Consider the following 48305-nt stretch of genomic DNA (forward strand, 5'->3'; position numbering starts at 1 on the left):
ATACAAAACCGGCCATCCAATTCACGCTCCAACCCTTGCGCACGCAGAAGAACCCGATTAGCAGCAGTGGCCAGCACAACCAGTACCCGGCGTCTTTCCAATGCAACTCACGCTGTTCGTCGCTGGCTCGCTGGAAATGTTGCTGGGCATGCAGGTCGACCCAATCCAGATCGTCGTTGTTGAGTGTCAGGCTGCCCAGCGGCGCATCCACCGCAGACGCCAACTGCTTGAGCGCTGCCTGATCGAAACGGCCGAGTTGCGGGCGACCATTGCTGTCGGTGCGCGGTTGGCCGCTGGCATCGCGGATAATGCCGCCATCCTCACTGCCGACGGCGAGGACCAGTACCTGGAGAGCACCGCCGTCGAGTTTCTTGTTCAGGTCATCGAGCGTCGATGTGTCTGCGCCGTCGGTGATCAGCAGCAACGTGCCGGGGGTTTTTTCAGCAGCCAGCAGACGTTTGGCCTGGTCGATCACGGCGCCGACGTCCTTTCCGGGTTTGCTGATCAGGTCGGTGCTCAGTGCTTGAATGAACGTGTCGAGCAGGGCCGGGTCGTCGGTGGCCGGCAACACCAGATGGGTGCTGCCGGCGTAGGCGATCAGCGCATTGCGCGCGCCGGCCCGACGCTGAATCAGGTCATGCAGCTTGTGTTTGGCCGCTTCCAGGCGTGTCGGTTGCACATCATTGGCGTCCATCGAGGGCGACAGGTCAACGGCGATGATCAGCGGTGCACGGTTTTCCAGGAAATCCGGGCGATCCTGCTCCCAGGTCGGCCCCGCAGCGGCAACCGCGCCGAGCATCAGCATTGCGCTGACCAGGTGCACCGGGCGCAGCCATTGCTGGTCTTGCGGGGTGATCAACAAGTGCGGCAACAAGTGCTCGGCAATGTTGCTGCGCAAACGCCGCTGCATGTCTCGGCTGCGGCGCCACAGCCATGGCATTAATGCCGCGAACGGCAGCAGCAACAGCCAAAGCGGGCGCAGGAAGTGCAAGTCGCCGAGGTTGATCTCCATCTCAAACCTCCTGCCGCTGACGCACAATAAACAAACGTAGACGCAGCATGGCGAACAGGTGATAGAGCGCGAGTACCGCGATGGCCATCCCGAGCGGCCACCAGAACAGATCGCGTTTGGGTTGGTGGCTGAAGGTTTGCACTTGGTGCGGGGTGAGCTGATCGAGGGTGCTGTAGACCTGATCCAGGGCATTGCGATCTTCGGCGCGGAAGAACTTGCCACCGGTGGCTGTGGCAATCTGCTGCAAGCCCTGCAAATTGACCTTGGCTTCGCCCTCGGCACCCGGGTCGCCGATGCCGATGGTGTGGATCACTACGCCTTTGGCGGCAGCCATTTGTGCTGCGTGATCCGGTGTGATGGCGCTGCTGGTGTCGTTGCCGTCGGTGAGCAGAATGACGACTTTTTCCTGCTCATGGGCCTGGTCCAGCAGCTTCAGGCTCAGGCCGATGGCGTCCCCGATCGCGGTGTTGGGCCCGGCCATGCCGATGCCGGTATCGTCCAGCAACAGCGACAGGCTGGCATGATCGAGGGTCAGTGGCGCCTGCGGGTAAGCGCCGCTGCCAAACACGATCAGGCCCAGGCGATCCTCTTTGCGTTTGTCGATAAAACCATGCACCACGTCCTTGACCGCTGCCAGGCGATTGATCTTCTGGCCCTTGGCATCCGTGAAATCGGTGGTTTCCATGGACTGGGAAATGTCGATGGCGAGCATCAGGTCGCGCACCGGTTGCTGGCGCTCGATAGGTTTTTCCACGTACACCGGGCGGGCGGCCGCCAGCAGCAACAGCGCCCACACCAGCAGATTGAGCAGCAACTGCCAGTGGTTGGTGCGAGTTCCGGCCTGGCTTGGCGCCTGGCCAACCGCACGGCTCATGGCGCCGAAAAACGGCACCCGGACCGCGCTGCGAGCTTCGCGATAATCAGGCAGGTAGCGATAACCGAGCCACGGCAAGGGCAGCAGCAATAACAGCCACGGGTATTCAAGCTGCCACATGATGCCGCTCCACCCAGAGTTTGCAGGTGTCGAACAACTGTTGGCGTTGTTCGGGGGGCAGGGCGCGCAACACCGCATCCGGTGCATAGGCAAGCAGGGCCAGTTGCTGACTGAAATCGGCGGGGAGTGGCTCTTTACTGTGCCGTTGCAAAAAAGCCTGCCAATCCTCTTTTCCAAGCGCAGCAGGCCCCTGTAGGAGCATGGCTTGCCCGCGATGAACGATGACGCGGTTGGTCTGGGGGACCGAGGCGTCTGCATCGCGGGCAAGCCTCGCTCCTACAGGGTTTGTGCGGGGCATTGAGATGGCCACGCGCTTGAGCAGTTCTGGAAGCTCGCGCAATGCGTTCAGGTCATCACTGCGCTTTTGCAACTGCGCCAACCGCACCAGGGCTTCACGCCGATAGCGATCACGCCGCCAATGCCGATATCGGCGGGCGGTCAGTAATGAAATCGCAACAACCAATACTGCCAAAAGCATCCACCAACCCCAGGTTTGCGGCGCATAACTGATCGGTGCCGGCAAGGCGATTTCCTTGAGCTGCTCGATGCCCGGAATATTCGGGTTCATCGCCGCGCTCCCGACTGCTTGCCCAACTCGGCGCGCAATTGTTCGTGAGCTTCAACGGCGGTGCTGAACATCATCAGTGGCACCTGACTGCGCCGCAGCAGCGTGGCCACATCCTTGAGCCGGCCGCTGAGAAAGTCGCCCAACGGCTGGTGCACCTGACGGCGTTCCACCGCCAGTTCAACCTGGAGCTGGCCTTGGGTGATCAGCAGCCGGCCATTTTTCGGCAGATTCAAGGCCAAGGGATCGTAGACCTGCATGGCGATCACATCGTTGTGCGCCGCAAGCTGCCGCATCAGCTGCAAGGTTCGTTCGCCGGCACCGGCAAAGTCACTGACGATGCAGATCAGGTGATCGTGACCGGCCACGGCCAGGCACTGTTGCAAGACCTTGTCGAGCTGGTCTTGACCTTCAGCGTCCGGGTTGGCGGCATTCAACGCCTGATTCTGTTCGGCGATGCGGCTGCACAACGCTTCGATGCGTTTGCGGCTACGCAGCGGCGCGATGCTGTCGATGCGCCGGTCGTTGAACACCAGCCCGCCGACCCGGTCGCCGGCGTTGAACACCATCCACGCCGCCAGCGCGCCCAGCTCGGCGGCGACCGCGGATTTGAAGCTGCGTTGCGAACCGAAGAACATCGACATGCGTTGATCGACCAGGATCAACGCCGGGCGATCGCGCTCTTCGGTGAAGGTGCGCACCACCGGTTTACCGGTACGCAGCGAGGCGCGCCAGTCGAGGTGCCGAAGGTCGTCTCCCGGTTGATAACGGCGCAATTCGTCGAAATTCAGACCCCGTCCGCGCAGACGAGACGCATGGTTGCCGGCCAGAATGCTGCCTTGCGGTTGGCGGGCAGCAAAACTCAGGTCACGGGCCTTGAACTCCAAGGCCATCAATTGCGCCAGAGAGACGTAGACCAGACCATCGGTATTCATGCAGGAATCGCAACTTTATCGAGCAAACGGTCGAGCACTTGATCGGCGGTGACACCATCGGCCACCGCGTCGTAGCTCAGTTGCAGGCGATGACGCAGCACCGGGTGCACCACGGCGCGCACGTTATCCGGTGAGACGAAGTCCTGGCCTTGCAGCCACGCATCGGCCCGGGCGCAACGGTCCAGGCCGATCCCGCCGCGAGGGCTGGCACCGATGGCAATCCAGCGAGCTAGGTCGGCGTCGTAATCAGCCGGGTGGCGCGTGGCGTTGATCAGGTCGATCAGGTAGCGGTCGATGGCGGGGGACACGTGCACCGCACTGACTTCCCGGCGCGCGGCAAAAATGACCTCTTGCGACAGCTCGAAGCCTTTGACCGCGGGGGCTTTGGCGCCGAGGGCCTGTTCTTCCTCACGCAGCAGGCGCAGTACCTGGCTTTCGTTTTCCGCGCTCGGGTAATCCAGCAGCACTTTCATCAGGAAACGGTCCATCTGCGCTTCCGGCAGCGGATAGGTGCCTTCCTGTTCGATTGGGTTTTGGGTGGCAACGACGATGAACAGTTCCGGCAAGGCATGGCTGTTGCCGGCCACGGTGATCTGCCGTTCTTCCATGGCTTCGAGCAACGCGGCCTGGACTTTGGCCGGGGCGCGGTTGATTTCGTCGGCCAGGATCAGGTTGCCGAACAGCGGGCCGGGCTGGAACTGGATCTGGTTTTGCCCGTCGACCTGATGCAGCACCTCGGCACCGGTGATGTCCGATGGCAGTAAGTCCGGGGTGAACTGGATGCGGCTCATTTTCGCGTCCAGGTGCTTGGCCAGCGCTTTCACCGTGCGGGTCTTGGCCAGCCCGGGCAGGCTTTCCAGCAGCAGGTGCCCGTTGGCCAACAGGCCGAGGAGGATTTGCCGGATCACCTGGTCCTGGCCGAGCACTGCTTCGGCGATGCTGGCTTGCAGGGCGTTGAGGTCATTGAGCGCAGTCACGCGGCCTCCTAGAAAAATGCCAGTGTCATGTTGACGGCGATACCATTGCCTTCCGGCCGGTTCTTGGTGTCGAACTCCGGCACCCAGCGCAGGCTCAGGTTGGCTTCGGCGTCGGCAAACTTGCCGGTCCAGCCCACGACAGGACCGGCGCCCACCGAGCGCCCGCGAAAACCGCTGGTGGCGCTGCCGCTATCGTCGTTGATCTGCTGGATGTAACCGGCGGCCACACCGGCAGCCCAGCCATTGCCGAAGCCGTGGGTCCAGAGCGCGTCGAAGGTGAATAGATCGCCGTTCTGGTAATCCGTGGCGTCGTTTTCGCTGTAGAACTCCAGACCGCTGGACAGCGTAAACTCGCCACCTTTGCCATCCAGATGAGTGAACGCCACGGTAGGCATGAAGGTGTAGGTGTTCTGCCCGGGGTTGGCCAAGCGGTCGTCGTTATAGGCGCCGGTCGGCAAGTAGATCGGCAGCGAGAACGAGATATGGTTGACCTCGTCGAAGTGATAGCCGGCGGCGATCGGTGTCACCAGCATGTCGGCAAACTGGGTGCCTGTGTCTTCTGTCCCCAGGGTTCTGCCGCGAGGACCTGTGATGTTGGCGGTGACGTCGGTGTACTGCACGGGCACGCCGATGGCCGAGGCGTAGTTCCAGCGTCCCTTGCCGGTGTCCCAGACATGGGTGAAGTTGGCCATGGTGTAGGAAACCTTCATGTCCAGCCCGGTACTCAACGCGCCGACAATCGGCACTTGGGTGTTGCCCTTGAGATCGCCGTCATACCAGATGCTGGTCAGCGACATGACCCAGCCCGGTTCGGGCGGCACGATCCCGGCATTGGAAAAAACCTGCTGCCCGGTGATCGGCCGGCCGACGCCGCCTTCAACGGCCAACACCAGCGGACTGCCGCCGATCATGCACAGCGCCAACAATGGGCGCACAACACAGGGCTTGATCATCACTGACTCCGCTTATTGATCTTGTTGGTTGACGGGTGTCAGCAACGGCATTTTCCATTGGCCGCTGTTGACTTCCGGTTTCGGCAAGTAGAGGCGCAATACGCCATAGAACGGGCCGTTCGGTGCTGGCAGCCAGTTGCTTTCCAGCTCTTTGGCCGGTGCCTTGTTTTGTATGTAAAGGGTCAGGCCGCCGTCCGCGTCGAGCTTGAGGTCCGGCAGCATGCGCGAGTTGATCAGGTAGCGATTGAGCGGATTGGCCACCAGCAGTTTGTTCCTGCCGTCGTACATCGTCAGCGACCAGAAAGCGTCGGCCGGGGGCAGTGCACCTTTATCGAAATGCAAGGTGTAGTCGTGCTTCGAGGCATCGACAGGGTGGTTGTCCTTGTCGACGAAGTAACCGATGTAATTCGCCTCTTCAGCGGAATTGCCGAAAATCCCCATGTTGGCGCCCGCGTAGCGGTACAGGTAGTTGCCCTTGAGGTGGTCGCGGGTGCCAAAAAAATCGCCGCTGGTGACTTCGTGGGTATCGACTCTGCTTTTCTTGAATTGGGCGAACTCTGCTTTCGCGTCAGCGATGCCATCTTCCAGGGCCTGGCGTTGATCGGCGCTCAGTTTGCTCAGGTCGAATGGTTTGCCGGCTTCGATGCCAATGGTTTTGAAACGTGCAAGAAGATCCTTTTCAACGTCCTGGGGCGGGGTGAAGGCCAGCATGAAATTCAGGTAGCGGAACAGGTCCGGGGTGTCGCTCATGGTCGGCGCGGGTTTGGGCCAGGCGATTTTTGCCGGGGCCGGCGGCGCCTTGTGCTTGTCGTAATGACTCAGGGTTTCGACCTTGTAACCCTTCTGGATCTGCTTGACCTTGGCCAAGTCCGCGTCGTCGAACAGCTGGGTGCGATACAGCGCGTAGGCGATGTTGCTTTCACTGCGCAGCAGCCGATCGATGTTCAACGGTTGCTTACCCTGCCAGTCGGGGCCGGCGATCATGAAATGGCCACCGTTATTGCCAGTGCTGCGGGTGCCCAGGTAGGCGAAGTTTTGCGTATAGGCGTCAATCAGCTGCACGGAGTAATAACGGTGCTCTTCGACGGGCGGAAGCGTCAGTACCAGCGGTTCTGCGCGCAAGTCCATCCACACGAAGGAGTAGGGCGTGTCAGCATTCGGCGTGACGAACGCGGTGTCCTTGGCGGTAAAGGCCTTGGCGGTGTTGCCGATCTGATTGAACGGCGCCTTGAAGTTCGCGCTCGTCTCGTCTACGGCCTGGGTGTAGAGCGTCTTGTACATCTCCACCACCGGGAAACCGTATAAATAGGCTTCCTTGGCGATGCCTCTTGCTTGTTCCGGGGTGGCTGTGAACTCGGCCCAGGCACTGGTGCTCAGCGCCAGGGTCACTACGGTCAACAGCACGTTACGTTGATTCATCATGCGTCCTTGTTGCAATCGCGGGCGTTATTCCACGTTTGTGATGTCGTCGAGTTTCCAGCTTTTGTCGAAATAGGCCTCGGTCGGCGCGTACAGACGGAAGTAACTGAACCAGTGCTTGCCCGGCAGGGTTTGTACCCAATTATTCTCGAAGCCTTTTGGCGCGGTCGGGCCGAAGTACAGGTCGACGGACCCATCGGCGTTTTTCTTCAGGTCCTGGCGCGAGGAGAGGTCGGCCTTGCGCTGCGGATTGTCGATCAGGCAGCGACTGTCGATGTCGTACACGGTCATCGACCAGAACTGCTTGGCCGGAGGATTGGCGCCGACGTGCAGGCGATAGTTTTTCCCGCCGTCGAGCCATTCACCCTTGGCGTCGGTGTATGCGCCCAGGTAGGTCTGACCGAGGCCCGGGGTTTTCGAGACCATGCCTTTGGTGTTGGTGACCGCTTCGTAGAACCACGCACTGCGTTCCCACAGCTGGTCGTAATAGGCCACGCGTTGCGATGGCTCGGCGATGTTCAGCACCGTGTCCCATTGCCGATCAGGCCAGTACTGTGCATCCGGGAAACGCTTGGCGAAGGTGTTGGCCTTGGCGATCAGCTCACCGACCTGTGCCCCTTGCTCAAGTGCCTTGCGCTGGTTGTCATTGGGGTTGAACGGCTTGTCTTTCTCGATGCCGAGGCTGGCGAGCATGGCCATGTAAAAGCGGTCGCGTTCGTTGACCGGTTCTTTCTGGATGATCTGGTGCAGGCGCTGCCAATACGCCAGGCCGCGTGGCTGGGTGCCGGACCAGGCTTTGCCACCGGGAGTGAGCAGTTTGGTCTTGGTCGGCTCGGCACGTTGGGCGTAGGGGTACATCTTGAATTGTTCGACCAGTGCCTTGCCCTTGGCCGGGTCCGGATCGAGCACACGAAAACCCACCAGCACGTTCATGGTTTCCGATTTGGCCAGGTAATACTTGCCAGCATCGGCCGGCGGCTCGGCGCCCGGTGGCAGCACCAGGTATTTGCCGCCCTTGCCTTTGTCCGGGCCGGTCTGGCCCATGTCGATGATCGCCCGCTGCCAGAAATCACCGATGCCGCCCGCCGTTGGGCCTGACGGCAATTCAATGACCAGCGGCCCGGTTTCATTCAAATCGACAAAGCCGAGGATATACGGCGTGGTGGCATTGGCGGTGATCACACCGAGCTTGTCTTCGTAGCTGTTGAGTACCATCAGGTCGCCACTGTGGGCGCCGAGTTTGTCGCGAAACTCTGCCTGCCATTGCGCGTAAGACACCAGTGGTAAGGCCCACAGGTAACTCTGGGTGGCCTGCTGGAAATCCAGTTCAGCGTACAGTTTGGCGACGGAGTCGTGGGCCGGCAGCTCGCCTTCCATGCTGATCTTGCCGATTCGCGTGTCCAGCTCCTGCGCACCGACCCCACAACTGACGAACATGGTCATCAGGCTGAAACCGGCGGCGCGAAGTGCAATGTGCATATAAAAATCCCTATTTGCCGAACGTGACATTGAGGCCGGCGTACAGTGTAAATTTCGGCAAGCCATCACCTTTGTGATCGACGGTCCACTGCGGCTCGATGAACGCGTTGAGGATATTGGAACCGGACTTCCAGACTTTGCCGCCACCCAAACCGAGTGGGATGTAGTGGGTGTCGTTTTTCAGGTCGAAGGTCCAGGTACCGGTTGAACGCAGGTACCAGCCTTTTTCCAGGTTGTGAATGATGAAAGGCTGCAAGGTTGCGCTTTCGACGTGGGGCCGGTCGCTATCACCTGCGAAAGAGCTCTGGTATTGCACCAGCGCACCCAAAAGGCCCCGGGGCGAGGAATCGATGGCGACGGCGGCCAGACCACCTTGCCATTTGCCGGTGCCGAGCTCGTCCTGATCGGCGGTGGGCGCGGTGATCATCGGGCCAACACCCAATTGCACACCCTCGGTCTTGAGCAAAAAGATATCGAACAGGTTGAGGTCGCCCTCACCGGTGCTGTAGCCGCTGCTGGGGTCGGGGCGAGTGCTGATCGGCGCAGTGGCACGTATCAACTGCGGGACACCGATGAAGTCGTTGGGCGCAATCGGCAGTGTGCCACGCACCAACAGATCGTTGGTGTGGATATTGGAGTCGTAAAACTTCGGGGTGTAATAGTCCTGCAGACTCATCCCCGGTGCGATGTTCAGGGGGTTGTTGCTTTTGTTGGCGGTCTCGGCGTCATCCGCGTGCGCGTAAATAAAAGGCACGAACGAAAACGCCAAAAGAAAGGCGTGCTTCCCCAATGTGTTTGACATGATTCCCCCGGCTCCCTGGTGGCTCACTTGGATGACTCGGCACTTGATGGCCGTTACTGCGTAATCCCTTTCCTTCAAGCCCGTAGGACACGTCCTTGAAGGTAGCAGCAATATGAGGGAAATCCAGCCAAAAGTGTTAACTATTTAGTTTTTTGTACAAGTTTTTTGATTTTCTTGTGTACTAAAAAGTTAATAAAAATCAGTGGGTTGAAGGCGGGAGGGGTTGCTGGAACTAGAAAACCCGCAGTCTGTAATGAAACAAACGGCGGGTTTCAGGGATGTGGAGCTCAGTGTGAATCAGGGCGGGTCGAGGTTGTCCAGCACCCGGTTGACTGCCAGCTCCCCGAGCATGATCGATTGCTGAATCCCCAGCAGCGTATTGCTCTGCGAGCCTTGCAGATATCTGGCGAAATCACTGGCCATGACATTCGCCGAGGCCAGCGATTCACAGGCATATGCCAGCAGGGTTTGATTGTCGATATTGGGGGCGATGAGGAAGATGTTGCTGGGTTGGTGGGGAGATTGGCTGGAGGTGTCTGGATCGGTGTCCGGTGGAGTTGAACTCGATTTGGTCATGGCAACGTACCTCTAAAAGTAGGGGGCGCAACCATCTCGCTACTAAACGAAAGGGTGGCAGCTATGCGCAAGTTAGTAGACCGGTACGTTGCCAAACCCGGTGCACCCGAAGATGCCATGCGCACAGCCGCCATCACATACAGGTGAATACCTGACCAGATGACACTCATGCAACCGTTAGCAACAAGCCGGGCTACTAAACCCGGTCACTGACAATCAGCGACGCCAATCAAGTTACCGACGGCCTCTGGGACGCACAAGCCGGCGGATTCTGGCGTAGTTGTAGGCAATGCCGCAAGGCGCTGTAGCCTCCTGGAAACTGGCATTTTGATGCAAAACATCACGCTCACTGACGCTGAGCAAAAGTAAGCGGTTTAGCAGAGGTAGAGCCCGTCGGAGATCACGTCCACTCGGGACGTGATCATGCCAGCGCATCATGGCAACTCACTTGAAAATGGCTCAGGACTGCTTGCCCTTGCCAAACGCCCGCTCTTCCTGCTCCCGCAATTCCGGCGTCAGCTCTGCACCGAAATCCTCCATTTCAAATACCTGGCGAATCTCGATTTCCGATTCGGTGCCGGGCATTGGGTTGGGGCAGCGCTTGACCCATTCGACGGCTTCTTCTTTTGATTTCACCTGCCATAGCCAGAAACCGGCGATCAGTTCCTTGGTTTCGGCAAAGGGGCCGTCGATGACCGTGCGTTTATCACCCGCGAAGCGCACGCGGGCGCCTTTGCTGCTCGGATGCAGGCCTTCGCCAGCGAGCAGGATGCCGGCCTTGGCCAGTTCTTCGTTGTAGTTGCCCATGGCGGTCAGCAGTTCGGTGCTGGGCATGATGCCGGCTTCGGAATCCTGGCTGGCTTTGATGATGATCATGAAGCGCATGGTGGTTTCTCCGCATGATTTGAACGATTCGCTAATGGTCGAATGGTGAGGACGCAAATCGACAGCGCGTCCAAAAAAACTGAAAGAACCTTAGGCGCGGTATTGCGATGCGTAGCGATTATTTATGTAACACCGCGATTCTCTGTGGGAGCTGGCTTGCCAGCGATAGCAATCGGTCGGTCACAGCGGTGTTGAATGTACGGCCGTCATCGCGGGCAAGCCCGGCTCCCACAGGGTTTGGTGGTGACTGGCAAAGCAATACTTCACGATTTGTATCCGGGGTAGGTCACCGGGCCATTTCGTGGTTAACTTCGACCTCTTCAAAATTCTCTACCACAACGTTCAGAAGGACTCCGTTCATGGCTCAAGTCACTCTTAAAGGCAACCCGGTTCAAGTCAACGGCCAACTGCCTCAAGCCGGTTCCAAGGCGCCAGCCTTTTCTCTGGTTGCCGGCAATCTGTCCGACGTCACCCTGAAAGACTTTGCCGGCAAGCGCAAAGTGCTGAACATCTTCCCAAGCGTCGACACCCCGACCTGCGCCACGTCCGTGCGCAAGTTCAACGCCCAGGCCAACGATGTCGCCAACACCGTGGTGTTGTGCATCTCCGCCGACCTGCCATTCGCCCAGGCTCGTTTCTGCGGTGCCGAAGGCCTGGAAAACGTCCAGAACCTGTCGACCCTGCGCGGTGCCGAGTTCATCGAAAACTACGGCGTGGCCATCGCTGACGGCCCACTGAAAGGCCTGACTGCCCGTGCCGTGGTGGTTCTGGACGAGAATGACAACGTGCTGCACAGCGAACTGGTCAAGGAAATCGCTGAAGAGCCGAACTACGAAGCAGCGCTCGCTGCCCTGAAATAAGCATACCTTTACAAAGTTTAACGCCTCCTAATCTCAACAATGCTGTTCAGTTAAGAGATAGAGCGAGTAATCAGTAACCTGTGGAGGGGGAGCTTGCCGGAGCGCCGCACCGTCCCGCTGGACTGCGTAGCAGTCCCATTTTTTGGGGCCGCTTCGCGCTCCAGCGGGAGCAAGCTCCCTCGCCACAGGTGCAGTGTTCGTCCTTAACTGAATAGCATTACCCCTCTGTCCAGGCCGTTTTCATTTGTGTTTCAGTGTCTTGGATACATTTCCTGTTACGTAAGCCGAAGGTAAATTGCCGGTAAAGGCGCTTTGCTTAAGACCCGCCAGTGCTTATCGTTCAGCCTCATGTAAAACAAGCCCACGCGCCCAATGGTTGATCATTCAATGCAATCCTCTGCTTCCCGTAGTCCTCGTCGCTGGCTGTTCGGCCTGCTTGTCCTGCTGGTCATCGCTGGCCTGTGCTGGAAATTCTGGCCCGGCAGTACTGCGCCCAAAGAGGGGGCGGGGCAGAAAGCCGTGGCCGGACACACAGGCCGTTCGGGCGGTATGCGTCCGGGGTTCGGCGGGGCGTCCGGGCCCGTTCCGGTGCGTGTGGCGCCGGCGGTCACCGGTGACTTCCCGCTGTATTACAAGGCGCTGGGCACGGTCACCGCGCTGAACACGATCAATGTGCGCAGCCGCGTGGGCGGTGAGCTGGTCAAGATCCATTTCGAGGAAGGGCAGATGGTCAAGGCCGGCGATCTGCTGGCCGAGATTGATCCGCGTCCTTACCAGAACGCGCTGCTCCAGGCCGAAGGCACCTTGCTGCAGAATCAGGCGCAACTGAAGAACGCCCAGGTCGACGTCGAGCGCTATCGCGGCCTTTATCGCGAAGACAGCATCGCCAAGCAGACCCTGGACACCGCCGAAGCACTGGTCGGCCAGTACCAGGGCACGGTCAAGACCAATCAGGCGGCAGTCAACGACGCCAAGCTCAATCTCGAATTCACCCGGATCCGTGCGCCCATCGCTGGTCGCGTCGGTTTGCGTCAGCTCGATGTCGGTAACCTGGTAGCGGCCAATGACACCACGGCGCTGGCGATCATTACCCAGACACAACCGATCAGCGTGGCATTCACCTTGCCGGAGAACAGCCTCGATGTAGTGCTGGCGCGCTATCGCAGTGGCGCAAAATTGCCAGCCGAGGCCTGGGATCGCGGCGACACCAAATTGCAGGCCACCGGCGTGTTGCAGAGCCTGGACAACCAGATCGATGTCACCACCGGCACCCTGAAATTCAAGGCGCGTTACGACAACCGTGACCAGGCGCTGTTTCCCAACCAGTTCGTCAATGTGCGCCTGCTGGCCGACACCCTCAAAGGCGTGGTGCTCGCACCTTCGGCGGCGATTCAGTTCGGCACCAATGGCACGTTCGTCTATGCCCTGGACGGTGACAAGAAGGTCAAGATTCGTCAACTCAAGATCGGTGCCAGCGACGGTGAGAACACCGTGGTCACCGAAGGCCTGGCCGCCGGTGATCGTGTGGTGCTGGAAGGCACTGATCGCTTGAAGGACGGCAGCGATGTGGAAGTGGTCAACGATCCGCAGCAAGTGCCGACCAGCCCAGCCGGCCATCTACAGGGCAAATCCGCGGCTACCACGACTGAACCGGCACCAGCCGACAAGGCGAAAAAGGACGGCGCATGAATCTCTCGCGGCTGTTCATCCTTCGTCCGGTAGCGACGACCCTGAGCATGCTGGCCATTATTCTGGCCGGTGTGATCGCCTATCGGTTGCTGCCCGTGTCGGCCTTGCCCCAGGTCGACTACCCGACCATTCGGGTCATGACGCTCTATCCCGGCGCCAGCCCGGATGTCATGACCAGCGCCGTGACTGCGCCCCTTGAACGCCAGTTCGGGCAAATGCCCGGTCTGACGCAAATGGCCTCCACCAGTTCTGGCGGTGCGTCGGTCCTGACCTTGCGGTTCAGCCTCGACATCAACATGGACGTGGCCGAGCAGCAGGTGCAAGCGGCTATCAATGCCGCCACCAATCTGCTGCCCTCGGACCTGCCGGCGCCGCCGGTGTACAACAAGGTCAACCCGGCCGATACGCCGGTGCTGACCCTGGCCATCACCTCCAAAACCATGCTGTTGCCAAAGCTCAATGACCTGGTCGACACCCGCATGGCGCAAAAGATTGCCCAGATCAGCGGCGTCGGTATGGTCAGCATTGCCGGTGGTCAGCGTCAGGCCGTGCGAATCAAGGTCAACCCCGAGGCGCTCGCCGCCAACGGCCTGAACCTGTCCGACGTGCGCACGTTGATCGGTGCCTCGAACGTCAACCAGCCCAAGGGCAACTTCGACGGCCCGACCCGGGTGTCGATGCTTGATGCAAACGATCAACTGACCTCGCCCAAGGACTACGCCAACCTGATCCTCGCTTACGCCAACGGTGCGCCCCTGCGCCTCAAGGACGTGGCGGAAATCGTCGACGGTGCCGAAAACGAGCGTCTGGCCGCGTGGGCCAACGAAAACCAGGCGGTGTTGTTGAACATCCAGCGCCAGCCCGGAGCCAACGTCATCGAAGTGGTCGACCGGATCAAGGCCTTGCTGCCGAGCATCACCGACAACCTGCCGGCTGGTCTCGATGTGGTTGTGCTCACCGACCGCACCCAGACCATCCGTGCCTCGGTCAAGGACGTGCAACACGAACTGCTGATCGCCATTGCGTTGGTGGTCATGGTCACGTTCCTGTTCCTGCGCCGGGCCAGTGCGACGATCATTCCGTCGGTGGCCGTGCCGCTGTCGCTGATCGGCACCTTCGGCGTGATGTACCTGGCGGGGTTCTCGGTCAATAACCTGACCCTGATGGCCCTGACCATCGCCACCGGTTTTGTGGTGGACGATGCGATCGTCATGCTGGAGAACATTTCCCGGTTTATCGAGGAGGGCGACAGCCCACTGAACGCCGCGCTCAAGGGCGCAAAACAGATCGGCTTCACCCTGATTTCCCTGACCCTGTCGCTGATCGCCGTACTGATTCCGCTGCTGTTCATGGCCGATGTGGTAGGGCGCCTGTTCCGCGAGTTCGCCATTACCCTGGCGGTCGCCATCCTGATTTCGCTTGTGGTGTCCCTGACCCTGACGCCGATGATGTGCGCGCGCCTGCTCAAGCGCGAGCCCAAGGAACAGGAACAGGGTCGTTTCTACCGGACCAGCGGCGCGTTCATCGACTGGATGATCGCGGCGTACGGGCGCAAGTTGCAGTGGGTGCTCAAGCACCAACCGCTGACGCTGATGGTGGCCATCGGTACCTTGGCGCTGACTGTGTTTCTGTACATGGTGGTGCCCAAGGGCTTTTTCCCGGTGCAGGACACGGGGGTGATCCAGGGCATTTCCGAGGCGCCGCAGTCGATTTCCTTCGCGGCGATGAGTGAGCGTCAGCAAGCGCTGGCCAAGGTCATCCTCGCGGATCCGGCGGTCGAGAGCCTGTCGTCCTACATCGGGGTGGATGGCGACAACTCGACACTCAACAGTGGCCGCTTGCTGATCAACCTCAAATCCCACAGTGACCGCGACCTGAGCGCCACTGAGGTGATTGCGCGCCTGCAACCGGAACTGGACAAACTGGTGGGCATCCGCCTGTTCATGCAGCCGGTACAGGACCTGACCATCGAGGACCGGGTCAGCCGCACGCAGTACCAGTTCAGCATGTCCTCGCCGGACTCCGAACTGCTCAGCCTGTGGAGTGGGCGTCTGGTGGAGGCGTTGGCACAACAGCCTGAACTGACTGATGTCGCCAGCGATTTGCAGGACAAGGGCTTGCAGGTCTATCTGGTGATCGACCGTGATGCGGCGTCGCGGCTCGGCGTGTCGGTGTCGAACATCACCGATGCGCTGTATGACGCCTTCGGTCAGCGGCAGATTTCCACGATCTACACCCAGGCCAGCCAGTATCGGGTGGTGCTGCAATCGCAATCCGGCGAGAAAATCGGCCCGCAGGCGCTGGACCAGATCCACGTCAAGACCACCGATGGCGGGCAGGTGCGCTTGTCCAGTCTGGCGCGCATCGAAGAGCGCCAGGCGCAACTGGCGATTACCCACATTGGCCAGTTCCCGGCGGTGATGATGTCGTTCAACCTCGCGCCCGGCGTGGCGTTGGGGCATGCGGTCGAGATCATCGAGCAGGTGCAAAAGGACATCGGCATGCCGATCGGTGTGCAGACCCAGTTCCAGGGCGCTGCCGAGGCGTTCCAGGCTTCGCTGTCGAGTACTTTGCTGCTGATCCTGGCGGCGGTGGTGACCATGTACATCGTGCTGGGCGTGCTTTACGAGAGCTACATCCACCCGATCACCATTCTCTCGACCTTGCCCTCGGCGGCGGTCGGCGCCTTGCTGGCGTTGATCCTGAGCGGCAATGACCTGGGGATGATCGCGATCATTGGCATCATTTTGCTGATCGGTATCGTCAAGAAGAACGCGATCATGATGATCGACTTTGCCCTCGATGCCGAACGCAATCAGGGCATGGACCCGCAGACAGCGATTTATCAGGCGGCGCTGTTGCGGTTCCGGCCGATCCTGATGACCACGTTGGCGGCGTTGTTTGGTGCCGTGCCGTTGATGCTGGCCACCGGTTCCGGCGCAGAACTGCGCCAGCCGTTGGGTCTGGTGATGGTGGGTGGTTTGTTGCTGAGCCAGGTTCTGACGCTGTTCACCACGCCGGTGATCTACCTGTATTTCGACCGTCTCGGTCGGCGCTGGGGGCGCAAGCCTGAGCCTGCGGACGCGGTAGAGCAGCCATGAACCTCTCCGGTCCTTTCATCAAGCGCCCGGTGGCGACCATGTTGCTGAGCCTGGCGATCATGCTGCTGGGCGGTGTGAGTTTCGGCCTTCTGCCCGTGTCGCCGTTGCCGCAAATGGACTTTCCGGTGATCGTGGTTCAGGCCAGTTTGCCTGGCGCGAGCCCGGAGGTCATGGCGTCGACCGTGGCCACGCCGCTGGAGCGTTCCTTCGGCGCCATCGCCGGGGTCAACACCATGAGCAGTCGCTCCAGTCAGGGCTCGACCCGGGTGATCCTGCAATTCGATCTCGATCGCGACATCAATGGCGCGGCGCGGGAAGTGCAAGCGGCGATCAATGCTTCGCGCAATCTGTTGCCCAGCGGCATGCGCAGTATGCCGACGTACAAGAAGGTCAACCCGTCCCAGGCGCCGATCATGGTGCTGTCGCTGACCTCTGATGTACTGGAAAAGGGCCAGTTGTACGACCTGGCTTCCACCATCCTGTCCCAGAGCCTGTCCCAGGTACAGGGCGTGGGTGAAGTGCAGATCGGCGGCAGTTCCCTGCCGGCCGTGCGTATCGAACTCGAACCCCAGGCGCTCAACCAGTACGGCGTCGCGCTGGACGATGTACGTAAAACCATCGCCGAGGCCAACGTACGCCGGCCCAAGGGCTCGGTGGAAGATGCCCAGCGCCTCTGGCAGGTGCAGGCCAACGACCAATTGGAGAAGGCCAAGGATTACGAATCGCTGATCATCCACTACGCGGACGGTGCAGCCTTGCGCCTGAAGGATGTGGCCAAGGTCAGCGACGGCGTCGAGGACCGCTACAACAGCGGTTTCTTCAATAATGACGCGGCGGTGCTGCTGGTGATCAACCGCCAGGCTGGCGCCAACATCATCGAGACGGTCAACGAGATCAAGGCCCAGTTGCCGGCGTTGCAGGCGGTGCTGCCGGCCAGTGTCAAACTGAACCTGGCCATGGACCGTTCACCGGTGATCAAGGCCACCCTGCACGAAGCGGAAATGACCCTGCTGATCGCCGTGGCCCTGGTGATTCTGGTGGTGTTCCTGTTTCTCGGCAATTTCCGCGCTTCGCTGATTCCGACGCTGGCGGTGCCGGTGTCGCTGGTCGGTACGTTTGCCGTGATGTACCTGTACGGGTTTTCCCTGAACAACCTGTCGTTGATGGCACTGATTCTGGCCACCGGCCTGGTGGTTGACGATGCCATCGTAGTGCTGGAGAACATTTCCCGGCACATCGACGCCGGCATTCGCCCCATGAAAGCGGCGTACCTGGGCGCGCAGGAAGTCGGCTTCACCTTGCTGTCGATGAACGTGTCGCTGGTGGCGGTGTTCCTGTCGATCCTGTTCATGGGCGGGATTGTCGAAAGCCTGTTCCGCGAATTCTCCATCACGCTGGCGGCGTCGATTGTGGTGTCGCTGATCGTTTCCCTGACCTTGACGCCCATGCTCTGCGCGCGTTGGTTGAAGCCGCACACGCCGGGCCAGGAAAACCGTCTGCAACGCTGGAGCCAGCGGGCGAACGAGTGGATGGTCGGCAAATACGCGACCAGCCTGGACTGGGTGCTGCGTCATCGACGCCTGACGTTGCTTAGCCTGTTTGTGACAATTGGCGTGAACATCGCGTTGTATGTGGTTGTTCCAAAAACATTTATGCCGCAGCAGGATACCGGCCAGCTGATCGGTTTCGTGCGCGGCGACGATGGCCTTTCGTTCTCGGTGATGCAGCCGAAAATGGAAACTTTCCGCCGCGAGGTGTTGAAGGACGAGGCGGTCGAAAGCGTGGCGGGCTTCATCGGGGGCTCGAACGGCACCAATAACGCCTTCATGCTGGTGCGCCTCAAGCCCATCAAGGAACGCGGAATTTCCGCACAAAAGGTCATCGAACGCCTGCGCAAGGAAATGCCCAAGGTGCCCGGCGCACAACTGATGCTGATGGCCGACCAGGATCTGCAATTCGGCGGTGGCCGCGAGCAGTCCTCTTCGCAGTATTCCTACATCCTGCAAAGTGGCGATCTGGGCTCGCTGCGCGAGTGGTATCCGAAAGTCGTCACCGCGCTTAAAGCGCTGCCGCAGCTGACCGCGATTGACGCCCGCGAAGGCCGGGGTGCGCAGCAAGTGACGTTGATTGTCGATCGTGACCAGGCCAAGCGCCTGGGTGTGGACATGGACATGGTCACGGCGGTGCTCAATAACGCCTACAGCCAGCGGCAGATTTCCACCATCTACGACAGCCTGAACCAATATCGGGTCGTGATGGAGGTCAACCCGAAATACGCCCAGGATCCCATAACCCTCAATCAGGTGCAGGTGATTACCGCCGATGGCGCACGGATCCCGCTGTCGACCATCGCTCGCTATGAAAACAGCCTGGAAGACGATCGGGTCAGCCATGAAGGCCAGTTCGCTTCGGAAAGCATCGCCTTCGACATGGCCGAAGGCGTAACCGTGGAGCAGGGCAGCGCCGCCATCGAGCGGGCAATTGCCTCGGTGGGTTTGCCTGAAGATGTGATCGCGAAAATGGCCGGTACCGCCGATGCCTTTGCCGCCACCCAGAAAAGCCAACCGTGGATGATCCTCGGCGCGCTGGTGGCGGTGTATCTGGTCCTTGGCGTGCTGTATGAAAGCTATATCCACCCGTTGACGATTCTCTCCACGTTGCCGTCGGCGGGTGTCGGCGCATTGCTGTCGATTTACGCGCTGGGTGGCGAGTTCAGCCTGATTTCCTTGCTGGGCCTGTTCCTGCTGATCGGCGTGGTGAAAAAGAACGCGATTCTGATGATCGACCTGGCGCTGCAACTGGAACGGCATCAGGGCATGGCGCCGCTGGAGTCGATTCGCAACGCCTGCCTGCAACGTTTGCGGCCGATTCTGATGACGACGCTGGCCGCGATCCTCGGTGCATTGCCGTTGCTGCTGGGGCGTGCCGAAGGCGCGGAAATGCGTCAGCCGCTGGGCCTGACCATTATCGGCGGGCTGATCTTCAGCCAGGTGCTGACCCTTTACACCACCCCGGTGGTTTACCTCTATCTCGACAAACTGCGCCATCGCTTCAACCACTGGCGTGGGGTGCGTACCGATGCTGCTCTGGAAACTCCGCTATGACTGACCGTTCGCTGTTCAACCTGGCTACACCGCTGATCACCGCCCGAGGCTCGCGATTGTTGGGCCTGTCGCTGTGCGCGGCCCTGCTCAGCGCCTGCGCCATCGGCCCGGATTACCAGCGCCCGCAAACCGCCGAACCTGCGCAGTACAAGGAAGCGGCAGGCTGGCGTCAGGCCAGTCCGAGCGATTCCCTGGCTCGCGGTGCGTGGTGGGAGTTGTATGGCGATCAGCAGCTCAATGGCCTGATCGAGAAACTCAACAGCTCCAACCAGACTGTCGCGCAATCCGAAGCCCAGTATCGCCAGGCCCAGGCATTGGTGCGCAGCGCCCGGGGCGCGTTTTTTCCAACGGTTGACCTGACCCTTGGCAAAAACCGCTCCAGCCAGGGCACCGGCAGCAGCAGTTCCAGCCTGACCAGTTCTTCCAGCGGTATTCGCGACACCTACACCGCTCAGGCCGGGGTGAGTTGGGAAGCGGATGTCTGGGGCAAACTGCGCCGTGGTCTCGAAGCCGACACGGCCAATGCCCAGGCGAGCTTTGCCGACCTGGCGGCGATGCGCTTGAGCCAGCAATCGGAGCTGGTGCAGAACTATTTGCAATTGCGGGTGATCGACGAGCAAAAGCGTCTGCTGGAAGCCACGGTCGAGGCTTATCGACGCTCTCTTAAAATGACCGAAAACCAGTACCGTGCCGGTGTTTCCGGCAAGGATGCGGTGGCGCAGGCGCAGACCCAGCTCAAGGGTACCGAAGCGGACATGGTCGATCTGATCTGGCAGCGTGCCCAGTTCGAAAATGCCATTGCCGTGCTGGTCGGCTTGCCGCCAGCAGAGTTCAGCCTGGCAGAAACCCCCAATATCCCGGCGCTGCCTGAGGTACCCCTGAGCCTGCCTTCGCAACTGCTGGAACGGCGCCCCGACATTGCTTCGGCCGAGCGCTCGGTGATCGCCGCCAATGCCAACATCGGCGTGGCGAAGGCGGCGTACTACCCGGACCTGACCCTGAGTCTGAATGGCGGCTACAGCAGTAGCACCTCCAAAGACCTGTTCAGCGTACCGAACCGCTTCTGGTCGGTGGGGCCGCAACTGGCCATGACGTTGTTCGATGGCGGGCAACGCTCTGCTGAAGTGGACCGCAGTGAAGCCGCCTACGACGAAACCGTGGCCAAGTACCGCCAGACCGTGCTCGATGGCTTTCGTGAAGTGGAAAACTATCTGGTCCAGCTCAAGGTATTGCAGGATGAGGCCGTCGTGCGGCAACAGGCGCTGGATGCCGCGCGCGAGTCGTTGCGCTTGACCCAGAATCAGTACAAGGCCGGTGTGATCGCTTATCTCGATGTGGTCGTGGTGCAAGCGGCGGCCTTGAATAATGAGCGCAGTAACCTGGATTTGTTGCAGAGCCGCTTGATCGCCAGCGTGCAGTTGATTGCTGCACTGGGCGGCGGCTGGGACGGGCAGGTGTCACCGCAGAATCTGTAGGAACAGCAGGGGGGGCGGGGGCGAATCCAGCGTTCGAATCCACCGATTCAGAGCGCTGGCTTCGGATCAAACAAGCGTTTCATCGGCTTGATGGCCTTTTGCTAATTTTGTGAGTGCGTTCTCATTTGGAATCAGTACAATCGCCCTTTTTGCGCCCCCGAGAATGGAAGCGATACGGCGGTGATTTCGAGAACTTTCCATGCTCATCGGTAGCTACTCCCCCACACTGGTCATCATTTCGCTTTGCGTGGCCATTCTTGCCTCGTACACCGCCCTCGACCTGACCGGCCGTATCGCCACGGCCAAGGGCCGGGCCGTGCACCTGTGGACGGCGGGGGGCGCGTTTGCCATGGGCGTGGGGATCTGGTCGATGCACTTCATCGGCATGCTGGCCTTCAATTTACCCATCGATCTGGGCTACGACATCGCCATAACGTTGCTCTCGCTGCTGATCGGCATTCTCTCCAGCGGCTTCGCCCTGTGGCTGGTCAGTCAGCCGCAATTGCCGCTGTGGCAATTGGGGTTCGGTGCGCTGGTGATGGGGGCGGGAATCAGTGCGATGCACTACACCGGCATGGCCGCCATGCGCATGCAGCCGGGAATCGACTACGACCCGACGCTGTTCAGTACGTCGTTGTTCATAGCGGTCGCCGCGTCCGGTGCGGCGTTGTGGATTGCCTTCCACTTGCGTCGGAACACCCCTCACGTGCGGCTGATTCGTGGCGGGGCGGCGGTGATCATGGGGATTGCCATTGTCGGCATGCATTACACCGGTATGGCGGCTGCACAGTTTGCCGATGGCAGCTTCTGTGGCGCGGCCACCGATGGCCTTAACGGCGAGGGCCTGGATAATCTCGTACTGATCACTACTCTGGCGGTGCTGAGCATTGCCTTGCTGACTTCGATTCTCGATGCCCGCCTGGAAGCCCGCACCGCAAGCCTGGCCCAATCCCTGACCGAGGCCAATCGTGAACTCACACAATTGGCTTTGCATGACACTCTGACCGGTCTGCCGAACCGGGTCTTGCTGGCCGACCGTATCGATCAGGCGATGTCGCGGGTCAACGGCGAGGGCGGTTGCTTTGCCCTGATGTTCATCGATCTGGACGGCTTCAAACCGGTCAACGATGCGTTCGGTCATCACATGGGCGACCAGCTGTTGCGTGAAGTCAGCCTGCGCCTGCGCGAAGACCTGCGCAGCCAGGACACGCTGGCGCGAATCGGTGGCGATGAGTTCGTGTTGCTGGTGCAGTTGACCGAACCGAACGACGCGGTGGGGCTGGCGGCACGTCAGGTCAGCTTGATTTCCCGGGCTTTTCGCGTCGCTGAACATGATTTGCAGATCTCCGCCAGCGTGGGCATCGCCCTGTATCCGGGTAATGGCCAGAGTGCCCATGAATTGCTGATGAACGCCGACGCGGCGATGTATCACGCCAAAGGCGCGGGTAAAAACGGTTACAGCTTCTTTGACGCTTCGATGAACAGCAACGCGCGCAAGCAACTGCAATTGTTGCAAGACCTGCGCAATGCCGTGGAGCATCAACAATTCTGCTTGCATTACCAACCCAAGTTCGACGCCAGCAACGGCCGGCCGGTCGGTGCCGAAGCGCTGTTGCGTTGGGAACATCCGACCCAGGGCATGTTGCTGCCGGACAAGTTCATCGAACTCGCGGAAAAGACCGGCCTGATCATTCCCATTGGCGAATGGGTACTCAACGAAGCCTGCCGGCAGATGCGTGAGTGGTATGTGCTGGGCTACACCGATTGGCGTATCGCGGTAAACCTTTCCGCGTTGCAGTTCTGCCATGCCGGACTGGTGCAAAGTGTCGCCAAGGCGCTGGCCACGCACCATTTGCCGGCCAACAGCCTGACCCTGGAAATCACCGAAACCACGGCCATGAGCGATGCCGACGCGAGCATGACGGTGTTGCAGGAACTGTCGGACATGGGTGTCGACCTGTCCATCGACGACTTTGGTACCGGTTACTCGAGCTTGATGTACCTCAAGCGCCTGCCGGCCAATGAATTGAAAATCGACCGCGGATTCGTACGTGACCTGGAGCGCGACAGCGATGACGCGGCGATCGTTTCCGCGATTGTCGCCCTCGGTCAGGCACTGGGTTTGCGCATCGTCGCCGAAGGCGTGGAGACCGGTGTGCAGCAGGACTTCCTGACCCAGCTCGGCTGTGATTCGCTGCAAGGCTATCTGCTCGGTCATCCGTTGCCGGCGCAACGTTTCATGGTTGAAATCCATCGTGCGGAGCAATTGGAACTCGCCTGACCTGTGGCGAGGGAGCTGCTCCCGCTGGGTCGCGAAGCGGCCCTCGGTAACGCTCAGTTCAGCGAATGCTGCGCAGTAGAGCGGACGCTAGCTCCCTCGGCACATCGGTTGGCAGCAGGTTCATGCAAAAACCGCGAAGGACAGTTATTCTTCCCCTCGACCGCTTACGCTTGAAATGGGGAAAGCCTGCATGGTTAAAGTCATCGTCATCACTGGTGGCAGTCGTGGCATCGGTGCCGCCACCGCCCTGTTGGCCGCCGAACAAGGCTATCGGATCTGCATCAACTATCAGTCCGATGAACAAGCTGCGCAGAGCGTGCTGGAGCAGGTTCGTGCCCTCGGTGCCCAAGCCATTGCGGTTCGCGCAGACGTCAGCATCGAAGACGAAGTCATCGCCTTGTTCAATCGAGTGGACACCGAACTGGGCCGGGTTACGGCGCTGGTGAACAACGCTGGCACCGTCGGGCAAAAGTCCCGGGTCGACGAAATGTCCGAATTCCGCATCCTGAAAATCCTCAAGACCAACGTTCTGGCCCCTATGCTGTGCGCCAAGCACGCCATCCTGCGCATGTCGCCCAAACACGGCGGGCAAGGCGGCAGCATCGTCAATGTGTCCTCGGTCGCCGCCCGTCTGGGCGCACCTAATGAATACGTCGACTACGCGGCATCCAAGGGCGCACTCGACACCTTCACCGTCGGCCTGTCCAAGGAAGTCGCAGGCGAGGGGATTCGCGTCAACGCGGTTCGGCCCGGATACATCTACACCGATTTTCACGCCTTGAGCGGCGATCCGGACCGGGTCAGCAAACTTGAGTCGGCCATCCCCATGGCCAGGGGCGGGCGCCCGGATGAAGTGGCCGAGGCGATTGTGTGGTTGTTGTCGGACAAGGCATCGTATGCGACGGGGACGTTCGTCGATCTGGGCGGTGGCCGTTAAGCGTAGAGTTGAGTTGATTGCACTGGCCTCATCGCCAGCAGGCTGGCTCCCACAGGGTTGAGTGTTGCACCCTATTGTGGGCGCCAGCCTGCTGGCGATGGCGTCAGTCGAGACACCATCAACCCATCAGAACGACCCCACAATCCGCCCCAACGTCTCCATCGCCTTTTCCGATTCCTTGGTCCACGGGCTCCCATAATTCAATCGAATACAGTTCCTGAACCGCTGCGCCGGCGAAAAGATCGGCCCCGGCGCAATGCTGATGCCTTGCGCCAACGCCATCTGGAACAACTTCAACGAATCCATCTGCGCCGGCAGTTCCAGCCATAGAAAATACCCGCCAGCTGGCTGGCTGACACGAGTCTGTGCGGGAAAATAGCGTGTAATGGCCGCCAGCATGGCGCTCTGTTGATCTTCCAGCGCATGGCGCAATTTGCGCAGATGCCGGTCGTAGCCGCCGTGTTGCAGGTAATCGGCAATGGCGGCCTGGGCTGGCATTGATGCACACAGCGAGGTCATCAGTTTCAGCCGTTCGATTTTCTGCGCATAGCGGCCGGCAGCGACCCAGCCGATGCGGTAGCCGGGGGCAAGGCTTTTGGCGAACGAGCCGCAATGCATCACCAGGCCTTCGGTATCGAACGCCTTGGCGGGTTTCGGTGCCTGCTGACCGTAATACAGCTCGGCATACACATCGTCTTCTATCAGTGGCACCTGATGACCGCGCAGCAATTGCACCAGTTGTTGTTTCTTGGCCTCAGGCATGGTCGCGCCCATGGGGTTCTGGAAACTGGTCATGCACCAGCAAGCCTTGATCGGGTATCGATCCAGGGTTTGCGCCAAAACCCCGAGATCGATGCCGTCACGCGGATGCACCGGGATTTCCACGGCTTTGAGTTTCAACCGTTCCAGTATTTGCAGGCAGGCGTAGAACGCCGGGGCTTCGATGGCCACCAGGTCGCCGGGCTGGGTCACCGCTTGCAGGCACAGGTTCAGCGCCTCGAGGGCACCGTTGGTGATCAGCAGTTCCTCCATGGGCAGCATCAGTCCGCCAACCATGTAGCGCAGGGCAATCTGCCGGCGTAGCTGCGGGTTACCCGGCGACATGTCGGTGACCACCATGCGCGGGTCCATTTCCCGGGTGGCGCTGGCCAGCGAGCGCGACAGGCGTTGCAGCGGAAACAGGGTCGGGCTGGGGAACGCCGAACCAAATGGCACGGTGTTCGGGTCTTTGATCGAATCAAGGACCGAGAACACCAGTTCGCTGACGTCGACCTCGGTGGATTCGTTGACCTGGCTGCTGATCACGGGCTCGGAAAACGGCCGCGGTGCGTGGGCATTGACGAAATAGCCGGAGCGCGGGCGGGCGCGAATCAAGCCACGGCGCTCAAGCAGGTAATAAGCCTGGAACACCGTGGACGGGCTGACCCCGTAGGTCTGGCTCGCATAGCGCACCGACGGCACGCGCTGGCCGGGACCCAGGACGCCGGTGCGGATCAGTTCAGCGATGTCATCGGCGAATTTTTCGTAGCGTTTCATCGGTATCCCGCGATCGAATCAATCAACTGTGGCGAGGGAGCATGCTCCCGCTCGGCTGCGCAGCAGTCGCCAGTTCTTTGGGGGGCGCTTCGCACCCCAGCGGGAGCAAGCTCCCTCGCCACAAAGGCCTGCATCTTAAAGGATCAACGGTTCATCGGCGCTACAAACCGGCTCTTCGCTACGCTGTAGATTCCCGGTTCATCACTGTCGACAATTTTGAAACTGATGCTCTGCGAACTGCTGGTCGGCCGCTCGGCAGTCATGACCACCGAGACCGGCACGTCGACAATTTCACCGGGTGCCAGGCTCAAGTCGGTCGTGCCCTGCAACTGGAAGCCGTCAGCGTTGACGAGGGTCAATTGGTAATCCTGGCGCTGCTGGGTTTTGTTGATCACTTTCAGGCTGTAGATGTTTTCGATCTGCCCCTGACTGTTCTCGCGGAACAGGCCACGGTCCTTGCTGACATCCAGCGAGACCATAGGCCGCTCGATCAAGGCGAATACCAAGGCCGCGATCATGACCAACAGCACGGCGGTGTAGCCAATCAGCCGTGGCCGTAGCAAGTGGGTCTTGCCACCCTGCAACTGGCGTTCGGAGGTGTAGCTGATCAAGCCGCGCGCGTAGCCCATTTTGTCCATGATCGAATCACAGGCATCGATGCACGCCGCGCAACCGATGCACTCCATTTGCAAGCCGTCGCGGATGTCGATGCCGGTGGGGCAGACCTGCACGCACAACTGGCAATCGATGCAATCGCCCAGGCCGACCTCGGCCGGTTTGACTTCACGCTTGCGCGGGCCACGATTTTCGCCCCGGGCGACGTCATAGGAAATGGTCAGGGTGTCCTTGTCGAACATCACGCTCTGGAACCGTGCATACGGGCACATGTGCATGCACACCGCTTCACGCAACCAACCGGCATTGATGTAGGTGGCGCCGGTGAAGAATACGACCCAGAACAAACTGACACCGCTCATCTGCAGGGTCAGCAGTTCTTCGGCCAGCGGCCGGATCGGCGTGAAGTAGCCGACGAAGGTCAGGCCGGTCAGCAGGCTGATGGCCAGCCACAAGGTGTGCTTGGCTGAGCGACGCATGAGTTTGTTCAAGCCCCAGGGCGCGGCTTGCAGTTTGATGCGCTGATTGCGCTCGCCTTCGGTGATTTTTTCGCACCACATGAAGATCCACGTCCAAGAACTCTGTGGACAGGTGTAGCCGCACCAAACGCGGCCGGCGAATACGGTGATGGCGAACAGACCGAACGCAGCGATGATCAGCAGTGCCGACAGCAGAATGAAGTCCTGCGGCCAGAACGTGGCGCCGAAGATATGGAATTTGCTTTCGCCAAGATCCCATAGCACCGCCTGACGTCCACCCCAGTTCAGCCATACGGTACCGAAAAACAACAGGAACAGCAGTCCTGCACCGCTTATGCGCAAGTTGCGGAAAAGGCCGGTGAAGCTGCGTGTGTGAATCAGGTTGTCGCTGGATTTGACCTTCATCTTTGCACGTGAAGGTTCGAATGTTTCAACGGTTCGGACGGGGATTCTCTCGCTCATGGTCTTTCGCTCATCAGCCTCCATCAGGCAGGCGCACTATGAGCGTCGATCTGTTTGCATAACAGACTCAGGTATTGCAATAAAAAGCAGATCAGATGAAGGACGAGCAATGACCTGCGACAAGTTGAAGCACTCGTCCAGGCGCGGCGCAAACGCCCCTGTCAGACGCCTGCGGCTGTAGTCGACAGGATCGGTCAGATCACCGAATCACTGTCCGTGGCTTTCAAGTGACGGCGACCATCGACAGCACCTGCTACGGTCAATGCATCAGCCTCGGCTTCAGTGATGTAAATGCGCTGACCGTCGATGTCCACCGCCGACATGGCTTTTTCGCCGTCCGTGACGATCGTCACATCGGGGCACAGGCGAATTTCCTCGCCGTTTTCAGTGGTAAAGAAGCAGGTTTCGTTTTCGATACGTACGGTCATGGCGATGTCCCTGTTTTTTTGCGAGTACTGAAACTTTAGGGCGTCTGCACTGGATATCGTTCTGTGCAACCGATTAATGGTCGCCATGGTCCATGCTCCATGGATCGTTCAAAAGGAAAAACAACATGAATGCCTGGTGGCATGAAGTCTGGGTGACCCTGCAGGCGGAGTTCGCCGACATTGGCGACGCGTCACAGCTGACACGCGTTACCGTGCGCCTGGTGACGGCGGCGGTGCTCGGCGGGATTCTCGGTTTTGAACGTGAGCACAAGGGCAAGGCAGCGGGCGTTCGTACCCACATGCTGGTGGCCATCGGTGCGGCGCTGTTTGTGCTGGTGCCGCAGATGTCCGGCTCGCAAGCCGATGCCATGAGCCGCGTCATGCAGGGTGTGATCGCCGGGATCGGCTTTCTCTGCGCCGGCACCATCCTGAAAAATGAGGAAGGTGATGAAGGTCACGTCAAAGGCCTGACCACCGCCGCCGGTTTGTGGATGACCGCTGCCATTGGCGTGTCGGCCGGGTTGGGGAGGGAAGCAACGGCGGTACTCAGCACTTTGCTGGCGTTGGGGATTCTGAGCGCGATGCCCCGAGTGGTGAAAATCTTCGAGAAGAACAACGACCACAATGATCAACAGAATTAACGGAAGGAGCGAGCCTGGGCGCGTTGGTCCTGAGTATTGCGCGGAGCATCAGGCTTCCCGCGTCATTGTTGACAATCATCGCGAGCAGGCTCGCTCCTGCAGGTAAACGGCGATTGGTCGTTATTCCGGTGTAACGATGACAGGTGGCATGGTCGTCGGTGGTTCTTCCCTTGGAGGAGGGTTCGTTCCGGGTGGGTCTTGCTCGGGCACCGGTTGCGGGTCGCTCGGCGGTATTACCGGGTTGTCGATGTTCGGATCGGGTGTTTCAGCCGGGAATGGATTGTTCATCGTTCCTGCCTCCAGTGGCACATGGCGTGAGTCGTGCTTAAGTTGCTGACCACCGACTGAGGGATTTGATTCCGGCCAAATGCCGATGAACTTTTCCCGGCGATGGTTGCTCGGAACCTAAGTGAGTTGATTGCCGGGCGGATGGCCCGACGGGATGACAACCAGACACTTGAGCGTCCATGGGGCGTAAAGGAGAGATGCTCGATGACGGCTGAAAAACCGACAGAACTGAGCTACAACCCGCACATGCCATTGTCGCAAGCGCTGCTACTGCCGCGCATTGTCATTGAAAACACCATGCCGACGCTCGAAGGTGGCCAGTTTGCGGTCAAGGCCGTAGAGGGCCAGGACGTGGTGGTCACCAGCAAAGTGTTCGCCGACGGTCACGACAAACTGGCGGTGCGTGTGCGCTGGCGGGCCGAAAGTGATGACACCTGGCAAAGCGAAGTCATGGCCGATCTGGGCAATAACGGCTGGCAAGGCAGCTTTCGGGTGCCGAGTCAGGGCCGTTATGTGTTTTGCATCGAAGCCTGGATCGATCAGTTCGCCAGTTTTCGCTACGAGCTGGAGAAAAAACACGCCGCCGCAGTGCCGGTCAGCCTGGAGTTACAGGAAGGGCGCCTGTACGTCCAGCAAGCGGCCGAGCGCAGTGAAGGGCAACTGAGCGAACAACTCGCCGCGTTGCACCATGAATTGTCGGGCCTGCTCGAAACCGAGCAGGTCGCATTGTTTCTGCACCAGCGTAGCGCCGACTTGATGGCTCAGGCCGATCATCGTGCCTACCTGAGTCTGAGCGCTGAATTTCCGATAGACGTTGAGCGCGAGCTCGCACAGTTCGCCAGTTGGTATGAGTTGTTCCCGCGCTCGATCACCGACGATCGTAATCGCCACGGCACTTTTAATGACGTGCACTCACGTCTGCCAATGATTCAGGACATGGGCTTTGACGTGCTGTATTTCCCGCCGATCCATCCGATCGGTCGCAGCTTTCGCAAAGGGCCGAACAATTCCCTGACCGCCGGACCTGACGATCCCGGCAGCCCCTATGCCATTGGCAGTGAAGAAGGCGGGCACGAGGCGATCCATTCGCAATTGGGTACCCGCGAGGATTTCCGGCGACTGGTCGCCGCTGCCGCAGAGCACGGCCTGGAAATCGCCCTCGACTTTGCCATTCAGTGTTCCCAGGACCACCCATGGCTCAAGCAGCATCCGGGCTGGTTCAACTGGCGGCCCGACGGCACGATCAAATACGCCGAGAACCCGCCGAAAAAATACCAGGACATCGTCAACGTCGATTTCTATGCCGCTGATGCGATTCCCAGCCTCTGGATCGAATTGCGCGACATCGTCCTGGGCTGGGTCGAGGAGGGGGTAAAGATTTTTCGCGTGGACAACCCGCACACCAAACCGCTGCCGTTCTGGCAATGGCTGATCGCCGATGTGCGGGCGCTGTATCCGGAGGTGATCTTCCTTGCCGAAGCGTTTACCACGCCGGCGATGATGGCCCGACTGGGCAAGGTCGGTTACTCCCAGAGCTATACCTATTTCACCTGGCGCAATACCAAGACCGAACTGGCGACATATTTCACTGAACTCAATGAATCGCCCTGGCGCGAATGCTACCGGCCGAATTTCTTCGTTAACACACCGGACATCAATCCGGCATTCCTGCATGAATCCGGGCGCCCCGGTTTTCTCATCCGTGCTGTGCTGGCGACCATGGGTTCTGGCTTGTGGGGCATGTATTCCGGTTTTGAACTGTGCGAATCGGCACCGGTGCCGGGCAAAGAGGAGTACCTCGACTCCGAAAAATACGAAATCCGCCCACGGGATTTCACCGCCCCAGGCAACATCATTGCCGAAATCGCCCAGCTCAACCGCATCCGCCGGCAGAACCCGGCATTGCAGACGCATTTGGGCCTGAAGCTCTACAACGCCTGGAACGACAACATCTTGTATTTCGGCAAGCGCAGTGCCGATGGCAGCAATTTCATTCTGGTAGCGGTCAGCGTTGATCCGCATAACGTCCAGGAGGCGAATTTTGAATTGCCGCTGTGGGAAATGGGCCTGCCCGACGACGCCAGTACCCAGGGCGAGGACCTGATGAACGGCCATCGCTGGACCTGGCATGGCAAATATCAATTCATGCGGATCGACCCGGCCTACCAGCCGTTCGGGATCTGGCGGATTACCGTCTAGCAAATGATCGTTCCCATGCTCCGCGTGGGAATGCAGCCCGTGACGCTCCGCGTCACTGGACGCAGAGCGTCCCTTGAGGCATTCCCACGCAGAGCGTGGGAACGATCTGCTTCAGGGAGTTCTCTCGTATTCAACAGGAGTTTCAAATGGCGAAGAAACCCAAGGCAGCCACCTTCATCAAGGACCCGCTCTGGTACAAGGACGCGGTGATCTATCAAGTACACGTTAAATCTTATTTCGACTCCAATAACGACGGGATCGGCGACTTTCCTGGCTTGATCGCCAAACTCGACTACATCGCCGAACTCGGCGTCAACACCATCTGGCTGCTGCCGTTCTATCCCTCACCACGCCGCGACGACGGCTATGACATTGCCGAATACCGCGGTGTCCACAGTGATTACGGCACCATGGCCGATGCCAAGCGCTTTATTGCCGAGGCACACAAGCGCGGTCTGCGGGTGATAACCGAACTGGTCATCAACCACACCTCCGATCAGCACGCCTGGTTCCAGCGCGCCCGCAAGGCCAAGAAAGGCTCGGCGGCGCGGGATTTCTACGTGTGGTCAGATGACGATCAAAAGTACGACGGCACGCGCATCATTTTTCTCGACACCGAAAAGTCCAATTGGACTTGGGACCCGGTGGCGGGTCAGTACTTCTGGCACCGCTTCTATTCGCACCAGCCCGACTTGAATTTCGACAACCCGCAGGTCATGAAAGCCGTGCTGTCGGTGATGCGTTACTGGCTGGACATGGGTATCGACGGTTTGCGCCTCGACGCGATCCCGTACCTGATCGAGCGTGACGGCACCAACAACGAAAACCTTCCTGAAACCCACGATGTGCTGAAACAGATCCGCGCCGAAATCGATGCCAATTACCCCGACCGCATGTTGCTGGCCGAGGCCAATCAATGGCCGGAAGACACCCAGCTGTATTTCGGCAACACAGACAAGAAAGGCCTGAACGGCGATGAATGCCACATGGCGTTTCACTTTCCGCTGATGCCACGCATGTACATGGCGCTGGCCCAGGAAGACCGTTTCCCGATCACCGATATCCTGCGCCAGACCCCGGAAATCCCGGCCAACTGCCAATGGGCGATTTTCCTGCGCAACCACGATGAGCTGACCCTGGAAATGGTCACCGACAAAGAGCGCGATTACCTCTGGAATTACTACGCGGCCGACCGTCGGGCGCGGATCAACCTGGGGATTCGCCGCCGGCTGGCGCCGCTGATGGAACGTGACCGCCGCCGGGTGGAGCTGCTCAACAGTTTGCTGCTGTCGATGCCCGGCACGCCGACCCTGTATTACGGCGACGAAATCGGCATGGGCGACAACATCTACCTCGGCGACCGCGACGGCGTGCGCACGCCGATGCAATGGTCCATTGACCGCAACGGTGGTTTCTCTCGCGCCGATCCGGCCAGCCTGGTGTTGCCGCCCATCATGGACCCGCAATATGGCTACTTGTCGGTCAATGTCGAAACCCAGGCCGGCGACCCGCATTCGTTGTTGAACTGGACCCGACGCATGCTGACCGTGCGCAAGCAATCCAAGGCGTTTGGTCGTGGCACGCTGAAAATGCTCTCGCCGACCAACCGTCGCGTATTGGCCTACACCCGTGAATACACCGGGCCTGACGGCAAGCACGAAATCATTCTGTGCGTGGCCAACGTGTCGCGCAGCGCTCAGGCGGTGGAGCTGGACCTGTCGGCCTACGTTGGCATGGTTCCGGTGGAAATGCTTGGCGGCAATGCCTTTCCGCCGATCGGCCAGTTGAATTTTCTCCTGACCCTGGCGCCCTACGGTTTCTATTGGTTCGGACTTGCCGCCGAAAACCAGATGCCCAGTTGGCACGTCGAGCCGGCGCAAAGCCTGCCGGACTTCACCACGCTGGTGCTGAAAAAACGCATGGAAGAACTGCTCGAAGCGCCATCACGGGGCACGCTGGAACAGAGCATCCTGCCGAGCTGGTTGCAGAATCGTCGCTGGTTTGCCGGCAAGGATGCGGCGATCGACAAGGTCGAGCTGGCTTACGGTGTGCGGTTTGGTGACGCTCAGCATCCGGTGTTGTTGAGTGAGATCGAAGTCACCAGCGGCGGCCAGTCCAGCCGCTATCAATTGCCGTTCGGCTTCATCGCCGAAGACCAGGTAGGCGCGGCGTTGCCTCAACAACTGGCGCTGTCGCGGGTGCGCCGAGGGCCTCAAGTCGGCTTGATCACCGATGCGTTCAGTCTGGAAAGCTTTGTCCGCGCCGTATTGCAGGGCATGCATAACAACATGGTGTTGCCTTCGGACGGTGGCGAGATCCGCTTTGAACCGACCGCCGAACTGGCCAAGCTGGGCCTGACGGCGGAATCCGAAGTGCGGTATCTGTCGGCGGAGCAATCCAACAGTTCGGTGGTGGTCGGCAACAGTCTGGTATTGAAACTGATCCGCAAGGTGGCGTCGGGCGTGCACCCGGAACTGGAAATGAGCGCTTATCTGACCGCCGCCGGCTTCAGCAACATTTCGCCGCTGTTGGGCGCGGTGGTTCGCCGGGACGCCGCAGGCGAAGACAACCTGCTGATGATCGCCCAAGGCTACTTGAGCAATCAGGGCGATGCCTGGGAATGGACCCAGAACAACCTCGAACGGGCACTGCGCGATGAGTTGGCGGACGCTGTGTCGGAACAGGAACAGCATTACAACGCCCTCGGCGAGCTGAAGGATTTCGCCGGCATGCTCGGCCAGCGCCTGGGCGAAATGCATCAGGTACTGGCGGCACCGGGAAACAACCCGGACTTCGAACCGCAAATCACCACGGCAAAAGAGGCGCTGGCGTCGGCCAAGGACGTCGCTGCGCAAATCGAGCACGCACTGAAATTGCTCAAGCAGCATCAAAACGAACTGAACCCGGCAGACAAAACCTTGGTCAGCCGTTTACTGGACAACAAAAAGGCCATCCTCGCCCATGTGCAGGCGCTGGCCAAAAAGACCGCCGGTGGCCTGCGTATCCGCGTGCATGGCGACTTGCACCTGGGGCAAGTGCTGGTGATCAAGGGGGACGCCTACCTGATCGACTTCGAAGGCGAGCCGGCACGACCGCTGCATGAACGAAGGGGCAAGCACAGCCCGTACAAGGATGTCAGCGGGGTACTGCGTTCTTTCGATTACGCAGCGGCCATGACCATCAACGTGCACAACGTCGACAACACGGCGCAGGCCCAGGCCGCGCGCGAGCGCGTAGCGACTCGCTATTTGACCGAAGCCAGGCAGGCATTTGTCGACGCTTATCGGCTGGCGGCAGCTACGCTTGATCATGCATGGCAAGATCCAGAAGGCGAGGACGCCGCATTGGCGTTGTTCGGCCTGGAGAAGGCGGCGTATGAAGTCGCTTACGAGGCGGAAAATCGCCCCGGTTGGTTGCCCGTGCCGTTGCACGGTTTATATGGATTATTGAGTGGGCTTAAACCCTTTTCCGATCTTGGTGGAGAGTAGTCATGAGTTTCTCGAACAAGGAACAGGGTCAACATCACAAAGAAGCACTGCTACCCAGGGCGCGGGATATCGACGCGTTGGTACGTGCCGAGCATCATGATCCCTTTGCCATTCTTGGCCCCCACGGCGATGGCGTCGGTGGGCAGTTCATCCGGGCCTACCTCCCGGATGCCTTGAGCGTACACGTGGTCGCCAGAGAAACCGGTGAAGAGCTCGGTCAACTTGAAGTTACCCAGACCCCCGGTCTGTTCGTCGGGCATTTCGAGCGTGCGCAACCCTATCTGTTGCGCACTCGTTGGGCCGGTGGCGAGCAAACCGCCGAAGATCCATACAGCTTTGGTCCACTGCTTGGCGAAATGGATTTGTATCTGTTCGCCGAAGGCAATCACCGCGACCTGAGCAGTTGCCTCGGCGCGCAGCTGAAAACTGTGGACGGCGTCGACGGCGTGCGTTTCGCAGTGTGGGCGCCGAATGCCCGACGGGTGTCGGTTGTTGGGGACTTCAACGTCTGGGACGGGCGTCGCCATCCGATGCGCCTGCGCCATCCCAGCGGTGTCTGGGAATTGTTCATTCCGCGCCTGCAAGCGGGCGAGGCGTACAAATATGAAATTCTTGGCAAAGACGGCATTCTGCCGTTAAAGGCCGACCCCATGGCGCTGGCCACCAGCCTGCCGCCAGATACCGCCTCGAAAGTCGCTCCTCCCTTGCAGATCGACTGGCAGGATCAGGACTGGATGCTGTCCCGTGCCGAGCGCCAGCGTCCGAGCGAGCCGTTGTCAATTTACGAACTGCACGCCGGGTCCTGGCAATGCGAACTGGATGATCTGGGCGAAGTGGCCCGCCAGTACACTTGGCCCGAACTGGCTGAGCGGCTGATTCCCTATGTCAAGGAACTGGGTTTCACTCACATCGAACTGATGCCGATCATGGAGCACCCGTTCGGCGGGTCTTGGGGATATCAGTTGCTGTCGCAATTCGCCACCAGTGCCCGTTACGGCACGGGCGACGAGTTCGCAGCGTTCGTCAATGCCTGCCACCAGGCGGAAATTGGCGTGATTCTCGATTGGGTGCCGGCGCATTTTCCGACCGATACCCATGGCCTGGCGCAATTCGACGGCACTGCGCTGTACGAGTACGGCAACCCCCAGGAAGGCTTTCACCAGGATTGGGACACGCTGATCTACAACCTCGGGCGCACCGAAGTGCACGGCTACATGCTCGCTTCAGCACTGCACTGGCTCAAGCATTTTCATGTCGATGGCCTGCGGGTGGATGCGGTGGCGTCGATGCTCTATCGCGATTATTCGCGCAAGGCGGGCGAGTGGGTGCCCAATCGCCATGGCGGTCGGGAGAACCTTGAGGCAATCGACTTTCTGCGCCACCTCAACGACGTCGTAGCGCTGGAGGCTCCCGGAGCATTGGTGATTGCCGAAGAGTCCACGGCGTGGCCGGGTGTCAGCCAGAGCACGCAACAGGGCGGACTGGGCTTCGCCTACAAATGGAACATGGGCTGGATGCACGATTCGCTGCATTACATCCAGCAAGATCCGGTGTATCGCGCCCATCACCATAACGAACTGAGCTTCGGCCTGGTGTATGCCTGGTCAGAACGCTTCATCCTGCCGATTTCCCATGACGAAGTGGTGCATGGCAAGCATTCGCTGATCGACAAGATGCCCGGCGACCGTTGGCAGAAGTTCGCCAACCTGCGAGCCTACCTGAGTTTCATGTGGGCGCATCCGGGCAAGAAACTGCTGTTCATGGGCTGCGAGTTCGGCCAGTGGCGCGAGTGGAACCACGACCAGCAACTGGACTGGTACCTGCTGCAGTATTCCGAACACAAAGGCGTGCAGAAACTGGTCGGTGACCTTAACCGTCTGTACCGCGATATTCCGGCGCTGCATGAGCAGGACGATGTGCCGCAAGGCTTCCAATGGTTGATCGGCGACGATGCGATCAACAGCGTGTACGCGTGGCTGCGCTGGAGCAAAGAGGGGCGGCCGGTGTTGGTGGTCGCCAACTTCACCCCGGTACCGCGCGAGGCTTATCGCATTGGCGTACCATTTGCCGGGCGCTGGACCGAGTTGTTCAACAGTGATTCGGCAACCTATGCCGGTTCCAACTACGGCAACAACGGTGGGACGTCCACCGAGGAAATCTCGAGCCATGGGCAGAATCTGTCGCTGGTGTTGAATTTGCCGCCGTTGGCGGTGTTGATGTTGAGTCCGCAGGGCTGATCCGAAATTGCGTCGTTCCAATCGCGGGCAAGCCCGCTCCCACAGGTTCAGTGGTGATCCTTGTGGGAGCGGGCTTGCCCGCGATGGCGACAGATTGAACCACGCATTTCTTGAGGTCTGATCCTCACCACCGCATCCGCACACCCAGGCTGCCAATGATCCCGTTCAAATCATTGTCGTCGACATCACTGCTGTAGTCGGCGCTGACATACAGGCTCACCGCCGGTGTAACCCGTGCCACCAAGCCCAGGCCCAACTCGACCGTCGACGATTTGCGACTGCTGCTGATCTTGTCGACCTCATCGAGGGTCACGGTATTGCCGGTGTAGACCGTGTGCCACACGTTGGTTCGCACATAAGGTTCGACCGGCAGGCCGTTGATGTCGTAGCTACCTTTCAATTTCGCACCGACCCGTCCGCTCCACGACGTCAGATCGCTGGAGGACGCATTGCCCGAACCGGCATAGGGCGTGTCCAGGGTGATTCGCTGATTGATCAACTGCGCCTGGGGTTCGACCACCCAGTTTTCGCTGATGCCAATCGGGAACCCGCCTTCGACCGACAGCGTCACCGCGCTGCCTTCGGTGGCCTGGCGCGCACCTTGTTCGTTGCGGCTGAAACCGTTGACCCGCCCGCCACTGGCCGACAGATCGACGTGCCAGCCTTGTGGGCCGGTCAAGCTGTAGTAAGCGCCCAGGCTTTGCCCTTGCAGATTGAGAGTGTCGCTGTGCGGGTCGGACATGCCACGGTTGGTCAACAAGCCATTGCTGTTGCCCTGGATCTGACTGATGCCGCCGATCAGGCCGACCCGTTGGGTATGGCCGCTGTTGCTCTGCAATGTGAGGATCGCCGGGCTTTTGAGTTCGCCTGAGCCGACGTAGGTAAAGCCTTGGGCGAGGGCATCGGTTTGCGCCTGGCGCGAGGTCTGCCCGTAAATCTGATCCCAGGCATAGGGCGTTGCGTCTTCGGTGGTGACGTGGCTACTTCGTATGTCGGGATGGGGGCTGAATCGGCCGGGGTAAGTGGTAGTGAGAGCAGGCAAGGCAAGCGCGGGAATGTCCTGGCGATACCACGGCGTCGCCTCTTCCTCGGCCGGTTGGGCCTGTACTTCCATGGAGGAGCACAGCAGGAGTGAACTCGAGACAGTGCAAAAAGTGATTTTGATCTCTTGTTGGGTGAATGAAGTTCTCATGGCGGGCTACCTTGCAATCGCGTGCCGTACTTGCCTTGGCGTCTCTCCTACCCCGAACGAGGGGCGACCGAATGAGTGGGGCAAGCCGGGGGCCGCCCGTATGCGCGGGTGTCCTGGGGGCTTGCCCCTGATTGTGTTTCCGGGGGTAGTAACGTGAAGTCAAGTGGACCGCCGCCACTGCGTCAAGAAAATGGCCGATAAGTGGTAGTGGTATTTCAGGTCTTATAAGTGACTGATTTATGGCGCGTCTCTAAGTACTTGTTTAATTGCAAAATCGTCAAGAAAGTCACCCTATAGAACCTTTGCTCGATCCTACCAACTCACTCTGAAGCCCAGGTTGCCAGCCATGCCTCGCTGCTGATTGCTGTCTACATTGCTGCTGTAATCAATATTGCCGTACACGCTGACGCCGGGTGCGAGCGACAGAGTCGCGCCGACGCCAAGATCCGCCCATGAAACTTGCTGCTCGGTATCGATATCAGTGGTATTGGCAAAAGTGACCGTGTCGGTGCCTGAAAAAGTGTGCCACAGATTCGCCCGCAGATAGGGTTCCAGCGGTAGGCCGCTGACGTCGTAGTGCCCCTTGAGACGCGCACCGAGCCGGCCGGTCCAGGAGGGGTCGGTATCGAACTCCACATCGGAGACACCGTCGTTCTGACTGTCGAGTTCGATGCGTTGATGGATGATCTGCGCCTGGGGTTCAATGATCCAATCGTTCGCTATCGGGAATGGATAACCGGCCTCTACGGACAGGCTCAGGGCGTGTCCATCGTTATCGAGCTTGAGGCCGCGTTCGGAATGGCTGTCTCCATCGAGCCAGGTGTACATCGCCACGGCATCGAGGTACGCATTGCCAGGATCGGTCAGTGTCCAGTAAGCACCCAGGCTGTCGCCCTCGAGTTCGACCTTGCCGGCGCGTTTGTCTTCAAAGCCCTGGTTGAACCCGTCGACATCACCCTGCAAGCGGCTGTGGCCGACGAAGAAGCCACTGCGTTGGATTTGCCCGCCAGACAACTGCGAACCGAAAAGGTCATTGCCAACCTGGAAACCGTTCAGCGAGCCGTCGAGTTTCGGTGTCACAGTGCCGGCCCAGGTCTGCTCGAAGTTCTTGCCATAGACCCGACCCCAGCCCGCACCGAAGGCGCCGGTCTCGGTCAGCAGGCGCTGCTCGCCCTGACGATCGTGAAACGTCCCGAGAGCGTTCAGGGTCAACTGCGCCGCTGCAGGTGGCAGCACCGACCATACAGGCACTTCCGGACGATACAGGGGAATGGGCGCGGCGCCGGGTGCGGGAGTAGGCAACGAAGGACTACCGGCCGCAGCCACTGGCGCGGCTATCAACGGCACCAGAATCGGTGGCAGGGTCGGGTCGGGGTTGGGTACCGCGACCAGTGGCGCTGCCACCACCGATGACCGCAAGTACCAACTGTTTTCGCTGCCAACCGTTACGCCGCCCTTGTACAGGACGTAATCGAACGCACCTGCCGACACCGGTGTCTTCAGGCTGAAGGCATCATTGTTGCTGACAGCGGTGCCTTGGGCCTGGACCAGTTGAATACCGTTTTGCAGGGTAACTGCACCTGCGCCCTCCAGGTTGCTGACAGTGATGGCAGTCGTGCCGGTCAAGGTACCGTCATTGACCACCAGTTTGTCGCTGGGCGAGTTGTCGCCGCCGAGTACGCTTTGCACAAACAACTGGCCGCCATTGCCTGCGTAGTTGCCCTGCACGGTCAGGGTGTCGCTGGTTCGGCTGTTGCCACTGCTGAGGTCAATGATCCCGGCGTTGTTCAGCGTGGCGCGCTGGCCGACAGTGAAGGGCATGATGCTGCCCTGGACAGACGTCATGACGCTGCTGCTGTCGATGTTGAACACGCCGCTGCCACTGGCACTGTCGCCGAGCATCAGGTTGCCGTCGACGTCGAACTGCGAGCCGTTGCTCAGGTTGATCGTTTCCCAATTTGCGTAACGCGCGGCGCCCGCAGTGGTGGTGCGGTCAAAGGTCAGCACGTCGTTGTCGGTGCCACCGTTGAGGCCCGGGGTCAGGGACAGGGAGCTCTCCAACAGATTGCGCAGGGTTGCGCGGTCGTTGCCAGCCTCCATCAAAATCTGCGAACGGATAATGCCACCACCGTCCCAGACAAACGTGTCATCGCCGGTGCTGGTGCGGATGTCGCCGACGATTTCGCCGCCCGTCACGGTAATGCTGTCGTTGCCGCCGCTGACGCTGATGTTGCCGCCAATCCGGCCGCCCGAGACGATGATGGTGTCGGTGCCGAACCCGGTGACCAGGTTACCGATGATTTGCCCCCCAGACATGTCGAACAGATTGTTGTCGAGCTTCATGTCGACCCGGCCGATGGTTCCACTGGTCATCTTCGCGGTATCACCGTCCTCGAAGGCACCCGTGATCGTGCCGCCGGTCATCAGGAAAAAGTCGCGGTTGTCACCTTGGGCCAGTGACTGGATCGTGCCACCGGTCATGGTGAAATTGTCGATGCCGCTCCCTTGATTGACGGCTCCGGTCACTTGTCCGGCGCTGATGTTGAAGAAATCTGCGCCATCGCCCTGATCGACGCTGCCGACAATCCGACCGGAATCCATGTTGACGGTGTCGCTACCGGCCCCGAATGTAACGTTGCCATTGATCGTTGCGCTGCCGTTGGCGGGAAGGTTCAACGTGTTGTTGCCGGCCAGATCGCTCAGTGGGCCGCCAATGCCACTGTCGCACAAATGAGTATCGTCACCGGCGGTAGGAGTAAGGACACAAGCTGCCTGGGCGGGATGGGGCCATCCGAGGAGCAGCCAGATGGAAAAGGCACAGGCGCTGTAACGGTATTTGGGCAGATCGGCAGCCAATGTCATGCAAATCCCTCGCATCGAATGAATCCGGACGACACGACCGTAACAGCCGCCTGAGCGCACGGCTACTGTCACAAATGACAGGTCGGACGAATGATTCAACCCTCGAGGAACACATCAGCGGGTCACAAGTGGACTTCCACCGCCAGCGGCAAATGGTCTGACAGATGCGTCCAGGGTTTGCTGCCAAGAATTTTCGGGTCGTGGCTGCTGGCATTGCGCAGATAGATACGGTCCAGCCGCAGCAGAGGGAAACGTGCCGGGTAGGTCTTGGCCGGGCGGCCGTGGTGCCGCTCGAAGGCTTCGTGCAGATAGTCGCGGCGGGCGAGGGCGGCGTTGCCTTGCAATTGCCAGTCGTTGAAATCGCCAGCGATGATCACCGGTGCCTTGTCTGGCAACGATTCAAGCAATTGGCAAAGCAACTGCAACTGCAACTGACGATGGCTTTCCAGAAGACTCAGATGCACGCAGATCGCGTGGACTTCAGCGTGGCCGGGCACATCGAGCACGCAGTGCAGCAAGCCGCGACGTTCCGGACCGGTGATGGAAACGTCGAGGTTGCGGTATTCGCGAATCGGGTATTTCGACAACAGGGCGTTACCGTGGTGGCCATCGGGGTAGACCGCGTTGCGACCGTAGGCGAAATCGCTCCACATGCTGTCCGCGAGAAACTCGTATTGCGAGGTCTGTGGCCAATTGTGGTAACGGGTGGAATGGCCGTCATGCTCGCCGACGACTTCCTGGAGAAACACCAGGTCCGCCGAAGTACTGCGTACCGCCTCTCGCAGTTCCGGCAGGATGAAGCGGCGGTTGAGGGCGGTGAAGCCTTTGTGCGTGTTGACCGTCAATACACGCAAGCGATGAATGGCCGGGGGACTGGTCAACGGCACCGATTCGGCCGTCTGCGACTTGGAATGGGTGGTCACGATCACTCCTCTGAATCCGTGTGGCATATGTATGCGACTGATGCACCGCCGGGCAGTTCAGTTTGAGCGATTGCAGGATCGATACCCGTAAAGTCTTGCCACGGGATGATCCGTTCAGACAAAGACGATTTCATAGGGCAAGCGCATTCGCTCCAGCAGCACGCGGGGCAAGGGCGGAGCGATGCCGATGGCGGGCTCGCCGTCCAGTTGGCTGGCGTAAGCGTGGGTGGCGTGGCTTTTACGCGCAACCGTCCAGGTGTCCAGGCGCAGTTTGCGAGCGCGATGCCACGGGATCAGTTCGCGATCCCGCGCTGGCCAGTGCCACGCCCAGACGGGTACTTCGTTGAACGTCGCGCCGGCGATCGCCGACGCCTGGGCGCTGGCACGGCCCACGGCGTCATGGTCGCTGTTGCCGTCTGCGGCCCAGGTGCTGAACACCACGTCGCCGGGGCGCAGGTAACGGGCGATGAAACGGGTCAACTCCAGTTCGTGCTCGGCCAGGGCGTTGTCGGTGAAGCCGCCGCGAATCCATTTCAGGCTGTGCATCGGCAAGCCGAGCCGGCGCAGGGCTTCGACACTTTCCTGGGCGCGGAACACACTCAGGCGTTTTTCCGACCACTGCTGCGACCCCGGGTGACTGGCACTGCCGTCGGTAACCGAGATCAATTGCAAGGGATGACCCATATTGCTGAGCAGTTGCAACAGACCGCCGCAGGTCACCACTTCGTCGCCGGGATGTGGGGCAATTACCACCACGCGGGCGCCGGGCGGGACCAGGGATAGGGTGCTGATGACCGGAACGTTGTCCAGTTGCAGGGCGCTGTTCCAGATCTGTGCTGGCAGGCTGCTTTCGTTGATGGAAACAGGTTTCATGGGATTACGTCCTTGTTTCATGTCGCCTTCAGTCGTGCGCGATGCTGCGACAGGCAAGCACGGCAGACCCGTGAGGGCGGATTGATAACGATCGCGGCATTACGAACCCTGAAATGCCGCGCACCGAGTATTGCTCATGTAACGTTATTCGTCGCGTCCGAGGCCCTCCAGCGGCATTTTTTTAGCTGACCGGTACGTTGCAAATTGTTTACTCCTCTTGTTCATGTTGTAACTCGAACAGCAGCAACGAGCGGCCAGTGACCGAATACTCGTGGCCGAACTCGAATCGCTCCTGGCCGCGTATCGATGGCTGATTGGTGTCGATCATGCAGGTCCAGAAGCCGCCGTCAGGCACTTCCGGCAACAGGAAGTTGACGATGTCGTGATGGGCATTGACCACCAGCAGCAGTGTCGCGTCGGCCCCTTTACGGCGAATGCCGGTTTCCTGTGCACGACCATCGAGCAGCATGCCCAGGCAGCGATTGTGCGCATCGTGCCAATGTTCGGTGGTCATTTCGCTGCCGTCCGCCGCCAGCCAGGTCACGTCCTTGACACCGATGTCCTCGTTGTAATTGCCCACCAGAAAACGCCCGCGACGCAGGATCGGGTAAGCCAGGCGCAATTTGATCAGGCGTTTGACGAACTTGAGCAGCGCCTTGCCGTCTTCGCTGAGGTCCCAATTGACCCAGCCGATTTCGCTGTCCTGGCAGTAGGCGTTGTTGTTGCCGTCCTGGGTGCGAGCGAACTCGTCGCCGGCCACCAGCATCGGCGTGCCTTGAGCGAGCAGGAGCGTGGCGAAAAAGTTACGCATCTGCCGATGGCGCAGTTCGTTGATTTGCGGATCGTCGGTCGGGCCTTCGACGCCGTGGTTCCAGGACAGGTTGTTGTTGCTGCCGTCCTGATTGTTTTCGTCGTTGGCTTCGTTGTGCTTGTCGTTGTAGGACACCAGGTCATTGAGGGTGAAGCCGTCGTGGGCGGTGATGAAATTCACCGATGAATACGGCCGTCGACCGCGCTGATTGAACATCTCGCCGGAAGCGGTCATGCGACTGGCAAAGTCAGCCAATTGGCCATCGTCGCCTTTCCAGAATGCTCGCACGGTGTCGCGAAACTTGTCATTCCACTCAACCCAACCGGGCGGGAAATTGCCGACCTGATAACCACCGGGGCCGCAGTCCCAAGGCTCGGCAATCATTTTCACCTGGCGCAACACCGGGTCCTGGCGGCAGGCCACGAGGAAACTGTGACGTTCGTCGAAACCGTCGTGGTAACGCCCGAGAATGGTCGCCAGGTCAAAACGGAAGCCGTCGACGTGCATTTCCGTGGCCCAATACCGCAACGAGTCGGTGACCATTTGCAGCACGCATGGGTGGCTCAGGTCGAGGGTATTGCCGGTGCCGGAGTCGTTGATGTAGAAGCGTTTGTCGTCGGGCATCAAGCGGTAATAAGAGGCGTTGTCGATACCACGCATGGACAGGGTCGGGCCTTGTTCGTTGCCCTCGGCGGTGTGGTTGTAGACCACGTCGAGGATCACTTCCAGGTTGGCTTCGTGCAGGTGCGCGACCATTTCCTTGAACTCGGCGATCTTGCCGCTGGCCAGGTAGCGCGGGTCGGGGGCGAAGAAGGCAATGCTGTTGTAGCCCCAGTAATTGGTCATGCCCTTGTGCAGCAGGTGCTGGTCGTTGACGAAGGCATGGATCGGCAACAGCTCCACGGTCGATACGCCGAGTTTGCGAATGTGTTCCAGCACGTCGTCGACCATCAAGCCGGCGAAGGTGCCGCGCAGGTTTTCCGCAACGCCAGGGTGGCGCATGCTGATGCCGCGCACATGTGTCTCGTAAATGATCGTCTTGTCCCAAGGCACGCTGACGCGGTGGTCGTGACCCCAGGTGTGCGCCGGGTCGATGACTTTGCATTTGGGTACGAAGGGCGCGCTGTCGCGCTCATCGAAACTGAGGTCGGCGTCGGGGTGGCCAATGGTGTAGCCGAACAGTGCTTCGGACCACTTGAGTTTGCCCACCAATTGTTTGGCGTAGGGGTCGATCAGCAATTTGTTGTGATTGAAGCGATGCCCGTTCGCCGGGTCGTAAGGACCGTAGACACGATAGCCATAGATCAGCCCTGGATGGGCGTCGGGCAAGTAACCGTGGTAGATCTCATCGGTGTATTCCGGCAGTTCGATGCGTTCCAGTTCCACTTCCCCGGCATCATCGAAAATGCACAGTTCGACCTTGGTGGCGTTGGCGGAAAACAAGGCAAAGTTGACCCCCAGACCATCCCAGGTCGCACCCAGCGGAAAGGGCAGACCCTCACGAATACGCGAGGGCTCGGCACGGGGTGCTGGCGTGTCTTTTTTTGGTCGGGTCATAAATGCTCCTGCAATGGAGGGAAATCGGCGTGTTTTTTGCGGGCGAGTGAGCCCGTTGTGACGAGCAGGCTCGCCACATGTTCATTCAGGGCAACAGCGGAAACGTCAGACCGCAGGCGGTTTTCGTGCTGCGCGAGGCTTTTTCTCGGCGGCTTTTTCCCCGGGAGGAATGACGGAGGACGCCGCAGCCGGTTTGGTTTTGGCCTTGGGCGCCGTCACCTTGACCTCGCCAGCCTTGCCATTGGCCGTCTTGCTGACGGTGGATTTGCTCGCCGGCGCCTTTGCCGGCTTTTTCGGCGCAAGGGCTTCGGCCTCGGCCAACTTGCGAGCCATTTCCCAGTGCCGGGCTTCCTGACCTTCAGGTTTTCCTTCTGACTCCCAGATCTGATAGGCAAACTCGCGGATGCGTTTATCGTCGGTACTCATCGCTATGCTCCTGCACTCAACTCAAGTGTCGGTAGTTTGGATAAAGAGATTGACCGGGAAATCCCCCAGCGCGGCGCTGATCATCAGCTCCCTGTTTTTTGTGACTGCGACGCCAGAAAAAAGTCCCTTCAGATTTTCCTCAGCGGTGGTGAACGGCAGACTGATGCGGGTATCGCCCCACTGCGGCGCATCCACGTGCGGTACGGCACTGTTTTCCAGCAGCGGCGCACAGCGGATTGGCACGATGACGATGGCGCGTTTTCCCTCCCATTGGCGAACAAACCCAAGCACCCTATGTGCCTGGTTGCCGATGACATCGAGTGCCTGGTAGGTGCCGTGGCGAAACAGTTCGGCATGCTCGGCACGCAGGTTCAGGGTCTGTGCGATCAAGGCTTGCTTGATGCGCCCGTCATGCCAGTGTTGCAACAGATCAGGCAGATCCAATGGTTGCGACAAGGCCTGTTGGCGGCTGGCGTAATCCACCGGGCGACGGTTGTCCGGATCAACCAGGCTGAAGTCCCAGAATTCGTCGCCCTGATAGAGATCCGGCACCCCAGGCACGGTCATGCGCAGCAAGGTTTGCGCCAATCCATTGAGGGCGCCGGGGACGGCGATGGTACGTGCCACCTTGCCAAGGGCGCTGCGCAGCAGGTCACCCTCCGGGCTCAGCAGCAGGCGCCGGGTGAAGTTTTCGCTGGCTTGTTCGTAAGCATCGTTGGGTGCACTCCAGCTACTTTGCAACTTGGCTTCGCGCAGGGCTTTGCGTTGCCATTGGCTGACACGCGCGGCGTAGGCTTCAAGCGCCGATGGGTCATCGGCCTGCAAATCGAGCGGCCAACTGCCAAGCAGTGCCTGATAAAGAATCAACTCGTCACCGGCAGACGGCATCTGGTCATCGTCGCGCAGTGGCCGGGCGAGGGCGCGCCACAGGCCGATCTGTTCAACGTACCATTTACTGCGCTCACTCAAGATCGCCAGGCGCGCGCGCGTATCTTCACCGCGCTTGTGGTCGTGGGTCGCGGTGGCGAGCAGGTTGTCGGGAAACAGTTCTAAGCGCTTGAGGCAGGCCTCATGGAAGTCAGCCACCGGCGCACTGAATTGCTCGGTGTTGAAACCGACGTCATTGCGTGACAGCAACACCGCGGAGCGATAGAACGCCGTGTCTTCCACGGCCTTCGCGGCGGCGGGTGAAGTCAGCTGCTGGAAACGTACGCAAGCATGCTTGAGGCGCTTGCGCAGGCGGCCGGCGGGGCGTTCGCGCCAGGTTTCACCGCCCAACCATTTAGCCAGGCAATCGAGCACCGGCCAGTCGGCTTCGCCCAGGGTTTGGCGGGCACCGTCCATGGCCTGCTGGAAAAACACCTCGTCCTGGGCTGACCGCCCAAGGGCGCTGATATAAGTGCGGTACACCGAAAAATGCACGATCAGTTCCTGCAAGGCGCGACGGATCGCGCCCAGCGTCAAATCGCGGGTCATGAGGTCATCGCGGGCCACCTGCAGCAAGGCCTGGGCTACGCTTTCGAAATCGCCGGCCAGTGAACCGTTGAGAATCTGCTGACGGGCCAGTTGTGCTTCCTGGCGGAAGTCGGCCGGGCGTTCGCTGTAGCGGTGCCAGACTTCACCCAAGGTGGTTTGCCCGTCGGGATCGTGTTGCAGCAGTGACAACTGATTCATGAATTCATAGCCGGTGGTGCCATCCACCCACCAATCACGGCGCAAGGTTTCACCGTTGCCAAGGATCTTCTCGACGTAGATCGGCAAGTGGCGGCTCGCTGACAGGCTGTCGACCCGCCGCCGCAATTTGCGGCAGTAGCCGCGCGGGTCGGCCAGACCGTCAATGTGATCGATGCGCAAACCGTCGATCAGCCCTTCAGCCACCAATTGGAAAATCTTCGCGTGGGTCGCCTCGAACACCGCTGGACGCTCCACCCGCAAACCACCCAACTCATTGACATCGAAAAAACGCCGCCAGTTGATGTCGTCTGCGGCGGTACGCCAACTGGCGAGGCGATAACTCTGCCGCTCCAGCAGATCGTGCAAGCGTTGGAAGCCTTCAGGGGCCAGCGAATCGTAGGCTTTGAGGTTGTGCTCGATGGTTTGCAGAATCGCGGGGTCGCTGGCCAGTTCGCGCAATTGATCCTTCAATGGACCCGCCAGACTGTGGGCGTCGGTCTGATAGCTCAAGGTGCTGAAGTGGTCCGCCAGCTGTTTGAGCAGCTCGTTGTCCGACTTGAGCAGTTCGCCGTAATGCATCGGGCAAATCGGAAAGTGGTGGTCGTAATGCTCGACATGAAAGGCACCGTTCTGCGCATCGAAGCGCAGGGGCAGTGTGCCATCCTGCAGGGCCACGCCATAATCGCTGCCGAGAAATGGCAGCAGCAGTTGGCCTTCCATCAACGGATCGGGCGAGTGCCATTGGATATCGAAGAACTCGCCGTACGGGCTCAAGCGTCCCCATTCCAGCAAATCCAGCCACCAGGGGTTGTCGCAACCACCCACAGCCATGTGGTTGGATACGATGTCGAGGATCAGCCCCATGCCTTGCCCGCGCAATGCGTCGACCAGGCGCCGCAATGCGGCCTCACCGCCGAGTTCCGGGTTGACCGAAGTCGGGTCGACCACGTCGTAGCCGTGCATGGAGCCGGCGCGGGCTTTCAACAAGGGCGAGGCATACACATGACTGATCCCGAGGCGGGCGAAGTACGGCACCAGTGGCACGGCATCGTCCAGGGTGAAGCCTTTATGGAATTGCAGTCGCAGGGTTGCCCGCAAGGGCAGCGTCGTCACTTGATTCATTGGTCACGCTCGGCCGCCTGGAGTCGCGCACAAGCGAGCAGTTCCAGACGCCGGGCTGCGTCGGCGTTATCGAGCAGCGCTTCGCTGTAACCGGGCAGGCGTCGCGACCAGTTTGGGTGGGTATCGATGGTGCCGGGCAGGTTGGCCTGCTGTTCTATACCCAGCGCATCTTCCAGCGGCAGCAACACCAGCGGCGCGCGGGTGTGGCCGAGGAAGCGCACGCTGGCATCGAGCACCTGATCGGTCTCGTGGGACTCTTCGCGAAAGTTCTGCGGGTCCTGGCTCAGTGTCCGGCGCAAGCCTTCGCGCTCGCGTTCGCGGTGTTGACGCCATTCGATTTCGCCGCTGGCATCGACCAGGCCGAGGCGGGCGTTCCAGTCGATGTCGCGGCCATGCCACCAGCCATTGAGGGTCGGCAGGTCGTGGGTGCTGGTGGTCGCCAGGGCAT

At 60.0% G+C, this 48305-nt stretch carries 34 protein-coding genes; 11 read left to right on the top strand and 23 right to left on the bottom strand.

Annotation, left to right across the window (positions count from 1 at the left end; translation table 11 throughout):
* From D8U69_RS11855 to D8U69_RS11905, 11 genes are all read right to left on the bottom strand, one after another.
* The coding region (locus tag D8U69_RS11855) for a VWA domain-containing protein (protein ID WP_130907347.1) at positions 1–1012 on the bottom strand (1012 nt) is incomplete at its 3' end.
* Position 1013: 1 nt separating this feature from the next.
* Positions 1014–2006 carry a VWA domain-containing protein gene (locus D8U69_RS11860; RefSeq protein ID WP_130907348.1) on the bottom strand — a complete coding sequence of 331 codons (993 nt, stop codon included), beginning with the start codon at positions 2004–2006 and terminating at the stop codon, positions 1014–1016.
* Complete coding sequence (locus tag D8U69_RS11865) at positions 1993–2574, bottom strand: DUF4381 domain-containing protein (RefSeq protein WP_130907349.1); 582 nt, start codon at positions 2572–2574, stop codon at positions 1993–1995. The genes D8U69_RS11860 and D8U69_RS11865 overlap by 14 nt, the downstream gene beginning before the upstream one ends.
* A complete protein-coding gene (locus tag D8U69_RS11870; protein WP_130907350.1) occupies positions 2571–3506 on the bottom strand; it encodes a DUF58 domain-containing protein in 936 nt (311 codons plus the stop codon). Before D8U69_RS11870 ends, D8U69_RS11865 begins: the two co-directional genes overlap by 4 nt.
* Positions 3503–4483, bottom strand: a complete 981-nt coding sequence (locus D8U69_RS11875; protein WP_130907351.1) for a MoxR family ATPase — start codon at positions 4481–4483, stop codon at positions 3503–3505. Before D8U69_RS11875 ends, D8U69_RS11870 begins: the two co-directional genes overlap by 4 nt.
* Before the next feature lie 8 nt (positions 4484–4491).
* The gene (locus D8U69_RS11880; RefSeq protein ID WP_130905644.1) at positions 4492–5436 is read right to left on the bottom strand and encodes a transporter; all 945 of its coding nucleotides are present in this window, start codon (positions 5434–5436) and stop codon (positions 4492–4494) included.
* Positions 5437–5448: 12 nt separating this feature from the next.
* The gene (locus D8U69_RS11885) at positions 5449–6855 is read right to left on the bottom strand and encodes a DUF1254 domain-containing protein (RefSeq protein WP_130907352.1); all 1407 of its coding nucleotides are present in this window, start codon (positions 6853–6855) and stop codon (positions 5449–5451) included.
* Positions 6856–6882: 27 nt separating this feature from the next.
* Entirely contained in the window at positions 6883–8334 is a 1452-nt protein-coding gene (locus D8U69_RS11890) for a DUF1254 domain-containing protein (protein ID WP_130905643.1), read from the bottom strand.
* Positions 8335–8344: 10 nt separating this feature from the next.
* A complete protein-coding gene (locus tag D8U69_RS11895) occupies positions 8345–9136 on the bottom strand; it encodes a hypothetical protein (protein WP_056855502.1) in 792 nt (263 codons plus the stop codon).
* A gap of 297 nt (positions 9137–9433) precedes the next feature.
* Positions 9434–9712 carry a DUF6124 family protein gene (locus D8U69_RS11900; protein WP_056855501.1) on the bottom strand — a complete coding sequence of 93 codons (279 nt, stop codon included), beginning with the start codon at positions 9710–9712 and terminating at the stop codon, positions 9434–9436.
* Positions 9713–10171: 459 nt separating this feature from the next.
* Entirely contained in the window at positions 10172–10597 is a 426-nt protein-coding gene (locus tag D8U69_RS11905) for a YciI family protein (RefSeq protein WP_056855500.1), read from the bottom strand.
* Between the two features lie 359 nt (positions 10598–10956).
* On the opposite strand from D8U69_RS11905, the gene tpx reads away from it, so the two are divergent.
* The 7 genes from tpx (at position 10957) to D8U69_RS11940 (ending at position 24044) form a co-directional block, all read left to right on the top strand.
* Entirely contained in the window at positions 10957–11457 is a 501-nt protein-coding gene (gene tpx, locus D8U69_RS11910) for a thiol peroxidase (protein ID WP_056855499.1), read from the top strand.
* Positions 11458–11829: 372 nt separating this feature from the next.
* Entirely contained in the window at positions 11830–13146 is a 1317-nt protein-coding gene (locus D8U69_RS11915; protein WP_130905640.1) for an MdtA/MuxA family multidrug efflux RND transporter periplasmic adaptor subunit, read from the top strand.
* Positions 13143–16247, top strand: a complete 3105-nt coding sequence (locus D8U69_RS11920) for an MdtB/MuxB family multidrug efflux RND transporter permease subunit (RefSeq protein ID WP_130905639.1) — start codon at positions 13143–13145, stop codon at positions 16245–16247. Before D8U69_RS11915 ends, D8U69_RS11920 begins: the two co-directional genes overlap by 4 nt.
* Complete coding sequence (locus tag D8U69_RS11925) at positions 16244–19351, top strand: efflux RND transporter permease subunit (RefSeq protein ID WP_130907353.1); 3108 nt, start codon at positions 16244–16246, stop codon at positions 19349–19351. Before D8U69_RS11920 ends, D8U69_RS11925 begins: the two co-directional genes overlap by 4 nt.
* Positions 19348–20826, top strand: coding sequence for an efflux transporter outer membrane subunit (locus tag D8U69_RS11930; RefSeq protein WP_130907354.1), 1479 nt, complete (start codon positions 19348–19350; stop codon positions 20824–20826). Before D8U69_RS11925 ends, D8U69_RS11930 begins: the two co-directional genes overlap by 4 nt.
* A gap of 199 nt (positions 20827–21025) precedes the next feature.
* Positions 21026–23107 (top strand): EAL domain-containing protein, encoded by a 2082-nt coding sequence (locus tag D8U69_RS11935; RefSeq protein ID WP_056855494.1) that lies wholly within the window; start codon positions 21026–21028, stop codon positions 23105–23107.
* Positions 23108–23297: 190 nt separating this feature from the next.
* On the top strand, positions 23298–24044 hold the full coding sequence (locus D8U69_RS11940) for an SDR family oxidoreductase (RefSeq protein ID WP_130907355.1): 747 nt from the start codon (positions 23298–23300) through the stop codon (positions 24042–24044).
* A gap of 126 nt (positions 24045–24170) precedes the next feature.
* Here D8U69_RS11940 and mapR read toward each other — a convergent pair whose 3' ends face one another.
* The 3 genes from mapR to D8U69_RS11955 form a co-directional block, all read right to left on the bottom strand.
* The gene (gene mapR, locus D8U69_RS11945) at positions 24171–25580 is read right to left on the bottom strand and encodes a GntR family transcriptional regulator MpaR (protein ID WP_130907356.1); all 1410 of its coding nucleotides are present in this window, start codon (positions 25578–25580) and stop codon (positions 24171–24173) included.
* Positions 25581–25723: 143 nt separating this feature from the next.
* Complete coding sequence (gene ccoG, locus D8U69_RS11950) at positions 25724–27136, bottom strand: cytochrome c oxidase accessory protein CcoG (protein ID WP_130907357.1); 1413 nt, start codon at positions 27134–27136, stop codon at positions 25724–25726.
* A gap of 194 nt (positions 27137–27330) precedes the next feature.
* A complete protein-coding gene (locus D8U69_RS11955; protein ID WP_056855491.1) occupies positions 27331–27564 on the bottom strand; it encodes a DUF3203 family protein in 234 nt (77 codons plus the stop codon).
* A gap of 125 nt (positions 27565–27689) precedes the next feature.
* Here D8U69_RS11955 and D8U69_RS11960 point away from each other — a divergent pair, with 125 nt between their 5' ends.
* Positions 27690–28205 carry an MgtC/SapB family protein gene (locus tag D8U69_RS11960; RefSeq protein ID WP_056855490.1) on the top strand — a complete coding sequence of 172 codons (516 nt, stop codon included), beginning with the start codon at positions 27690–27692 and terminating at the stop codon, positions 28203–28205.
* 120 nt (positions 28206–28325) lie between these two features.
* Here D8U69_RS11960 and D8U69_RS29475 read toward each other — a convergent pair whose 3' ends face one another.
* The gene (locus tag D8U69_RS29475) at positions 28326–28493 is read right to left on the bottom strand and encodes a hypothetical protein (RefSeq protein ID WP_177336591.1); all 168 of its coding nucleotides are present in this window, start codon (positions 28491–28493) and stop codon (positions 28326–28328) included.
* A gap of 204 nt (positions 28494–28697) precedes the next feature.
* On the opposite strand from D8U69_RS29475, the gene D8U69_RS11965 reads away from it, so the two are divergent.
* From D8U69_RS11965 to glgB, 3 genes are all read left to right on the top strand, one after another.
* Positions 28698–30692 (top strand): alpha-1,4-glucan--maltose-1-phosphate maltosyltransferase, encoded by a 1995-nt coding sequence (locus D8U69_RS11965; RefSeq protein WP_130907358.1) that lies wholly within the window; start codon positions 28698–28700, stop codon positions 30690–30692.
* A gap of 146 nt (positions 30693–30838) precedes the next feature.
* Complete coding sequence (gene treS, locus D8U69_RS11970) at positions 30839–34180, top strand: maltose alpha-D-glucosyltransferase (protein WP_130907359.1); 3342 nt, start codon at positions 30839–30841, stop codon at positions 34178–34180.
* A gap of 2 nt (positions 34181–34182) precedes the next feature.
* Complete coding sequence (gene glgB / locus D8U69_RS11975; RefSeq protein ID WP_130905633.1) at positions 34183–36417, top strand: 1,4-alpha-glucan branching protein GlgB; 2235 nt, start codon at positions 34183–34185, stop codon at positions 36415–36417.
* A gap of 124 nt (positions 36418–36541) precedes the next feature.
* On the opposite strand, the gene D8U69_RS11980 is transcribed toward glgB, so the two are convergent.
* The 8 genes from D8U69_RS11980 to D8U69_RS12015 form a co-directional block, all read right to left on the bottom strand.
* Positions 36542–37609 carry an autotransporter outer membrane beta-barrel domain-containing protein gene (locus D8U69_RS11980; RefSeq protein ID WP_130907360.1) on the bottom strand — a complete coding sequence of 356 codons (1068 nt, stop codon included), beginning with the start codon at positions 37607–37609 and terminating at the stop codon, positions 36542–36544.
* A gap of 312 nt (positions 37610–37921) precedes the next feature.
* Positions 37922–40471: an autotransporter outer membrane beta-barrel domain-containing protein gene (locus D8U69_RS11985; protein ID WP_130907361.1), complete on the bottom strand. Its 2550-nt coding sequence runs from the start codon at positions 40469–40471 to the stop codon at positions 37922–37924.
* A gap of 122 nt (positions 40472–40593) precedes the next feature.
* Positions 40594–41394 carry an endonuclease/exonuclease/phosphatase family protein gene (locus D8U69_RS11990; RefSeq protein ID WP_056855599.1) on the bottom strand — a complete coding sequence of 267 codons (801 nt, stop codon included), beginning with the start codon at positions 41392–41394 and terminating at the stop codon, positions 40594–40596.
* A 114-nt stretch (positions 41395–41508) separates the two neighbouring features.
* On the bottom strand, positions 41509–42267 hold the full coding sequence (locus D8U69_RS11995; RefSeq protein ID WP_130907362.1) for a PIG-L family deacetylase: 759 nt from the start codon (positions 42265–42267) through the stop codon (positions 41509–41511).
* A 208-nt stretch (positions 42268–42475) separates the two neighbouring features.
* Positions 42476–44635 (bottom strand): glycogen debranching protein GlgX, encoded by a 2160-nt coding sequence (gene glgX / locus D8U69_RS12000; protein ID WP_056855483.1) that lies wholly within the window; start codon positions 44633–44635, stop codon positions 42476–42478.
* 105 nt (positions 44636–44740) lie between these two features.
* On the bottom strand, positions 44741–45061 hold the full coding sequence (locus D8U69_RS12005) for a DUF2934 domain-containing protein (RefSeq protein ID WP_056855482.1): 321 nt from the start codon (positions 45059–45061) through the stop codon (positions 44741–44743).
* Between the two features lie 21 nt (positions 45062–45082).
* On the bottom strand, positions 45083–47857 hold the full coding sequence (locus D8U69_RS12010; protein ID WP_130907363.1) for a malto-oligosyltrehalose synthase: 2775 nt from the start codon (positions 47855–47857) through the stop codon (positions 45083–45085).
* Positions 47854–48305, bottom strand: a 452-nt coding sequence (locus D8U69_RS12015) for a 4-alpha-glucanotransferase (RefSeq protein WP_177434563.1), incomplete at its 5' end; no start/stop codon positions are given. The genes D8U69_RS12015 and D8U69_RS12010, both read right to left, overlap by 4 nt.

The organism is Pseudomonas sp. Sample_16, from assembly GCF_004307665.1.
Taxonomy (GTDB): Bacteria; Pseudomonadota; Gammaproteobacteria; order Pseudomonadales; family Pseudomonadaceae; genus Aquipseudomonas.

Coding starts and splice junctions, on each gene's coding strand:
- D8U69_RS11885 (WP_130907352.1), bottom strand. CDS start 6,855: ATGAATCAACGTAACGTGCTGTTGACCGTAGTGACCCTGGCGCTGAGC.
- D8U69_RS11865 (WP_130907349.1), bottom strand. CDS start 2,574: ATGAACCCGAATATTCCGGGCATCGAGCAGCTCAAGGAAATCGCCTTG.
- D8U69_RS11880 (WP_130905644.1), bottom strand. CDS start 5,436: ATGATCAAGCCCTGTGTTGTGCGCCCATTGTTGGCGCTGTGCATGATC.
- treS (WP_130907359.1), top strand. CDS start 30,839: ATGGCGAAGAAACCCAAGGCAGCCACCTTCATCAAGGACCCGCTCTGG.
- D8U69_RS11895 (WP_056855502.1), bottom strand. CDS start 9,136: ATGTCAAACACATTGGGGAAGCACGCCTTTCTTTTGGCGTTTTCGTTC.
- ccoG (WP_130907357.1), bottom strand. CDS start 27,136: ATGAGCGAGAGAATCCCCGTCCGAACCGTTGAAACATTCGAACCTTCA.
- D8U69_RS11925 (WP_130907353.1), top strand. CDS start 16,244: ATGAACCTCTCCGGTCCTTTCATCAAGCGCCCGGTGGCGACCATGTTG.
- tpx (WP_056855499.1), top strand. CDS start 10,957: ATGGCTCAAGTCACTCTTAAAGGCAACCCGGTTCAAGTCAACGGCCAA.
- D8U69_RS11930 (WP_130907354.1), top strand. CDS start 19,348: ATGACTGACCGTTCGCTGTTCAACCTGGCTACACCGCTGATCACCGCC.
- D8U69_RS11920 (WP_130905639.1), top strand. CDS start 13,143: ATGAATCTCTCGCGGCTGTTCATCCTTCGTCCGGTAGCGACGACCCTG.
- D8U69_RS12010 (WP_130907363.1), bottom strand. CDS start 47,857: ATGAATCAAGTGACGACGCTGCCCTTGCGGGCAACCCTGCGACTGCAA.
- glgX (WP_056855483.1), bottom strand. CDS start 44,635: ATGACCCGACCAAAAAAAGACACGCCAGCACCCCGTGCCGAGCCCTCG.
- D8U69_RS11900 (WP_056855501.1), bottom strand. CDS start 9,712: ATGACCAAATCGAGTTCAACTCCACCGGACACCGATCCAGACACCTCC.
- D8U69_RS11890 (WP_130905643.1), bottom strand. CDS start 8,334: ATGCACATTGCACTTCGCGCCGCCGGTTTCAGCCTGATGACCATGTTC.
- D8U69_RS11905 (WP_056855500.1), bottom strand. CDS start 10,597: ATGCGCTTCATGATCATCATCAAAGCCAGCCAGGATTCCGAAGCCGGC.
- D8U69_RS11935 (WP_056855494.1), top strand. CDS start 21,026: ATGCTCATCGGTAGCTACTCCCCCACACTGGTCATCATTTCGCTTTGC.
- D8U69_RS11980 (WP_130907360.1), bottom strand. CDS start 37,609: ATGAGAACTTCATTCACCCAACAAGAGATCAAAATCACTTTTTGCACT.
- D8U69_RS11960 (WP_056855490.1), top strand. CDS start 27,690: ATGAATGCCTGGTGGCATGAAGTCTGGGTGACCCTGCAGGCGGAGTTC.
- D8U69_RS11870 (WP_130907350.1), bottom strand. CDS start 3,506: ATGAATACCGATGGTCTGGTCTACGTCTCTCTGGCGCAATTGATGGCC.
- D8U69_RS11995 (WP_130907362.1), bottom strand. CDS start 42,267: ATGAAACCTGTTTCCATCAACGAAAGCAGCCTGCCAGCACAGATCTGG.
- glgB (WP_130905633.1), top strand. CDS start 34,183: ATGAGTTTCTCGAACAAGGAACAGGGTCAACATCACAAAGAAGCACTG.
- D8U69_RS11860 (WP_130907348.1), bottom strand. CDS start 2,006: ATGTGGCAGCTTGAATACCCGTGGCTGTTATTGCTGCTGCCCTTGCCG.
- D8U69_RS11940 (WP_130907355.1), top strand. CDS start 23,298: ATGGTTAAAGTCATCGTCATCACTGGTGGCAGTCGTGGCATCGGTGCC.
- D8U69_RS11915 (WP_130905640.1), top strand. CDS start 11,830: ATGGTTGATCATTCAATGCAATCCTCTGCTTCCCGTAGTCCTCGTCGC.
- mapR (WP_130907356.1), bottom strand. CDS start 25,580: ATGAAACGCTACGAAAAATTCGCCGATGACATCGCTGAACTGATCCGC.
- D8U69_RS11955 (WP_056855491.1), bottom strand. CDS start 27,564: ATGACCGTACGTATCGAAAACGAAACCTGCTTCTTTACCACTGAAAAC.
- D8U69_RS11965 (WP_130907358.1), top strand. CDS start 28,698: ATGACGGCTGAAAAACCGACAGAACTGAGCTACAACCCGCACATGCCA.
- D8U69_RS29475 (WP_177336591.1), bottom strand. CDS start 28,493: ATGAACAATCCATTCCCGGCTGAAACACCCGATCCGAACATCGACAAC.
- D8U69_RS12005 (WP_056855482.1), bottom strand. CDS start 45,061: ATGAGTACCGACGATAAACGCATCCGCGAGTTTGCCTATCAGATCTGG.
- D8U69_RS11985 (WP_130907361.1), bottom strand. CDS start 40,471: ATGACATTGGCTGCCGATCTGCCCAAATACCGTTACAGCGCCTGTGCC.